The sequence below is a fragment of the Hydrogenobaculum acidophilum genome (assembly GCF_054656715.1).
Genome location: NZ_BAAHXP010000008.1, coordinates 1 through 57,671, shown reverse-complemented (window position 1 = coordinate 57,671; position 57,671 = coordinate 1). Strand labels below are relative to the sequence as shown.

The following is a 57,671-nucleotide window of genomic DNA, read 5'->3' as shown; positions in this document are numbered from 1 at the left end:
ACCAAGCCTTTCTATTTCTTTTTTGAAAAATTTATGAGGTATTTGTATTAGAATACCAGCACCGTCCCCCGTTTTGCCATCGGCACCTATAGCACCTCTATGAGTTAGATTCTTGACAGCTTCAATGCCATATTTTACAATCTTATTGGATTTCTGACCGCTTATATCACATATAAAACCAACACCGCAAGAGTCCTTTTCTTGCATTAGCTTACCTCCAAACATTGTAGACAAATATTATAACTCTATTGGAAAAAAATGTACTAAACAAAATCACAAAACTAAAACTATTTTTTATCATTGAAAAAAAAATATCAGGCTTTAACATGTTTTCATGGCTTTTAATATAAAAAATATCGGAGAAAAAGGGCTGATAGACTTTGCAACAGATATACTTCTTCAAAATAAACCCATTTGCGCACCCACAGATACCATATACGGGGTTTTGGCTTTAGACAATGAAGAAGCCCTAAACTACCTTTACAAAATAAGAAGACCTTCAAAAAAACCTTTCCTTAGGCTTTTACCAGATATATCTTTTTTAGAGGATTACTCTCTTGTACCTACCGATAAGGTGTACGAGCTTTCTAAATTAGAGGGTGTTAGCATTATACTAAAAGCCCAAGACAAAAATTTAGGTTTTAGAATACCAAAAAAGGGTTTCATAAGGGAATTGTTGGATAGTTTAAAAAGGCCTATACTAGCTCCATCTTGCAACAAAGAAGGTGAGCCACCGGCAAAGTCTATAGAAGAAGCCGTAAATTATTTTAAAGAAGAGATACCGCTCTACATAGATGGAGGTTTTATAGACAGTGCGGCCTCTAGCATAGTAGAGATAGAAAACGACAAAATAAGCATTGTTAGAGAGGGTATGTCCATAGAAAAAGTAAAAGAGATTTTGTCTAAACTTTAGTCAAGATATTTTTCTATGATGGACGCTATTTCGTTTAGGCTTTCATATATAGATAGCTTCAGTTGATTTAAATAAACCCCTTCTTTTTCTTGAAGTTTTTCTATATCTTTTAAAACACTTTCTACAATTTTCATTATAACAATCTCAGCGTTGGAAAGATAGCCGTTAAAGGTGTTGTTTTTTACTTTTTTCTCAAGGTCTTCAAGTTTCTCCGTGTATCTTGCCACCCTTTCTATGTGGTCTATAGCTCTTGCGATATCTTCATCTACGTTTGTTTGCTTTAACTCATAAGCCTTTGCCCTTATCATATCTCTCATGCTGCTAATGAGCACTTTATCAAGCTCTACAACCGTATTGTCTGCCTCTTGCATCATGTATTTAATATAATTAAATATCTAAATGTATAATATGAGATATATCATTGAGCTATCTGGGAAAAGTTTTATCCTATACCTATAGGAGGTATAGGTATGAGAAGCTGTGATGTTTATTTGTCTCAAGAGATGAGTCAAGAGCTGATAAAAAGGCTCTCAAAAATTGAAGGTCAAGTTAGGGGTATACAAAAAATGGTGGAGGAGAAAAGGGATTGCAATGAAATACTTATTCAAATATCTGCTGTAAAATCGGCGTTGAATAGCGTAATGCTTTTGTTGTTAGAAGAACACTTTAACTCTTGCGTCAAACCAAGTATAGAGTCTGGGGACATGAAAGGTGTTGAAGAGTTTATTAAAGCTATTAAACACTTGGTAAAAGGAGGATGCTAAATGAAAGAGCTTGTTTCGAGCGTTTTAAGCGCTCTAGCGGCAATTACAGCATCGCTTTGCTGTTTTATCCCTCTCTTGTTATCTATAGGGATTAGTACTTCTTCTTCTCTTATAAGCTCTATACATATTTTTGATCCTTATAGAATATACTTGCTTATAATTGGTTATATTGGAGCATCATACTCTATTTACAGGCTTTATATTAGAAAAAAGAATATAAATTGCGCCTGTGAAGAGTCATGGGTTGATAGGTTTAGTACCTATGCAACGTGGATATCTGTAATGTTTCTTTTGTTTGTCACATTCTATCCGTTGTTTAAAAATGTTCATTTTTAAGGAGGTGCTTTATGGTTAGGTTAAAGATAACTGGTATGACATGTGAGCACTGTGCTCAAACTGTAAAAAAAGCGCTGGAGAGCGTAGATAACGTAAGAAAAGCCGAAGTTTATTTTCCTCAAGGCTATGCAAATGTAGAAGGCGACGTATCTATCGCAAATCTTATAGAAGCTGTTAAGATTGCAGGATATGGAGCTGAAGAGATTCCATCTGTTGATGTTTATATTCCTAAGAAAGATGTATACGATCTTTTTATATTGGGTGGTGGCTCTGCGGCATTTGCTGCTGGTATCAAAGCTTCTGATATCGGAGCTAGGGTTTTAATCGTAGAAGACAATGTTATAGGAGGTACATGCCTAAATAGAGGCTGTATACCATCTAAATACCTAATAGAGGTTGCAAATACTTTTTATACTCCAAATAAAAACCCATTTTCAGGTGTTGATCTACCAACGGGCAATTTAAGCATAAGGGATATTATAGAAAAGAAGGAAGAGCTTTTAAAAGAGCTAAGAAAAGGAAAATATTGGAATGTTTTAGAAGCCTACCCGCAAATAGAATATAGAAACCTTAGGGGAAAGCTTGTTAGTGAAGGAATGGCTTTGGTGGAGGAAGATAAGGTGGGCTTTGGCAAAGCTATAGTGGCTACAGGCTCAAGACCAGGTATTCCTCCAATAAAAGGGATTGATAAGGTTAAGTATTATACTAGCGACAATATATTTGATATAGATAACCTTCCTAGTCATCTAATAATCATTGGTGGAGGGGCTATAGGGTTAGAGCTTGGGCAAGTGTTCCTTAGGTTTGGTAGCGAAGTGACAATTGTAGAATCTTTTCAAGAGATAGCCATTTCGCAAGAGCCAGAAATAAGAGCTAAGCTTAAGGAAATTTTAGAAAAAGAAGGTATGAATATTTTAACAAATGCCAAAGTTAATAACGTATGGGAAGAAAATGGCAAGTTAACTTTAGAGATGGAGCATGAAGGAAAGAAAATAACAGTTTACGGTACAGATTTACTTATAGCTACAGGCAGAGCACCAAATACAAAAGATATAGGATTAGGGACTGTGGGTGTGATGACAAATGGAAGAGGATTTATACAGGCTAATGAATTTATGCAGACTACTAATAAAGATATTTATGCAGCAGGAGACTGTGTTGGAAAAATGATGCTTGTAACTGTGGCTGCTATGGAAGGAGGTATAGCTGCAGAAAATGCATTGTTAGGTAATAGGAAAAAAGCAGATTATCTATCAATACCAAATGCGATATTTACAGACCCAGAGGTAGCTAGGGTTGGCATAGATGAGGCAGAGGCTAGGAAGCAAGGGTTGGAGATTGAAGTAAGAGTGCTCGATTTTTCTAAAGTTCCTAGAGCAGCTCTTAGTTTGCAAATGGATGGATTAATAAAAATGATAGCAGATAAAAGCAGTGGAAAAATCTTAGGTGTTCATATACTTGCTCCACATGGAGCCGAGCTAATACATAAAGCTGCCATGCTTGTAAAATATGGATTTACTATAGACGATGTTGTGCAAATGGTAGATGTATACCCTACTCTTTCAGAATCTATAAAGTTGTGTGCTCAATCTTTTAAAAAAGATATAGCTAAGCTTTCATGTTGCGCTGAGTAAATTATATATGATTTATATCAAATATGGTGTGTGATTTTGTCACTGAAAAGAAAAACTAAAGATTGTATATTAGCATTATCAACCTAAGGAGGTAGCAACATGAAAAAGCTCATCTTAGCATCGATTATTTTTGCAAGCGTTGGCTTGGCATCTGCAAACGCAGAGACACTTTATCAAGAACTTGGTGGATACGACGCCATATCCGCTGTAACCAAAACTTTAGCCACAAAGCTAGTACAAGACCCAAAACTAGGTGTTTACTTTAAAGGCCTAAACACCCATCATAAAGAGGTGCTCATAAACAACCTAACTGACTTTCTTTGCAACGCCACAGGAGGTCCTTGTATATACACTGGTGAAAATATGGAGGAAGCTCACGCAGGCCTTGGTATAACAGATTCTGATTGGAATAGATTTGTAAAGATAACAGAAGGCGTGCTGAACGAGTACAGAGTCCCACCGAAGCTTCAAAAGGAGCTCTTAGAAAGACTTGTCCCTCTAAAACCTTACATAGTTCAAAAACAAAGTTATTAACCTGCAACCTGTATGTTTTTTGCTACGCCAATTGGCGTAGCTTTTGAAGATAATTGTCATTGAAATATATTTAAATATAATGCAACTTTAAAAGCATGGAAACTTTTAGTATAAAAAATTTGTTTCCATTTGCAAATAAAGATTTTCAGGAAGAGCTAGTTAAGTTTTCTACCTTGGTAAACTTAAAAAAAGGTACAATGGTAGGTTATCCTGGCGCTAGGTGCGATTTTACACCGGTGGTAGTGGAAGGATATTTAAAAGTATATGCAGCGTTAAACAACGGCAAAGAGATTTTCCTTTATAAAATAGGTCCGGGCGAGACGTGTATGCTCACAAACCTAGCCATATATAAAAATAGACCTTATCCGGCCTTTGCAGTTTGTGAAACAGATGTTATAGGTTTTACTATACCATCCCATATAGCTAACGCTTGGTTTGACAAATATTCTTATTGGAGGACCTTTGTGCTTGATACTATCGTAAAAAATGCCTATGACGTGTTTTATATATTAAATGAAATCATGTCAAAACCTTTAGACCAAAAGTTGAGAGAGTACCTCATGAACAACTCTCGCGAAGGTGTAGTAAGTTTAACCCACGAAGATATCGCAAGGGATTTAGGGACAGCTAGAGAGGTGGTTTCAAGGCTTTTAAAAGATATGGAAAGACAAGAGCTATTAGAGTTAAAAAGAGGGAAAATATATATAAAATGTAGCTTATTGTAATTAGAAAACTGCTTAAACTTTTTATATAATGAAAGAATGAAAAAATATATAGCTTTGTTGTTGCTTTTAATAATAAACAAAGCGTTTGGAGAGGCTACAATAGAATCAAACTATCCACTCCAAAAAAACAACTTTTCTAAGGTTATAAATAAGGACAATTTGCAAAGAATGATAGGCATAATAAGAAATATCGATTATATAAAGGATGTAAAAGTTTTGGGTTTTAAAGAAAATAAACCGATTTTGTATATAGAAAGATACCCTATTATAAGACATGTAAAAATAAGAGGCAACAACTTTTATCACGCCATAGACTTGATACCTATAGCAAACATAAGGCCTGGTACACCTGTAAAGACATCTATTGAACAAAAAGAAAAGCTTATAAAAGATTTCCTGGAGGAGTTTTACAAAAACAACGGGTTTTTAAAAGCAAAAGTAAAAGACACTATAACTAAAACCAAAGATGGATATCTAAATGTATATGTGAATATAAAAGAAGGAGACCTTTACTTTATAAGAGGCGTTTTTGTAAACGGTAAAAAATTTGACGATGCTTCTCTTCCAATAGGTGATATAGCAAATATAAACAATCTAAACAAAATATACAACATAGTAAGAAAGCACTTTGGTAAAGATGCGAGGGTTTTTGTTTATCAAGAGGGATTAAAGACCATAATTACAAAAAGACCCTTTAAAGCCATATTTGGCACACAAAAAATAAAGCACAACATATTTCATATAGTAGGTGTTTTTATAAACGATATTTCAAAATTTTTAAATTACCCCATACCCTTTACCAAGGCGGCTTTAGGACAAGGCGGTATAGTGGATGTTTATTACAAAGTATATCAAAGACCCTTGAACAAAGTATATTTTGAAGGTAACAAGGCTTTTAATAGCAAAATCCTAAAAACAGTAGCAAACATAAGCGAGATAGATATTTTCACGTTAGAAAAGGCAAAAGAAAATCTTTTAAAGTTTTATAAGGATATGGGATACCTTGATGCAAAGGTTCATTATAAGGTAAACAAAGAGTATACAAAAGCCACCTTTTACATACATGAAGGAGGAAGGTATAGTTTAAAAAATATATTTTCTAACTCTAAAGCTTTAGAAGGTTTTATTAGAAAACACTATAAAGATAAGTATTTAAACATTTTGGCTTTTAAAAAACTAATAAACATATACCACAAAAAGCTAGAGAAAGAAGGTTATATATACGGTTTTTCATACAAGTACAGCATTGATAAACTGCCAAACTATGAGGCAAATGTGCATATAGATGTAAACAAAGGATACAAAATTATACTGGCAAAAATCCTTATAAAAGGCACAAAAAATAAACATATTTTAGATATTTTTAAAAGCTATAAAACCCCGAGAGAATATAAAGCAAAAGATATAGAAGATTTGTATAAAGACACCATCTTAACCGCCAAAAAATACGGTTATTTTGATGTAAAAGCAAAACCGATAGCAAAGGTTAAAATCCTCGGCAAACATTACTATGAATATATTTATACGTTTTATATAGACCTCGGCAAGAGATATGAAAACGGTAATACAGTGATATACGGATACAACCATACGTTAGAGCATAGCATACAATACATGGCAGCTTTACCAAAGTATTACTCTTTAGAAGAAGAGAGAAGAGCTATAAAAAATTTGGAAGAAAGCTCTATATTTGAGGCCGTTAATATAGAAACATTCTTAAATAAGAAGGACAAAAAAGTAGATAGGCTCATAGAACTTCAAGAGGGTAAAAGAGGGTTTTTTAGGATAAAAGCCGGATACAACACAGAACAAAGACTTGTATTGGATAGCGCTTTAACGTGGGCAGACCTTTTTGGTACTCCTGCAATGGCTACTTTTAACTACGACATATCTAGCTTAAACACCACTTACAAACTTGGTATAGCTGATAAGTTTTTGTTCTCCAAAGATTATTTGGGAGATATCTTCTATCAAAGGGATTTTGAAATCCACAACAGCTACTATTTTGTATCAAAAGGCATAAACTTTGACATTGGGAGAAGGTTTGGAAGATATTATACATTTACCGTAGGGTACTCTAAGACAAGAGATTACGTATACAACGCTCCAATCCAAGACAATGGCTATTCTAATCAAGAGACTATAAGCTTCAATCTTACGAGAGACTACAAAAACAAACCTACAAATCCCACCAAACTTGGATATGACAACGTTACCTTTACTAAAAGCCTACAAACCGGTTACAACAGCTTTAATATAAATACGTATTACCTTATACATATAATAGACAAAATATTTTATAGTTTTAAATTTGGTTTTGGGGCAGAAAACGACGGTCTTATATATCAAAGGTTTTTCTTGGGTGGTCTTAAAGATATGATGGGCTATAACTTTGAAGATATCGGTTCGCCAGAAGGCGGAAAGTATTATGGCTTTTTAAGAAATGAGATAGACTTTCCCGTTAAAAGCCCCTTCAATTTAGCTCTTTTTACAGACACTGGCAACGTAGCAAACAACATATCTGGCATTACGAAAAATTTAAAGCAAGATGTAGGAGTAGGTGTATTTGTATATACTCCAATAGGACCAGTGAGGTTTGATGTGGCAAAACCTATTACAAAGATACCAAATATAAATTCCTCTATCAAGTATTACATATCTATAGGATATTTTTATTAACGTCTATAAGAAGTATATTGTTCTCTTTTTTGCTAATGTCTGGCTATTTGTAAACCAGCTTTTGGAAATATTGTATGGTGTTTTATCTGGCAACTTTTAATAGAGGTAAATGTTTATGGTGTTTGTAAAGTTTGGCAGGGCCAAGAGGCCCCCAAAAAAATTTATGACCTTAAATCTTTGCTTATTTCTTCTGGCAATGGACAAGCTTCTGGTGGTAAACCTTTTACCTTAGAACCGTAGTACATAACCGGTATAAGCACCAGGCTTAGAGCTGTGGACGCTACAGTACCAAATATCAAGGATATAGCAAGACCGTTGAATATAGGGTCGAATATGATAACAAAAGCTCCTACTATAAGAGCTGCCGCTGTTAAAAGCACCGGCCTTGTCCTTATAACACCAGCTTCCACAACAGCTACATGAAGGGGTACCCCTTCTCTTATCCTTTGCTCTGCAAATTCCACAAGAAGTATAGAGTTTCTAAGTATTATACCAGCTAGCGCTATAAATCCTATCATAGAAGTGGCGGTAAAGAAAGCGTGCATTATAAAGTGTCCTGGGACTATACCAACTAGCGTAAGTGGTATTGGAGACATAATGATACCTGGGGTTTTGAAATCTTTAAACCATCCTACTATAAGGACGTATATGATGAAAAGCGCACCGGCAAAAGCAATACCCAAATCTCTAAACACCTGAAGGGTAATATACATCTCGCCGCCCCATCTTACATATATATGGTTGGTAATTTTAGGGAAAGACATCCAGAGCTCTGATACATGGCCATATGGGTTAGGTATGCTTAAGACTTTTTTCCTTATATCCCATATGCTGTAAAACGGTGCACCAGCTCCTTTAGCCACATCTCCTATTACATATACTACTCTTCTTAGATTTTCATGGTATATGGTTTTATGTATGGGTTTTTTAACTATTTTTATAAGGTTTGAGAGTGGTATAAGCTGACCTTTTTTGTTTGGTATTTCTAGGTTTTCAAGATTTTGAAGCGTTCTATAAGGTCTTGCTATCCTCACCTCTATTGGTACAGCTTCTGTGTCGGTAGATTGGATAATGCCGGCTTCATAACCAGCGGTGGCTACTCTTAAAGTCCTTACAATATCTTTTTTAGAAACTCCAAATTGGGCCGCTCTTGCTTGGTCTATTACAAAATCTATTTGAGGGGCGTTTGACTCCAAATATATACCGCTATCTGTTATTTCTTTATCGTGTCTGAAAAGCTTTAAAACTTGCATGGCAAAAGCTCTCTCAGAAGATAGTGTGGGTCCATATATTTCAGCCACTATAGGGTCTAAAACTGGTGGACCAGGTGGGACCTCTGTTACACCCACATAGGAAGCTCCCATAGAAAATGCTATTTTTTGTACCATAGGTCTTATATATTGGGCGAAAGCGTGGGATTCCATCTTTCTCTGGTCTTTTCCAACAAGCTCTATAGCTATTTGAGCATAGTAAGGTTTTGTTCTAAGATAATAGTGCCTTACAAGGCCGTTGAAGTCATAAGGTTCTGGTAGACCTGCGTATATTTGATAATACTTCACCTCTTTTTGTTTTGCTATGTAATCAGCTATTTTTTTAGCCACCAAGTAAGTTTGTTCAACGGTGGTATCCTCTGGCATATTCAATACTACAGAAAGCTCTGATTTGTTATCAAAAGGAAGCATTTTTACTATAACAGCTCTACTTAATATGAGTGCCACAGATATACCTAGTAAAGACCAAACCGCTATATAGAATATGACTCTTTTGGGTTTTGATATAAGAAGGGGTTCTACCATTTTACAATATAGTTTCCAAAATACGGTATCTTTTATGTTTATAACAGGTTTTTCGCTTTTGTCGTGATGGTTTTCATGCTTCAAAAATTTATAAGCGGCCCATGGGGTAATGGTAAAAGCCACCCACAGAGAAAATAGTATTGCGGCACTAGCATTTACAGGTATTGGTCTCATATAAGGACCCATGAGACCACCTACAAAAGCCATTGGCATCAAAGCGGCTATGATGGTAAACGTTGCAAGTATAGTAGGGTTTCCAACCTCATCGGTAGCCCTTACGATAGCGTCGTGTTTTGGAAGCTCTGGGAAAAATTCAAACCATCTGTGTATATTTTCTACTACCACAATAGCGGCATCCACCAGTATACCGATAGAGAATATAAGAGCAAAGAGTGTTACCCTGTTGATGGTAAATCCATACAGTTTACTGAAAAATAGTGCAAAAGCAAGCGTTACTGGTACGGCTATTGCCACTATAGCAGACTCTCTGAGACCTAGAGCCACAGCTATAAGAAGTATAACGGAAGCCGTGGCTATAAAAAGGTGCTCTATAAGTTCGTTTGACTTATTTTGGGCGGATTTACCATAGTTTCTTGTAACGGTTATATGAAGGCTAGACGGTATCACCGTACCTTTTAAGGAGTCTACCTTTTTTAATACATCGTTTGCCACGTTTACTGCGTTTGTACCGGCCCTTTTTGCTATAGATATAGTTACAGCTGGATACATCGGAGAGCCGTAGCGCTTAGAGGCAGCGCCAAAACCCATAGTTACATAGTCGTGAACCCCACCAGGACCATCTGTTATGGTAGCTATATCTCTTAGATAAACAGGTTTTCCGCCATACCATCCTACCACTAAGTCTTCCAAATCTTCTTTTGACCTTATGAAATTTCCGGTTTTTACATAGTAAAGAGTGTTGTTTTGGTTTACATAACCGCTTGGTAATTCTTGGTTTGCCTCTTGGATTATATGTACTACGTATGCAGGAGATAGCCCGTAAGCAGCTTCTTTTGCTGGGTCTAAAAGCACTCTTAATTTTCTTGGCTGACCACCGTATATTTTTACTTGGGCTACGTTTGGCACTGTTTTTAGCTCGTTGTCTAGAGTATCTGCAATCCTTCTTAAGGAATAGTAATCATACCCTTTACCCCACAAAGTAAGTGTCATAATAGGTACATCGTCAATGGACCTTTCCTTTATAAGAGGTGGAAGCTGGACACCAGGGGGAACCAAGTTTAAAGATGCCATCATTTTGGCGTTTAGCTCTACCAAAGCTTTTACTGGGTCTGTGCCTACGTGAAACCTTGCGGTCACAAGACCATAACCATCTCCAGAAGCACTATATATATAGGAGATATCTTTTAATTCCCAAAGCTTTTTCTCTAATGGGGTAACCACCCTTTTCTCTACTTCTCTTGGAGCGGCACCAGGATAAGGTATCATTATGTCTATCATCGGAACCACAATATCTGGGTCTTCTTCTTTTGGAGTGGTTACAACCGCATATACACCAAGTGCCAAAAGAACCAGTATCATTATGGGGGTAAGTTTAGAATCTATGAAGTATTTTGCTATCCTTCCGGCTATTCCGTACATATTTACTCTCCTATTTTACATTTATCACAGACGTTGTATACGTTTCCTTCTACTATTCTATCGCCAGGTTTTAAACCGGATAAGACTACATAGCTATCTCCTACTCTTTGACCAAGTTTTACAAACTGCATATGGGTTATGTTGTTTTTGTCTACGAGCCACACCGCATCTATGTCGTCCCATTTAAACAACGCATCTTTTGGTATGGTAACCACTGTTTCTTGGCTTTTAGGAATATAAACTTTTGCATAAAGCCCGCTTGTTATGCCGTCTTCGTTTAGTATATCTATTTTTACATCAAAAGTGTGGGACATTGGATTTAAAGCTTTGGACACCTCTTTTACCGTACCTTCCACCGTTTTATCTATACCGCCTATGTATACTTTGAGAGTTTGTCCTGGTGTTATTTTGTTTATATACTTTTCTGGTAATGCCACATCTACTCTGTAAGGGGGTTTGTCTATCATCATAAGTGGCATACCCGGGGCTGCTATATCTCCTACGTTTACATTTTTCATATAAATACAGCCTGAAAATGGAGCTGTTATATTTGCATAAGCTAAGTTTGCTCCAGCAGCCGATGCTCCAGCTTTAGCAGCCAATATAGCGTTTTTAGCTTGTTCTACCATTGCTTTTGCAGCTTCATACTTTGCTTTTACCTCGTCATACTCTTGTCTAGTTACTGCTCCTGTTTTTATAAGCCTTTGAAACCTTTGATAGGTTTTTGATATGGCTTGTAAGTTGGCTTCTGCTGCTTTCATTTGGTCTTGGGCTTGTTTGGCACCGTAGTTAGCTTGAGCTACCATACTAGATATATCTTGAGTGTCTAATTTTACAAGAAGCTGACCTCTTTTTACACAATCACCGTCTTTTACGTAAACTCCTATAACCTTGCTCATAAGCCTTGTAGATATTGCAGCATGGTTTTTTGCGCTTACTACACCATCAAATTCTTCTTCTAAAGGTGTGGAAGAGCTTACCGTTATAACTTTTACATTTGAGATGACTTTTGGTTTTATGGGCTTTTCACCGGGAGAAATCTTATGCTCAAAAAATCCGCCTAACCATAGTATTATAACCACCATGGGTATTATGAAATAAAGGACATACTTTTTGAGGGTGTTCATATTACTTTACCTCCTTGTTTAATAGTCCAGCTTGATATAGGCTTTTTATGTAAGCTAAATTGCAATCATACATGGCTTTTGCAAAATCAAACCTCGCCTTATCGTATTGGGTCTCGGCATCTATAACATCCGTTATTTTTGCTAACCCGACTTTGTATCTTTGGTCCATCACCTTTAGGGTGGCTTTTGACTCCTCTTTTTCTTTTTTGGCATACTTCATCATAGCCAGTGCGTTTTCATAATCTGCTAAAGCTTTGTTTATTTTGAATATAGACCCTTTCGCCATATAATCTATATAAGAGCTAAGCATTAATTTTTGCTCATTTATGCTTCTTATCTTGTTAAAAGCCGTCAAACCATCGAATAGATTCCAATTTACACCAACGCCTACCATATAACCGTTGGCGGTAGCTCCAAAGGGTGTTGAGTTGTCAAAGAGCGAATATGAAGCAAAAGCTCCCACTTGAGGTAGATAATCGCCTATATACGCTCTTCTCATAGATTTTAAGGCTTTCAACTTTTCTTCCATGGATTTTATCTGGGGTTTTTGATATACAGCGCTTATAAGAGCTTCTCTATCTATGTGATTTGGGCAGTATAGATTTCCCTTTAAATCCACATCTTTATAAGGTTTATTCATTAGCAAAAACAAAGCTCTTTTAGCAGTCTTGTAGTTGTTTTTGGCTTCTACTAGTTTTTGTTCTGCTTGATGAAGATATACTTTTGCCCTTAACGTGTCTGAGAAAAGTGCCATACCAGTTTTATAGTAGGACTCAGCCATATCTACGTGTTTTTGTGCATCTTTTACGGCTTGGGTGGCAAGTTTTATACCTTCTTTTGCCAAAAGCCCTCCTAAGTAAGCTTTGTATACGTTGTAAACGATATCTTGCTCTGTTTGATTTAGCTCTTTTTTAGTGCTTTTAAGAGCATGATAAGAAGCATTTTCATAAGCTTGGACTTTACCACCCATCCATATAGGTATTTGTAAATTTAGCTGGGTTTGATAAAGTTGCGAAGCACCGGGGTTGTTAAAAAAGTCTTGCATAGATTGGAATGCACTACCTACCATATAAGGGGTTGTATATGGTGCTTGGAAAAATTGAGGCGGTGGGCTTGGAAACTGAAGGCTTCTTGTGTCCATTCTGTTCATTATGCTCCAAGGGGCTATGTTGGTGCGGTTAAAAGATGTTTGTAGGCTAAGTCTTGGGAAAAGCATACCCTTTACGCTTTCTAATTGATATTCTTTTGATTTTACATCGTATTGTTTTGCCTTTATGGCAAGGTTGTTTTTAAGAGCTTCTTTTATAGCGTAGTCTAAGGTTATATCTTGGGCTAGCGATAAATTTATAAACGCCAAAAAAGACAGCCCAAACGCAGTATATTTTAACATCATATCATCGCCTCCTAAATAAATAATTTAGCATAATTAATAACTTCTAACCACATAGAATATAATATGATATCATAAGTTAAGAATATAAGAATATTCTAATATTCTGAAAATGATAAAAACAAGTTTTTAAGCATATCCAAGCTTGTCTCTTATAACGTCAAAAAAGCTTATGTTATCTAAGCTTATCGTTTTACAAACGACATCAGAACGTTTTACAAGCACCACGTCTTCTTTTGATATATTAAAAAACTCTTGACCATCGAGGGTAAGATAAGCTTCTTTTGTTTTATCTCCTAGTTTTAGGCTTATAAGAGCATCGGAGGACAAAACTATTGGTCTTACCGAGATAGTGTGAGGACATATGGGTACCAGCAACATATTTTGAAGCTCAGGGGTGAGTATTGGTCCTCCGGCAGAGAGAGCGTAGGCGGTAGAGCCAGTGGGTGTTGATACTATAATCCCATCTGCTCTTAAATTTGCTATCACATGATTTTGCTGATAAATCTCTATGTCTATAAGCCTTGAAAGATAAGACCTAGCTAATACAGCATCGTTTAAATAGGCCCCCAAGTATTTATTGTTTAGATGAACATCTATCATCATTCTATCTATAATTTTATATTTACCTTGAACGATAAGCCCTAGCATATTTTTGGCGTCTTTTTTTGGTATCTCCGTTAAAAACCCTAACCTTCCAAGGTTTATACCCACTATCGGCAACGGCTTGCCAACGCTTTTTTGAAGGTTTGCAACATGCCTTGCCGCATTTAAAAACGTCCCATCCCCACCAATTACCACGATAATATCGGCATCTTCTTTTTTATCCACCACCTCTTGCCCCATCACCTTAAGCTCTTGCTCTATATACTTTGCAAACTCCCTTGCCATACTGTCTTCTTTTATATAAAAGCTAAACTTCATCTTCTTAAAAGCCATAAAACTATTTTAAAGCCAAATTGTTTTAAGGATTGTGTTATATTTAAATAAATTAAGATAAAGGTTAAATTATTAGCTTTCATTTGCAAAATAAACCAAATTTAGAACTGGCATATAATTTGGAATATAAAACTTCCTAATAGTTTAGCTTTTAATAAAAAGCAATGTATAATAAAATTTATGCTAAAAGAACGTATTGAAGAGGTGTATGAAAAGATAGAGAAAGCCGCTTTAAAAGCATCAAGAAAAAAAGAAGAGATAAAGCTTTTGGGGGTTACAAAGACGGTAGCTCCAGAAATTATTAGAGAGGCCTATCAATTAGGTATTAGGCTTTTTGGAGAAAACAAAGTCCAAGAGTTTTTAGGAAAGTACGAAGCATTGAAAGACCTTGATATAAAATGGCATTTTATAGGAGTGCTCCAAACAAACAAAGTAAAGTATCTAAAAGACAAGGTAAAGCTGATACATTCGGTAGATAGAAAGGCCCTTGTGGATGAGATTTCAAAAAGGATGGAGCATATGGATGTGCTTGTTGAGGTAAACGTAGGGGATGAGGCTTCTAAGTCTGGTGTAAAAGAAGAGGATTTAAAAACCTTGACAGAGTATATACTCTCAAAACCAAACATCAACTTAAAAGGGCTTATGTGTGTACCGCCATTTTTTGAAGATAAAGAGAGAGTTCGTCCTTTTTTTAAAAAGCTAAGAAACTTAAAAGAGGAATTGGAAAAAACCTTTAATATAAAACTAGAAGAGCTTTCTATGGGGATGTCTCATGATTTTGAGATAGCCATAGAAGAGGGGGCTACCATTGTTAGGATAGGCACATACCTTTTTGGCCAAAGGGATTACTCAAAGAAAGCCTAAATGAACCTTGCAAGAAAGATATTTGAAGCCAACAACTTATTTAAACTAATTGAAAAAGGTGATAAAATCCTTGTAGGTTTTTCGGGTGGGGTTGATTCTGTGGTGTTGTCTTATTTGCTTTTTAGATTAAAAGATGTTTTTGGTATAGATATAGCCCTTGCTCATTTTAACCATAAGCTAAGAGAAGATGCCGATGAGGACGAGGCTTTTTGTGTGGAGTTTGCTAAAAGCTTAGATATGCCAATATATGTGGGAAGCTACGATATAAAATCTTTAAAAGGAAACAAAGAAGAAAACGCCCGTAAAAAAAGATACGAGTTTTTAAATAGAATCGCTAAAGAAAAGGGTTTTAACAAGATAGCCACGGCTCATCACTTGGATGATTTGGCAGAGACCATGATACTTTGGTTTGTAAGGGGTGGAGGGTTAAAAGGCTTGGCTGGGTTTAAGGCTTTTCAAAATAACATCATAAGACCTCTTATAACAACCACCAAAGAAGAGATAAAAGCTTTTGCGATATCTCAAAACCTTAGGTGGAAAGAAGATTACACAAACTACGATGAGAGTATATCAAGGAACCTTATAAGGCATAGGGTAATACCCATTTTAAAAACCATAAACAAAAATTTCCTTCACATCGCTTTTCAAGAGTCTTTGATACTTCAAGACGAAGAGGCATTCTTGGATTCTTACACTTCTAATGTTATAAAAAGTATAGATGTTTTTGATATAAAAAGCCTAAAACAACAGCCAAAAGCTATACAAAGGCGTATAGTAAGAAAAATATTTAAAACAAAAACCTTTCAAAAAACAGAGCTTGTTTTAAAGCTTTTAGAAAACAAGAAAAAAATAAAATTATCTAAAGATAATATGCTATTTGTCAAGAATGGCAAAATAGTATTGATGTATGATAAAAGCAACGACAAATAGCTTATAAGTCTATAACACTATACCTCCTTCAAATATATTTAAATATAAAGGTTTGCAATTTACAAAAGGTTTTTGAGATTCCTCAATAGAAACAGCTCTTATATTCTCTGTTATCAGTGGTAGACTTGTTATAAGAGAACTTTGGTTTGTTTGTCTTGTGTTTATTGCCTATCATCTTTAGCAAATTGCTTACAATCACAAACAGGGTTGCGATAGAATCTTCATAACCTAAGTTTTATTAGGCTCATATAGAGATTTTTAAAAATTATCTTATAGTAGGCTTTTTGATACTTTATATCATGTTTAAATTGGAAAGTTGGATTAAGTTTAAAATAATCATTGCAGTATAAACGTGGAGGTTTGCAATGCCTAATTTAAACAAAGATGTTTTAAATAGACTTGACATATTGGCCAAATATTTAGCTAGCTCTATAGAAGATAAAATTAAAAAATTAGAGAGTAACAAAAAAACGATGTCACAGTTAATGTTATCTTAGAAAAATTTATTGAAGCTGTTCGTCAACATGAAATATACATAGACAATTTAAGAAAGCTTATGAGCGGTGAATTGGATTGGACACCACCTCGATACACTGAATGCAATTTTGGTAAAATATATTATAGCTTTGATGATAATTACATATTAAATAATTACGGAGAGATGGCACACAGAATCTTTAAAAGATTAGGAGATATTCATAGAGATTTTCATCACATTGCTGAAAGTTGTCTTCATTGTAACAACGATCAAGAGTTAAAAATTCTTATTACAGAGTTATTCTCTAAAAGTAGAACGCTTCTAGATACTTTGTCAAGTCTGATAGCTCATATTGAGCAAAATGAAACATAATATAAATCATAAAAAAGTACAATACCTAAATTAACTATGGCAAACTTATCTTGCTTATTTCGCTTATTTGTATGCTTATGCTATAAACCTTGGTATACTTGTAAGTTTTAGCTTTTTGAAAACTAGTGAGGGGAAAGTATGGAGTTAATTTTTTACCCGAAGTATTATTCTTCTCTTTTCTCTTGTTGTCTTTTCTCTTGTAGATACACATGTAACCATCTATATTTTTGTTTTTGCCTTTCTCCTAGTTTTTTTCCTTTTTAAATTTTCATCTACAATATCTTCTACATGCCTTATTATTTGCTCTAAGCTACTTTTATTGCTACTCCACGTAATGCTAAAATATTCACCTTTCTCCTCTATTTTTTCATCAAACCTTCTAAGAACTTTCTTATCTAATAAATCTAAGAAGTAAACATCTTGATTTTGTACTATGGCATCTAATAACCGATATCCTTTTTCTGTAAATGGGTATCCTTCTATATCATTTTTCTTTATATATTTATAAAGCTTATCGCTAATAACTATTCTAGGATAAATTGCTATTTCTTCCTCTAGTTTATGAGCTTCTATTATTCCTTCTCCAAACAATATTTTTTCCTCTTCATTTGGCCAATACATTTTGCCTATAGTGACCGCGCCACGTAAACAAAAATCTATTTCCCAAAATTTATCCTGTAAATATCTTAATATTAAGAGTAAGTGAGGTAAATTGTGTTCTTCTTCTTTCATTATAAAGGCAAAACTATCGGAAAAATAGAAACTTCTAATAGATAATTTGCCGTGTTTACTTGGTTCTTTCTCGTTAGTAAATTTTGGATTAATCTTAAAAACCTCAATCAAGCGTTTAAATCTTTCTTGATTTGTTGTTATGCTTCTTACAAACTCTGTAGTACCAAGTACATCTAAGTATGCCACGAAACAATCTTCCATAAAAAAATTTTCTTCCATAAAAATAACATATTTTTTGTTTTTGGTAGTATTTATTTTTTTTCAAAAGTATAAAAATGTAAATATAAAGTTTCACAATATAGATTAATTTCTTTTTGTTCTATATTGATTTTAATTTTTTTCTATATTATTTCCTTGAATTTCAATTTCTCGTTCTATTGGATAATCTGCTATCTCATTACTTTTCATTTCATTTATTATTTTAATACAAATATCTTTACTAGATTTTTGCTTATCTAATATATCTTTAAATTTTTTATACGTAGTTTTATTTTTTTTATTTTTTTTATTTTCTTTATTTTCTTTATTTTTCAAAATTTCATCAATAGGCTCATTATATGTTGAAAAGAATAAAAATTTTTTACAATTGTGATTAATGAATTCCTCAATTGCTTTACACAAGCCATTTTTATCTTTGATATAATTAGCATTGCCGCCACCATGGAATCTTTCTTTAGCTTCTATAAAAAGACATTCATCTTTATGTTGAATGAACATATCTCCTTCGCGCTTGCCAGGCTCTGGTACCACCCTATCGAAGATATCACTAAATCTGAAATAAAGTTCTGTTGTCATCCACTTTTCACATTTGTATTGATTTTTTCCTTTTTCTTCTTTATCCTTTGGTGCAGGTGCATTCTTTATTTTTAAAAACTTTATTCTATTTTCCTTAATGAAATTTTCTATTTCTTCTTTTACACAATCTATAAGACTTTTAGACATTATATAATTATAACATTAAGAGTTAAGATGCTTGTGAATAAATTATAAGTGCATTAATTTATCTAAGTATTTTCTTAGTAGAGTATCAATGTAATCTATAGAATAGCCTAACTTCCAATTTTAATTTTAAATCCTAGACTCATAGAATGTATCATAATTTGACAAGCATGCCATAGATAAGAGCCAATAAAAAGAAATTTATTTTAACTGTGAAACCTTGAAGCTCTTATTTTTCTATTACCCATGAATGATGCACTTGCCCCATCCAATATATTCTACTAAAAGCCGTTGTTGTTTGAGTTTGGCGAAATTAGAAGCTTTATAACCTAATAACCCAATCAACCACGCTACCACAATACCTTACGCACATATATCAACTACAAATCATTGATAATCAGTGTGTGCCATAACTGTGCCATAACGAGTTTAAATAAGATAAAATGAATTGATAATAAAGTGTATAAACTTTATTATAGCGAGCCAAAAAGTCAGATAATTGTTTAAGAAGGAGTTTAGATTGATTGTCAAGGATTTCTATGATTATGTTTAAGGCGACGAGCGGATTTGAACCGCTGTAAAAGGGATTTGCAGTCCCGCGCCTCGCCTCTCGGCCACGTCGCCTACTTTGGATAAATATTATATTATAGTGTATTTGCATAACTTATGCAATTGTTTTTAAAAGCTCGCTTATGCTGCTTGCCGGGTTTAAGCAAGTGTAGTCTTTGCAGGCTATAAATTTGCTATCTTGAGATTCTTCGTGGTATGGGACAATATTTGGTATGTAGTATTTATAAAGATTGAGGATTTCTTTTTGGGCTTTTGGTAATGGCATAGAAAGTAGAAGTTGATAACCGTTTTTGTACAACAAAAAGCTTGTCATGAAAAAACTGCATGCGGTAGGATTTTGAGACAACATGCTTCCATAAAGGGATGATAGCACGTTGTAAAGATGTTCATAATCATCTTCTTTGGTTATAAAAAATAGTTCTACCAGATTTTGTGCCATAACAGAGTTGCCAGATGGTATAGCCCCATCGTATAAGGGTTTTTGCGGTATAATCACATCGGCACTAATATTTAGATAAAATCCACCTGAGGTTTTATCCCAAAGTTTTTGAATGGCTTCGTTCATAAAGTATTTGGCTTTTTCTAAATACTCTTTTAAAAATGTGGCCTTATATAGTGATAGGTAGGCTTTTATTAAAAAAGCGTAGTCATCTAGCATAGGCTCTATATGTTGATTATGGTTTATGACGTGGGCAAGGGGAGTCTTCGAAATGAGATTTAAGTTTTTAATGGCTATGTTTAGAAATTCATTTTCTTCAAATACAAGGTAAGCCTCTGTCAAAGCAAAATCCATCATGGCGTTTTGATCAAGGAGTATTTTGTCGTCTATAAGAGGTTTTGGTCTTTTATCTCTAAAAGCTTTTAAAGGCTTTAGCTCATCTTCAAACTTTGTGCTTGGTTCTTTGGCGTATATTATATTTTTGCCTGTGGGTATTTTTTTAGCTTCATCTAAAAAGTTTCCTTCTTTTTTAATGTTAAAAAAGCTTATAAAATCTTCCGCTTTTTCTTTTAATATATCTTTAATCTCATCGTAGGTCCAAAGATAGTACCCACCTTCTTCACCCTCTGTGTCTGCATCCATGGCAGTGTAGAACAATCCGTCTTTGTAAAGGTTTTCTTTTACAAAACCTACTATCTTATAAACGGTATCTTTAAAAATTTCATTTTTTGTAAGCCTGTAAGCCTCTGAGTAAGCTAGTATACTCATAGCTTGGTCGTAGAGCATCTTTTCAAAATGTGGCAAAAGCCAATATCTGTCTGTAGAATATCTATGAAAACCACCGCCCACGTGGTCCCAAATGCCACCTTTTCTCATGTGTAATAGCGTTGATAGTGCCATATCTTGAAATGGTTGTCTTTTGCTTTTAAGAAGAAGTAAAACGTTTTGAAGGCTTGGAAATTTTGGAGCTTCAGAAAATCCACCAAATTCTTCATCGTATCTGTGGGCAAGGCCAAAAAGTGCTCTATCTATGAAATCTTCATTTATCTCTCTTTTCTCAAGAGAGCTCATAAAATATTTAAGTTGTTCTACGACTCTTTTTGATTTTTCAATAATGTTTTGATAGTCTTTATCCCAGAGTTCTTTTATTTGTATTAAAAGCTTTAAAAAATGTGTTTTTGGAAAATATGTACCTGCAAAAAAAGGTTCTTTGGTGGGCGTTAAAAATACAGATAAGGGCCAACCGCCGGAGTTGTTTAAAAGTATGCAGTATTCCATATAAAGACTATCTATATCTGGCCTTTCTTCTTTGTCTACTTTTATGCTTACAAAATGATTATTTAGGAAAGAAGCTATTTCTTCATCTTCAAAGCTTTCTTTTTCCATCACATGACACCAGTGGCACGAAGAATAGCCTATAGACAAAAATACCGGTTTATTCTCTTTTATGGCTTTTTCAAAGGCTTCTTCTGACCACGGGTACCAGTCTACTGGGTTGTAGGCATGCATTTTAAGGTAAGGGCTTTTTTCATTTATAAGTCTGTTTGGTTTTGATAAGTTTGTTTTGTTTTCCATGCTTTAAATATAAAAATTAGATATGTATTTAAAATGTTTATAATCAGCTAAGAAAGTTTTTAAAAAAAGTTTCTTTATCTATTATAGCGCCAGCAGCGTTGTCATGGCCTCCGCCCCCAAGGGATTCTGCTACTTTTCTCGCTGAGCCGTCTATGCTTCTAAAAGATAATTTTACAAAATCAGAAGTTATGTAAAATATACAAGCTATGTTGTGCTCTTCAGCTATGAGACTACCTATCTCGCTTTGATATACAGGCGTGTTTATGGCTGGTATCTTTTGATCGTTTATTGTGATATAAAGTGGGGAGTTTGTCCAAGATTCTTTTAACCTAGATACCATAAAGTTTTTGTACTCTGAAAGTATTTTGCTTTTGGAGGCAATTTCATTTACATCTTCTTTTAGAAATTCCTTCATAGCTTCTGGGTTATCGGTATACATGTATAGAAAATCGTTTATCTCGTCGGTATTAGGATACCTCCAAAGCCATATATCTCTATCTTTTACTATGTCTACTATGAGCGGTATATCTTTGTTTACAATAGTTTTATAGGTGAGGGATGCTCCACTTTCCTTTGGGTCGTATATAAATGTAACAAAATCATACTCTATGTGTGTGGGTTTATCTTCTTCGATGGGTTGGCCTATAAATTTTGATATTACGTTAGCGGCGGTTTTGTGGTGGTCTATTATAATCACTTCGGTATAACCTTGTTTTTCTTGCCTTAGACTCTGAAGGTACATTAGGTCATCCCACTTTGGTGCTATGTCCAAAAACCATATTTTTGAAACCTCTTTAAAATTTTGTCCTTCTTGAGGTAAATACTTGCTTAAAGCCTCTTTTACGCTGGTGCCGTGGTTTAAAGGGATAAAAATTATGTTGTCTTTGTCTTTTAGATACTCCTTTAATATGGCGGCGGACATCGTGCCATCTATACAGCTTTTATGAAAAAAGCATATCTTAGTCATTTTAGCTTGTTTTTGAGTATGTCACCTAGTTTGAAGCCGGATGAGGAGTCGTTTACTTTTATGAAGTCGTTTTGATCTTTTTGTTCTTTTTGCTGCTTTTTAGACTCTTGCTGTATCATGCTAAAGGTGATTTTTTCCTCTTTTGGGTTTACTTCCAGCACCTTAACGTTTATCTTTTGGCCAGGCTCTAAGTTGGTGTTTTTGGGTATCTCAGATATAGGCAATAGCCCATCGATTCCTTCTGGCAGCTCCAAAAACGTCCCAAAGGGTCTTACCTCTTTTACCATAAGCTCTACTTGCTGTCCTGGTTTATACTTCTGTGGAATTATGCTCCATGGGTTTTGAGTGAGTTGTTTTAAACCAAGCTTTACCTTTTTACCATCCAAACCTAAAACCATAAACTCTCTTTCTTCGTTTGGGGTAAGTATCTCTTCAGAGCGAGCGTTTTTAAACCAAGACATATCTTGTTTTTTCACTATACCTTCAACGTTTGGAGCAAGTTCTATAAAAGCTATATTTGGATGTACAGTTTTAACTTTTCCTTTTACTACGGTGTTTGGAGGGTTTGCTTTTACAAATTCTGCTGCTGGGTTTTCATCAGAAGTCAATATGTTTACGTCTACTCGTTTTTTATCTCTATCCAATTTAGTAATTACAAGCTTTAGTTTGGTGCCACGTTTTAAGGATTTGGTGTTGATATTTTGCATATTTTCTTCTGGGACAAGCGCAGTGATGCCTTCGTTGAGCTCTACGAAAAGACCTTTTCCTTTTCTATAAAAGGATACTTTTCCTTCTGTTTTGTCGCCTTCCTTTAAATCAAAGGTTTCCCATGGACTCTTTTTGGGCTTTTTAAGGCTTAGTATGAGAAAATCACCTTTTTTGGCTTTTTTCACAACTCTTAACTCTAAAGTGTCGCCTTCTTTTAGCTGGGTACCTTTTGGTATTTCATAAGAAGGGACAAAACCTCTTACATTTTCTTTTAAAAGCACGGTAACACCTTTGGATGGGTCTACTTTTACAACTTTACCTTCTATCGTAGAGCCCACTTCTAAAGAATTTATAAATTCTTGCTGTTTGGCCTTCTTTTCAATATACTCATACTCTTTGTATGAAACGTTTACCATTGGTTTACCGTTTTCGTATATAGCTTTTGTTATTAGTACATTTAGTTTATCGCCAACTTTTACATTTTTTGGGGCTTCAGAGAACGGCATAAATACTTTTATATCTTCAAACTGCGCCAAAAATCCATTCCTTACCTTTGAATCTATGGTTATCTCTATAGGTGTCTTATCTTCCATAGCCTTTTTAGCTGCCACAAATCCTTTTGAAGACTTGAGAGGTTTTGTAGAAAGTATTGGATTTTCTAAACCTCTTAGCTTTATAATAACAGCTTCCACTTCTTGACCTATTTCTACATCGCCTATCTCATGCTTTCTTATGATACCTTCTATCTTGTAGCCTATATCTATGTAAACGTTTGAGTCCGTAATTTTTACCACAGACCCTTTGACTATGCTTCCGGGTGAAAGTTGTTCTTCTTGAGCTTTAAGTAATTCTTCAAACTCTGTTACCATGCTAGTTTTGCCTCCAATCTAAATTTATAATTAATAAAAGCTAAAAAATTATTCATAATCAAACTTCTTTGCCTCTTTCCAATGCATATCCATCTCTTCTAAAGTTGCTTCTTTTAAAGACTTCCCATTTTGTTTTAGGCTTTTCTCAACAAAGTTAAACCTCTTTACCATCCTATCGTTTGCTTTTTGAAGAGCTCTTTCTGCATCTATGCCCAAAAATCTCCCGTATTCTACTATAGCTATTAGTATATCACCAAATTCGTGTTCTATTTCTTGGAAAATACCATTTTCTATAGCCTCGTTTAGCTCTTCAAGCTCTTCGTTTAATTTTTCTTTTACTTGGTTTATATTTTCAAAATCAAAACCTACTTTTGCCATTCTGTCTTGAATTTTTTGGCACCTCATGAGAGCGCACATGGATTTTGGTATACCATCCAGAAAATATTCTCTTTTTTCTGCCTTTTTGTGTTCCCAGTTTTCTAAAACAGAGCTTGCCTCTTCGTTGCCAAACACATGAGGGTGCCTTTCTATCAATTTTTTTATTAAAAGCCCAAAAACTTCGTTTATATCAAATTCACCGTTTTCTTTTGCTATTTGAGAATGAAATACCACTTGAAGTAGCAAATCTGCCAACTCTTCTTTTATAGCGCTTGTGTCTTTTGACTCTATCGCATCTACCAGCTCGTAAGCTTCTTCTATAACGTACTTTATGAGGCTCTCATGGGTTTGTGCTTTGTCCCACGGGCAATTTTGCCTTACTTTTTCAAAGGTTTTGATTAGATCTTCCAATATACAACTCATTTTAAAAAAATTATTATAAGGCTTAAATTTATAAAAAGCAATGTTTATTTTCTACGTTTTTTAAAGTACTTAGAAATACATTAAAATATATGATATACATTATAAAAATGTCTTCTTATTTTAATATATTTATATAAATTGATAGGGGGCGAACGGTTTCGACGTTGGAGCGCCGGGCAGATGATAGCAGGTCAGGTGGCAACTGTGATAGCCAAAACAAACAGCTCCCGAAGCTGAACTCGCTCTCGCTGCTTAATTAACAAGCAGCGCGTCCTTGCTGGTCTTGGTACCTTGGCTAGCTATGGGCGTCAGAGAAAGGTACCCTGGTTGGTGATTTGCTACCTTGCGCCAAACCAGTACAAAGGTAGCCTCCATGCGTGGTTTTTCATAGGTTTTACCACAACCTGGAGCAACATAAAACCTATGTAAGCCTGTAGAAGTCATTTGTCCCGGTTCTGACGGACGCGGGTTCGATTCCCGCCGCCTCCACCATAAAAAACAAAAGCTGGTTTTTTAAGAAAGTTTTACTCTATATATTGTCAACCTTTTATAAGTTAATGTTAACAAAAAATTAAAAAACATTATGCTAAAATATTGATTGGTGATTATTTGATTTTTGGAGGTTTGCAATGGCTAATTTAAGCAAAGATGTTTTATATAGGCTTGACATATTGGTCAGCTATATAGAAGGTGTGCTTAGCAATTTGGAAGACAACAAACAAAGCGCTGTCGCTGTTAGTAATATTTTAGAAAAATTTACTGAAGCTGTTCGTCAACATGAAATATATGTATATAACTTTAGAAAGCTTATGAGCGGAGAATCGGATTGGATACCGCCTCAATATACTGAGTGCAACTTCGGTAAAATATACTATGGTTTGGATGATAAATACATATTAAATACTTACGGAGAGACGGCACACAGAATCTTTAAAAGACTAGGAGATATTCATAAAGATTTTCATCAAATTGCAGAAAATTGTCTTCATTGTAAAAACGATTACGAATTAAAGCTTCTTATTACAGAGCTAGCGTCTAAAAGTAGCATGCTTGTGGATACTTTGACAAGTCTGTTATCTAGTATTGAGCAAAATTGAATGAAATAGAAATCATATTTGAAATAAAAATAACAAATTCTTATAGCACAAATCTATTGCATAGGTTAAAATAAAGATATTAGCTTATTTGGAGGTAAATATTAAATGGCAAAAATCTATTACGATGAAGATGCTTCTTTGGGTATTTTGGCTATGAAAACAGTAGCCATAGTGGGTTATGGTTCTCAAGGGCATGCCCATGCTCTGAATCTTAGAGATAGCGGTATAAGGGTGATAGTTGCTTTAGATGATAAAAGCCCGCATAGAAAAACTGCCATGGATGATGGATTTAGCGTCTATACTACGTCTAGGGCTACTCAAGAAGCAGATGTAATAATGATATTAACACCGGATACGGTGCAACCAGCTGTTTACAAAGAATGTATAGAACCAAATTTAACGCCTGGTAAAGCTATAGCTTTTGCTCATGGTTTTAACATACACTTTGGTCAAATAGTACCACCAAAAGATATAGATGTGTTTATGGTTGCTCCCAAAGGGCCTGGACATTTGGTAAGATGGATGTACGAAGAAGGTAAAGGCGTGCCTGCGCTTGTATCTATCCATCAAGACGCCACCGGTTCTTGTAGAGATATAGCCCTTGCTTATGCTAAGGGAATAGGTGCCACAAGGGCTGGTGTTATAGAAACTACTTTTAGAGAAGAAACTGAAACAGACCTTTTTGGTGAACAGGCAGTGCTTTGTGGAGGTGCCACAGCCCTCATAAAGGCTGGTTTTGAAACGCTTGTGGAAGCTGGCTATCAACCAGAAATGGCTTACTTCGAATGTCTTCACGAATTAAAACTCATAGTAGACCTTATATATCAACACGGTATAGCTGGAATGAGATACTCTATATCGGATACTGCGAAATACGGTGATGTAACAAGAGGTGCTAGAATATACGAAGCGGTGAAACCTCTTATGAAGCAAATGTTAAAAGAGATTCAAGATGGTGAATTTGCGAGAGAATGGATATTGGAAAATCAAGCCAACAGGCCAGTTTACAATGCGCTTTTAAACAAAGACAAAGAGCATCTAGTAGAAAAAGTTGGTAAAGAGCTAAGACAGATGATGCCGTGGTTGTCTGGTAAAGAGTTAAAATGAATCTTACAAAAAGGCGTTATAAACTTAAGAAGCTTTATACACCAATGGGGCATGTGTTTGTAAAGATGCACATGTCCCCAAATGTTATAACCTTGCTATCTTTGGCTTTTGGTCTTACAAGCGCTTATTTTTTCTATATACATAAACCTCTTACCGGTGCATCTTTTCTTATAATATCTGGATTTTTAGATTTAATGGACGGTGTGGTGGCAAGGCTTGAGGACAGGGCCTCTAAATTTGGTGCTGCTTTTGATTGGATAGCTGATAAAACTGTGGATGGTTTTATCTTGGGTAGTATAGGTTTTTCATATGGCTCTCCTTTTATAGCTATAAGCGCTATCACATTTTCTATGCTTCATACATTTATAAAGCCTGTGGTGTATGCTGAGATTGGTTTTTCTGAAAGACAAAAGGGAAAAATAGACGATCCTTTGGAAGGGATAGGATTTTTTGGTAGACCAGAAACTCACATAAGCATAGTATTTTTTAGTATATTAGAGCGGATAAATCCCTTGTTTGGTCTTCATCTTGGTATAAAACTGATAGTCCTTTTTACCTTTGGCTCTCTTTTGATAAGAATATTGTATCTTTTGAAAAAATACGGTAAGGATTATGAATAATCAAGATAAACCTTATGTGATAATAGTATCGGAACTTACCCTTGATGGTAAACTGACTTTATACAGAGGAGCTTCTTCTAAAGAGCTTATGACTCTTATGGACGAGGAGGCTTACAGATACCTTCACGAGGTAAGGGCTAAAGTAGATGCCATAATGGTGGGTTGTGAAACCATAAGGACAGACAACCCAAGTCTAACAGTAAGATATGTAAAAGGAAAAAATCCCATAAGGGTAATACCTTGTTCTACGGCTAACATACCTTTTGACGCCAACGTATTGTCGAAAGATGCTCAAACCATTATAGCTACTACAAAAAGGGCTCCTGAAGAAAAGGTAAAAAAGCTCACGGATATGGGTATAGAAGTTTTGGTGGTAGGGGATTATCTTGTTGATTTTGAGCTTTTATTAAAAAAATTAAGAGAAAAGGATATAAAAAGCCTAATGGTGGAAGGTGGGTCTTCAATAAACTGGGAGCTTTGTAAACTAAAAGCCGTAAACGAGATTCGCATCATACATCTTCCGGTGATAGTGGGCGGTGAAAACGTACCTACGTTGGTAGGTGGAGAGGGCTTTAAAACGTTAAACAACATACTTCAACTTAGACTAAGGGCACACTTCAAAAGAGGATATCACCTCATAACAGAGTGGGAAGTGGTATAATAAGGTTATGAATTTTTGGAGGTATTTATATGATGGAAGAAAATCAAGAAGGTTATTACGCAGTGCCCTTCAGCATAGTAGGGTTGTTTCTTACAAATAAGGATGTAGAACAAAGTATTAGGGAGGAGATAAGCCCTGAAGAGCTTGAAAAACTTCAAGAGATAATAGCTAAAATGCTTTTTACCTCTGGAGTTAACGTGGCTTTGTATCCAGGTGTTGTACCACCAGACCAAGCTATGGAAGCGGTCAACGAGCTAGAAGACCTCATCATGGGTGAGGGAGAAGAGTGACAGCCAATAAGCCTATTTTTGTTGCCTTATGCGGCTTTTTGGGTCGCATGGGGAGCAGCATTATAGAGGTTTCTAAAAGCTACCAAGACCTTTTAATAAAAGCGGGTGTAGACAAAGAAGAGCATATAAAAGATAAAAGTTTTTCTTTGGAATATGTATCCTCTAATCTAAGGGATGTAATTAACTACGTTGATGTGGTGATAGAGTTTACCGGTAACGTAGATGTAGCCATACAAAATGCATTTGTATGCAAAGAGCATAGAAAACCCATAGTCATAGGTACTACAGGCTTTGGAGAGGAGCATCTTAACGTTTTGAAAGATTATGCTAAGGATATACCCATAGTTTTTTCTCCAAATATGAGTCTTGGTGTAAATGTATTGTTTAAGCTTTTAGAAATAGCTATAAAAGCCTTGAAAGGAAAAGGCTATGACATAGAAATATCTGAAATCCATCATCGTTTTAAAAAAGATGCACCATCTGGCACCGCTTTAAGGCTTTTAGAAATAGTTAAAGAGGAAATCCCAGGCTCTAAAGAAGCGTTTGGAAGAGAAGGGATGTCTCCAAGGGATGACAGCGAGGTTGGTGTTTTTGCTATAAGAGGAGGAGATGTTGTGGGAGAACATACTGTTTACATGCTTGGTATGGGGGAAAGGCTAGAACTCACCCATAGGGCTACCGATAGGAAGATATTTGCAAAAGGGTCTTTAGAGGCTGCTAAGTGGGTTTATGGAAAACCAAACGGATTTTATACCATGTTTGATGTGCTTGGATTATGAAAATCTATAGCCTTTTGCTGGATAAAACTTATAAGCCCTTGACGCTTATTGATTATAAAAAATCTTTCTTGTTAGAATATACGGAAAGGGCAACGGTGATTGAATACCATCCTTATGCTGTGATAAGGTCTACCTACAAAACCTACAAAGTGCCTATAGTACTAAAAACCAACGCCTTGTCAAAGACTTTTTATAAAAATATACCTACTCGTTATAATGTTTATGTAAGAGACAACTTTACCTGTGGATACTGCGGTAAGGTGTGTAGCGATAGCGAGATTACGGTAGACCATATAGTACCTGTATCGAAAGGTGGTAAGTGGACCTGGGATAATCTGGTGACTGCCTGTGAAGCTTGCAATGCCAAGAAATCCGATAACATTGTGATGCCGGTGTATATAAAGCCCCATAAGCCTCAGTATTTTACGCTTCTTTTGAAAGAGCATATAAAGAAGATGGATGAGGTTACTCTAAATATTATTAAGCCCTATTGCCAACATTACCTAAAAGAAATATCTTAAAATTTATGCTATAATATTAGCTTAAATTATTTTTAAAAGGAGTAATATTATGGCAGCATGTTTTGTATGTAATAAAAAGCCTGTTTATGGTAAAAGCGTGACGTTTTCTGCCGAGAGGAACTCTAGGGTTTTTAAACCAAACCTTCAAAGGGTCAAGATAAGGATGCCAGATGGTACCACAAAACGAGTTATGGTATGTACAAAATGTTTAAAGGCTGGTAAAGTAGTAAAAGCTGTGTAAACTATATATGACATAAAGCCTTTATAAAAGATAAAAATATATTATATTTTCTAACATGAAGGTATTTGTGGCAGGGGGCACTGGTTTTGTAGGGAAGTATGTGGTTGAAGCGCTATCTAAAACAAATCATTCATATTTGCTTTTAACTCGTAAAAAGGTTGATAAGCCACATGTAGTAGTGGATTTTTTTGATAAAAATAGTCTTGCAAAAGCTTTTGAAGAAGAAAAACCAGACGTTTTGATAAATCTTATAGGTATCTTAGTAGAAGAGCCTTCAAAAGGTATAACCTTTGAAAATATACACTATCTTTTACCAAAGACGTTGTATACAGTAGCAAAAGAACACGGTGTAAAACACATCGTTCATATGAGTGCTTTGGGAGTTTCAGAAGAAGCTCCTTCAATATACCATCACACTAAGCTTTTAGCTGAAAAATTTCTCATGTCTTTAGGTCTAGATTACACTATCGTAAGGCCTTCTTTGATAATAGGGCCAGAGCAAAGGCTTTTTAAAGATTTGGACTTCTTTGGAAAGTATTTTCATATAATGGCCCATCCTGGTATTTTGCCTTATTATTTTGCGCCGGTGGACGTTAGGGATGTGGCTTTTGTATTTGTGAAAGCTGTAGATGACCCAAATCTAAGAAATAAAATTATAGAGCTTTGCGGTAAAAAAGCTGTATCTTTTGACAAGCTTTTGAAAGATAGTTTTAAGCTTTTAGGAAGACATGCTTTGATATTGAGATTGCCAAAACCTCTTATGTATGTGAGCGGTGCTCTGGTGGAGAAAATAATAGAACCGCCACCTTTTAGCAAAGACCAAATCCTTATGATGTATAAAGATAACGTTTGTAAAGGCGAAAACCCATGGCCACTTATTGGAAAAGAGCCCATACCCTATGAGGATTCTTTGAAGTGGGCTATAGAAAACTATAAGTCAAAGACCTCTAAAACATAGTCTGAAGAGCTAACGTATAATCCCAATAATTTTTTAAGGTAGTTTGTCCGTTGGCGGTATCGTATATCAAGTTGGAATCTGGGTTTATAAAATCTGCCCCTAAAGATATCTTTGCAGATTCTTTGTCTATATAATATATTGCAAATATGCTAAGTCTGTTGATTTTTGCTTTATTTTGGTAGTTGTTGGTGTTTTCATCTGTTTCATATCTAACGGCGATAGATGGTTTTCCTGATATGATATTGCTAAAACCTACGTATTTATCGTATAGCAAAGCTGTCTGTACGTAGTATCCGGTAGCTTTTATGGGTGCTTTTACGGTATATTTGCTAAGGGACATTCCGTATGGTAAGCCCGTCATATTTGAATATCCTATCTGAAGGTTTGGTACGAAACTTTTAAGCTTTTTCTCAATAAGAAGGTCCGTGTCAAAGGATTTTGAATTTGTAGAGCCACTTTGGTTTGTAAATTTATCTTGCTCATAAGCAATACCCAAAGCTAATATATTCTTGTGGCCAAAGTATGTATCTTCATCCATATATCCTTCGTTATTTGAAAAGCCTAAAAACGTTGGGGATAGCTCAATTCTAAAACCGTATTTTAAACTTGGGGATGTAATGTTTCCATTTGATAACTCATAATCGTATCTTCCGTTTGCCACATCTACATAGTATTTTAAAGCGCTTTTAAACTTTGAACCCCATAAAACTACGCCCATATCTCTATAACCGTTTTGTATATTAGAGCCTATATCAAGGGGTGTAAACGGGTTTACAAACATGGGTCCTTTTAAAGAGCCATTCATTATGGCACTGTTTATGGTGCCTATTCCTTCCATGGTGGGTATTATGGTGTAATAGCTGTCTGTTAAAGATATGCGAGAATACGGGTCCATAAAAAGTCCAGTCATTATATTAAAAGCTTTTGAAAATCTTAAGTTTATATATGCGTCTTTTACAACACTTTGATGCATGCCTGTATGGGCTCTAGCTGTACCGTCTGGTTGTGTCAAATTGTTGTCTGAGAAATCAAAGTTTGCTCCAAACTGTACTATTTTGTTTAGCTTGCCCATAAAGTATATACGGGCGTTCTGCACTGAAAAGTTTGTAGAAGAGTGGTCTGTGGTGGTGATGGCTCCGTCTTTTTGAGCGAATATTTGAAGTTTGAGGCCAGCCATAACATCTTGCTGGCCTTGTTTTATCTCAAATCCAAATGATAAGCTAGTTAGTAAAGTGGCTAAAAATAAAGTTTTTAAGCTTCTAAAAGCCAAAACTAAATCCCATGTCGGCGTTTACGTCTTTTACCTCTTTTATATCCGGAAACTTTTGCTTTAGGGCCCTTTCTACGCCAGCTTTTAAAGTGAGAGTAGACATACCACAGCCTGAACAAGCCCCCATAAGTCTTACAAGGATAGTCCCATCCTCTTCTACACTTACAAGCTCTATATCTCCGCCGTCAAATCTTAGAGCAGGTCTTATTTCGTCCAAAGCTTCCTCTACTTCTTCTACTGTTGGTAAAGCCATAGGCGATACCTCCTATCAGCAAAAACCTTTTAAAGCTTCGTATGCTTTCATGGCCTTTTCAAATCTTTCGTTTATGACATCCCAGTTTAGAGAGTTTAAAAATGCATCTATATAAGGTGGGCGTTTGTTCTTTTGGTCTACATAGTAAGCGTGTTCGTAGGTATCAAGCACTATAAGTGGAATAAGGCCTGTAAGGTTGTATACGTTGTGAGCATCAAGGCCATTTACCATGAGCTTTCCTGAGAATATATCAAGACCCAACATAGCCCATCCTCTAAAGGCTATACCTGCTGCTTTTAGTTCTGCTACGCAGTTATCCCAAGAGCCAAAGTCTTCTTCCACTTTTTTCTTCAAAGCCTCAGAAGGAGCACCTTTTGGAGTAAGATGACCAAAATAAAGCTCGTGCAAAACTGTACCCATGTAGTTGAAGGTTTCTTCTACTTTTAACTCTCTGTATTCCGAGTAGTTTTGATTGGCTTTTGACCTATCTGAGAAGTTTAAGTCCGCCAGCTTATCTTGAGTTTCGTTAAACTTAGCCACATAACCTTTGTAGTGAGCTTCGAAGTGAGGCTCTATTTGTTCGTTGGATATACCGTTTAGATTTGATGGTTTAAGGTGATTTTTTGGTTCTAGCTTCATGTTTCTACCTCCGTAAAAATTTTAATAAAAAGGTACGTTTTTATGAGCACTAGTCAATGACTAATATTATATAAACTTTAAAATATCTTCTTTTGTGTTTATATTTGTAAAAGATATTAGATTTTTATCTATAAACTTTAAGTCTTCTTCCTTTAAAATATTTAATTCTAATGTATTAAATAGATTTTGGAAAGATAGTAGATTGTTTTCTATAGAATGTTTCACTCTATCTTTTATAGATGGATCATATATAGCAAGAAGAGGTTCTAAGAACCCATTTATTTCTGGTATTGTTGCCTCTTTTTTGTGGCTTTTAATAAGAAAATCGATAAGCTCTTTTTTTATGAAAGGCATGTCGGCACCTACCAGAAGAAAGGGTTTTTTTGCATAGCAGCACGCAGTATATAGTCCGCTTAAAGGGCTTTGAACGTTTGACAAATCTTTTACAGATTTTACTCCTTTTAGGAAGCTATACTTTTCTGGGTTTTTTGATAGTATATATATTTTTTCTGAAAAGCCAATCAAAGCATCCACTACATACTCTATCATGGTTTTCTTGTGAAGCACGAAAAGTGTTTTATCTTCTTTAAATCGTTTGCTTTGACCACCAGCCAGTATGAAGATATCTATTTTATTCACCGGCTATTAGCTTTCTAATGGAATCGCTAGTAGAAGTCTCTCTTATATATGGTTTTTCAAAAGACGGTATGTAAACATAACCCCCAGGCGGGACTGTGTCTTGCCTTATCTGAGGGTTTAATCTCTTTAAAAGGTAATAATTCACACCATAGGCTATGGCTATATTTCTTAAATCCTGAGAAGAATATGGCTTATAAACATGTAAGGTATAGTTAAAATATCTCTTTTTTATGTTAAAGCCAAACTTTCTAGCGTTTTTAATAACGGTGAGCAACGCTAAGAACCTTGGTACATATTGCCTAGTCTCTAGTGGAAACGAATCTTTAAAAGCCCAAAAGCTTCCCCTAGGGTCTGATTTAAAAACAGAAGACACGCAGTAAGGCCCACAGTTGTAAGCTGCCAAGACTTTGTTCCAATCTCCAAACTGATTGTATAAATCGCTAAGATAATGGGCCGCTGCTTCTGTTGATTTTATAATGTCAAACCTCTCATCAATTTGGTTGTTTACCACAAGTCCATAGTCTCTAGCTGTTTGAGGCATCAGTTGCCATATGCCAGCCGCTCCTGTGCTCGATACCGCATACTCGTTGTAACCACTTTCTATAATGGGAAGATATATAAAGTCTGATGGAAGGTTGTATTTTTTAAGTATAGGAAGTATGATAGGAGAGTAATATATAGCTTTTTCTATACCTCTTTCTATGAAGCCTCTATCTTGATATACAAAATAATTTATATACTTTTTAACATCGTTTGTATATATGAGGTTAAGTGCCTGAGGGTTGTTTTCGTATATAGGATGATAGGTTATCTGGGGTCTTGTGCCGCCTGTTTTTTTATAAGCGTAGTTGTTTCCATACAAAGAAGCGTTTGTAATCTCAGCGCTGCAAGAGCTAAGTAGTATTCCTAAAAGCCCTATACCAAAACCTTTTATTAAGTAGTTTTTCAAGCTTTTAGTACCCATAACACATATATCGTCATTTTAAGATAACATTAAAACTCTAAAGATTATATGATATATTTCAATATTTTGCTTTTTTTACACTTTCGTATATCCTGTGAGCTATTACTTCGTTTGCCTTTGTTATTTTAGCAAGCTCTGCTGGGCTTTTGATAATGTAAGGGGTTATAAATATAAAAAGTGTAGTTTTTTTGTTTTCGTTGTTTTGATATTTAAATAGATTTCCAAGCATCGGTATATCTTGAAGGATTGGTATCCCGCTGATATTTTTTATTGTGTTGTTGCTTACAAGCCCTCCTAGTATCACCGTTTGACCGCTTTTGACCACCACTTCAGAGTTTAAAACCCTGTCTGTAGTAATAGGTATAGGCACCGTTTGACCAGCTACGCTTGTGTTTGTAAAACCTGTAATGTCTTGAAGGTTTAGGTTTATTCCAAGCCTTATGTTGTCTTTTGATACTGTTGGTATTACATCAAGCTCCAACCCTATATCTTTGTAATCGTAGGTTAATATTGGAAACCCGTTTATATTGTATTGGGTACCGGTGACGTATGGATATACCTCTGCTTCTTTTATAATAGCCTCTTCGTTGTCAAGGGTTAACACCTTAGGGTTTGATATGATTTTAAAGCCGTTTCCTTGTTCTAACAAGCTTAAAAACACCGCTAAATCTGGAAATATAATTACGTTGCCGTTTACACTTGCGCTTACACTTGAGCTAGATGTTACGCCCATTACGAAGTTTCCTGATAAAAGCCCTTGGTATATGGTTTGTAAAGAGGCTGGGTTAAATCCTATGCCACCGTTTTTGCCTAAAGCTTGCCAATTGACGCCGGTGGTTAGTTGTTTTGTTATGTTGGCCTCTACCACAGAAGCTGCTATGAGCACCTGGATACGCTTTTCATCTAATTTTTTTATAAGGTTTTTTAGATTTTTGTATTGGGATTTTGTAGCGTACAAGATTACGCTGTTGGTAGCCCTGTCAAAACCTATCTTTGTGCCATCAGAAAGAGATATTGAACCTATGGGAGCGTTGGAGGATAGGATTTTTGTATTGCCATAGTTAGCTAGTGTGTTTTGAGTTTTGGATCCATTTGGAGCTTGCGTACCGGTTAGAGTTGGAACTGGTCTTTTTATAGTAGAAGATATGGCATTGGCGCTCCCAAAAAGACTAGCCAGGGTCTTTGCCATCTCTCCTACAGAGGCATTTTGAAGAGGGATAACATAATAATGTCTTTTAAAATTAGATGCACTTTTGTTTATCTTTTCTATAATCTTTTTTATGGAGCCTTGCATAAGCTTTGGAGCGTAAACTAGTACAAAGCCACCTTTTGAATGTCTTTTTTTAACAGAAGATACCACCATAGGTATGCCAAACTTTTGGCTTACTGGGTTTGCCAAAGGGCTTAACGCTTTTACTACAGCGTTTGTATCTTTTGCCTCATACATTTTTAAGCTAAAAGCCAGGTTTGGTATATCTATATTTTTTAAAAGTTTTTGGATTTTATCAACAGAAACACCTATATCGGATATTATAAGGGCGTTGGAGGGCATATAAACGGTAGCGTTTCCATACTGGCTTAAAAAGGGTCTTATGGCGTTTAAAAGTATCTGGGCATTTGTATGGGCAAAGTATATGTAAGTTTCTATTGATGGACTTGGAAAGGCTTTTTTTGTGACGCTGCTACTAAAAGAGGTGGCTTCTTTAATGGGCACTATTTTATAAAAGTTTTTATACTTTACCACCGTATAACCATCCAAGGCAAGGCTTGTCAAAAAAAGATGCCATGCATCCTCTACGCTTACAGGTTTTTTAGAGCTAACCGTTATTTTTGGAAGATTTCCATTTACCCCCAATACGATGGTTTTACCGGTAAGTTTTGACATAAATGTGGCTATATCCTCTATGCTTTGGTCTTGAAAGTTTAGCGTCACATAAGATAAGCTTTCTGACCTACCGTTCGTTTTTGCGTATGTATTTGTAATATTAAAAGCTAAAAGACCCACCAAGAAAACAATTGTTTTAAACTTTTTCACATATCTAATTATAGCATCTTTAAAAAACCCTTGACAAAAATGAAATTATGTTATAATAACTAACTATCTTTTTTCTGGAGGTATTTTTATGAGCGAGCAGGATAGTAAATTCCGAAAGCGCGTGGGTGGTGCTGGTATTTTTGAGCAAGTTGGTTGCTCCATGATTGGTTCTTACTTTGCAGTATTTGTATCTAGGGAGGTAAAGAAATGGCAAAAACCCTCGGACTCCATATTATAGCTGACCTTTATGGAGTAAACCCTGATCTCATAGACAGGGAAGAAGATATCAGGCACCTTCTTGAAAATTCAGTGAAAGCTGGAGAGCTTACAAAAATCTCATCTCATTTTTACCAGTTTAACCCTCATGGAGCTACAGGTGTTATCCTGCTAGCTGAATCTCATATATCTATACATACATGGCCAGAGCATAAAGCCGCCACTGTAGATGTGTTTACCTGCGGAGACCCATCAAAAGCCTATAGAGCTATGGATTATATAATAAACACCCTATCTCCTACACACGTTGATAAAAAGGTCTTTGATAGGGGTATCATAGAAGATTCTAAAGAAAAAGATGTGCTTTGGATAATGTCGAAAGCTGGTTGTTGCTAAAATCCGTAAAAGGAGTAGGCAACAAGCTACTTTACAAAGCGTTTAAGCATTTTGGTAGTGCTGATGCTATAATAAACGCCGATAAATCTTCCTTGGAGTCTATACTGGGCTCCAAGGCTATAAATATTTTTAACAAAGATTTTGATAAGGAATACGTAAAAAGCACTCTTTTTAAATTAAAACAATTAAATATTGAAGCTACTACCTATGAAAGTGAAATGTATCCCAAAAATCTATTAGACTTGCCAGACCCACCACCTATTTTGTTTTTAAAAGGCAATAAAACGCTTTTAAATAAAAAATCCATAAGCATAGTAGGCTCAAGAAAAGCAACGTTGAGCGCTTTAAATATGACAAAAGCTGTTGTATCTGGTATCAAAGATATAGTAGTATCTGGAGGAGCCGATGGAATAGATAAAAAAGCCCATGAAAGTGCTATGGAGTATAGTATTCCAACTATTGCAGTGCTTGGTTTTGGGTTTTTGTATGCAAAATCAAATTTATTTAGTAAAATTTTAGATAAAAACGGGCTTCTTTTAACGGAGTTTACACCCTTTGAAAAACCATCAAAATTTACTTTTCCAATGAGAAATAGGATTGTGGCATCGCTAGGGGAATCTCTTCTGGTGATGCAAGCTTCTTCAAAAAGCGGTGCTCTTATAAGCGCTTACTGGGCTCATAAGCTAAAGAAAGGGATTTTTGCTTACATAGGAAATCCAGTAGAAGAGTTTGAAGGGTGTGCAACCATTGTAAGAGAAGGTGTAGCAAGGCTTTTTATAAGTAAAAATCAACTTTTTGAAGATTTGTCTATATCCTATGAAAAGCCACAAAACCAACATCCAATACTGTCTTATCTTGATAAACCATCCACTTTTGATGAGCTTTTAATAAAAACAAACTACGATGAAGAAAAGCTCACCTTGGAACTTACTATGCTTGAATTAGAGGGAAAAATTTCAAAAGACGGTGCATACTTTGTAAAAAATGCATAGGTTTTTTGCTTTTAAGAAAAATGGTATTGTAGAGCTTTTTGAAGAAGAAAAAAAGCATTTTAAAATATTGCGTATCGAAGAAAACGAACCCATAGAGCTTGTTATAGAAGACAGGATATACGAAGCAAGGTTTAAAGATAGACATTTTTTGCTTTTAGAAGATAAGACAAAAATACCCGATGTAAAAATATATGTAAACGTATGTATACCTATGAAGCTACAAACGTTGGAAACCATCATAGATTATGCAGTCCAAGGAGGAGCCTTTGAAATAACGCCGGTTATTTGTAAAAGAGGCTTTCAAGATAAAAATAAGCTTTTAGAAAAATATCAAAGATTTCAGAAAATTTTAAAAGAAGCCATAAAACAAAGCAGGCCTTCTTTTTTACCAAGGTTAAACCATCCTACTCCTTTGGAAAATATAGCATTGAAAGGTCACGGTGTTGTGTTTGATAGTTTTGAAAAGCCTAAAAATGTTTTGCCAAAAGACAGTGAGTACACTCTTGTGTTTGGTCCAGAAGGAGGCTTGTCAAAAGAAGAGCTGGAGCTTTTAAAAAGCGTTGGTTTTAAATCCTATTCTTTGGGAGACAATATATTAAGAGAGGAGTTGGCGGTTTTTGCAGGTATATTTATGGTAAGATGTAGGCTGTAAGTGTTGTGATAAAATGATAATAAGGAGGTAAAAATATGGATTTAACAATGATAGTTGGAGGAAAGGCTGGGGCTGGTATAAAAGAAGCCGGCAGGCTTATATGTTCTGCTTTAACCGAGCTTGGGTATTACGTTTTTATGTATGTGGATTACCCATCTCTGATAAGGGGAGGACATAACTTTGTAAGCATAAGAATAGCTGATTTTCCGATAAACAGCGTCCACAAAAGGGCCGATATTATAATAGCTACAGATAAGCGTTCTGTTAAAGAGCACCTTGAAGATGCAAAAGAAGACACCCTTTGGATAATAAACGAAGTTACCGATAAAGATATGATAACAAAGGCAAAAGAAGTTATCGTAATGCCTTTTAAAGAGGTGGCGCCAAGCTTTTTTAAAAGCACATCGGTATTTGGTGGTGTTTTAAAGCTTTTAAACATAGATTACAACGTAGGACTTCCTTTTGTAAGGAAGTTGAAAGAACCAGACAAAAACGAGTCCATATACAAAGAAGCTTACGAAGCAGGTGTAGTAAAGTTTGACATAAAGCCAATTGGAGAGAAGAAAGGAGAGCTTGTATCTGGAAACGATGCAGTAGCCAACGGTGCAGTGGATGGGGGGCTTGATATATATTTTGCGTATCCAATGACTCCTTCTTCTTCGGTTTTGCACACGTTGGCTGCTAAAAAAGACGAGCTTGGTATAAAAGTTATACATCCAGAAAACGAAATAGCCGTTATAAACATGGCAATAGGTGCCGCTTATGCAGGGAAAAGGTCTATGGTAGGGACTTCTGGTGGTGGTTTTGCCCTTATGGTGGAAGCTTTAAGTCTTGCTGGGATGAGTGAAACCCCGGTGGTGATATACGAAGCTCAAAGACCAGGACCAAGCACGGGGCTTCCCACTTACAGCGCCCAATCTGATTTGCTATTTGCCATTTTTGCGGGGCATGGAGACTTTGGTAAAATTGTAGTAGGACCGTCCGATGCAGAGGATTCTTATCTTCTTACAAAAGAGGCTTTAAACTTGGCTTGGGAATATCAAGTGCCTGTTATAGTGTTGAGCGATAAAAACGCTGCTGAAAATTACTACATCTCTTCTTGTAACGATATATGCAGTAGAATAAAGGAAATAAGGCCTCCCAAAATGTATGAAGGTGATCCAAAGCTTTACAAGCGTTATCAAAATGTAGAAGACGGTATATCGCCTTTGCTTTTCCCAGGTACAAAAGATGCCGTGGTAAAAGCTAGTTCTTACGAGCACGACGAAAGAGGTATCACCATAGAAGATGCTCATACTGCAAAACTTATGCAGGATAAAAGGCTAAGAAAATACCAAAAGATGAAAAAAGATATTCTAAGCACCAAAAAAACTTACGAGGTCTTTGGCAACAAGGATGCTAACGTATGTCTTATCTCTTGGGGCTCCAACAAACATGTTTTAAAAGAAGTTGCAAACGCCTTAAATATAAAATTTGTACATGTTATATATCTTGAACCTTTCCCAGAAGAGGATATAAAAAAAGAGATAGAAGGAAAAAAACTTATAGCGGTAGAATGCTCTGCCACAAAACAGTTTGAAAGACTTCTTCACATGTACAGCATAAGACCCCATACCAATATAAACAAGTACGACGGAAGGCCCTTTTTTGAAGATGAAACTTTAGAGCTTGTTAAAAGCTATATAAACTAAATTTAAGTGAGCAACACAAGGTTATTTGCCCTTTACGAATTTGGAGAGTCTTTTCTTGCAAATGGCTTGGGGCTTGTGCTTTTCCCCATACTTTTTTACGAATTTGGTGTAAATATATATATCTACTCTTTTATAATAGGAGTCTCTAATCTCATTGGTGTATTGTTAAATATCTTGATGCTAAGGAGACCCTTACCAATCATAAAAACGTTGTTCTTTTTTTCTATAACGACATTTTTCGTAAGTTTTGGGCTTTTGGCAAAAGAAAAGTTTGTATTTGCTTTATTTTTTGGGATATTTATAGTAGTTCACATGCAAGCTCTTTTGTTTTATCAAATATCAATACTTGAAACCAAAGACCCGAAAATTTCATCTTCTTTTAGCAGTATACTTGGTTATCTTGGGTATTTTGTGGCGGTTTTTTCAATGTTTTTTCTGAAGGAAAAAAGATTTTTGATACTGATTGGTATTGTTATATATATAAGCTGTGCCTTTTTGTTTTACAAATTTTCAGACAAAAGCGTTTTTTTAAAATCCCAAAAGTTAGATTTTTTAAGGGATAGTTTGTTTTTAAAATATATGTTATCTCTACTTTTTTTAAGCATAGCTCCTCAGTTTTTTAACAACTCTATGACTATGTATCTAAAAACTTATCTTTTTTTACCAAACAAAGAAGTTTATACGCTTATGTTTATAGGGCTTTTGTGCGCCATAGGGTCCTCTTTTTTACTTGGTGTTGTCTGGAAAAAAGAAAATACCGGTTTTTATATAACTGTGTTTTTCTGGCTTTTAGTATATATATTTGCCTTGCTGGTGTTTTTTATACATATAAAATATCTGTTTATGTACGGTGTTTTGCTGGCTATATTGGGTGGTACAGCCACTGGGTTTTTCTGGACTTTTTTTAAAGCTATAACAGTCCTAAAGTTCAACGACGAGAATGTAGGCATAAGGATAAGCTCCATATATGGTTTCTCTTCTTCTCTTGGTCCTATTTTGTTTTTTGTGATGTCTAACATAAGTCCTGTGGTAGCTTTTTTAAGTATAGTTTTTCTTCTTATAATCTCGTTTTTTATTTATATTTTGTTTTTTGGCTTATAAAATCTTGAAAACTTTATAAATATATAATTATAACTTATTGACTTTTAAGAAAAAACTATAATATAATATTTGCTATGAGGGTTAAACTATAAGATAACTTTCTAAAAAGGAGGAAACGTTATGGACCAAAGCAGGAGAAGTGTATTAAAAGGAGCCATATTAGGTTTAGGAGCAGGCATGGTGGCTTCAGCTTTAAATCCGACAGCTGCCAGAGCCGAGGAAGTAGGGGCTTTAATACCAAAAGGTGCTAGGACATTAAAAGAGCTAGCAGAAAGGCTTGCAAGAGCTCCAAGAAGAAGAAACTTCAAGTCTTTACCAATGATTCTAACAGACAAAAACCAATGGGACTGGGAAGCTCTGGATGAAGTGTTTAACTACAGGGGTGGTCCAAAACAAGTATGGGATAACTACGATATACATAGCGCTTGGCTAAACGTAATGAGAAACGCTATGAATGCCCAAATATGGTCTTACAAAAATCCAGATTTTCTTTGCGTAAGTGCAACCCATGGTAATGCTCATTTTGCTATATACGATGATTACGTATGGGAAACTTATATAACACCTCTCACAAAAGGAAAACTAAAAAAGAACATGTGGCTTAAAATGAAACCAGGTATGCTTGAAAAAAACAGCCCAACTAACGAATCAGGCGCTTTCTCACCGGCTGACAACAGTGTAGAAGCTCTTATAGAAAGAGGTGCTGTATTTTTAGCTTGTCACAACCAAACCTGGGAAATGGCAGGGGCTCTTTTAAAAGCTGGTATAAATCCTCATCATCTTACCCATGACGAGCTTTCTGCAGATTTAACCAACCATATAATACCACAAGCTATAGTCACCCCCGGTGTAGTGGCTACAATACCAGAGCTTCAGTTAAGAGGCTTCCACTATATAAGCACAGCAGATTTTCCAAAATAAATGTTAGGAGGTTAGCAGCATGAAAAAAGCTCTACTAGCTTTAAGTGTAATGGCGTTAGGCGCCGTAGCTTTTGCAACTACAGATTTAAATCCTTACGAGATGCCACCACATACCCCACCGTGGAGCAGGAAACCTATCATTAGCCCAGATGTTCACAGCACCAACAATCCAGCTATTTACAAGGGTTTTGACTTTACTATACCACCAGTGGACAACGTAGTGGACTTCCACGGCGATTTAAATGCCGCCAACAAAGATGGTTTGGTGGTATATGTGGGTGGTAACTACTATTTCGCTGTTACGAGACTTATAAAAGCTTTTGAAAGAGAATACCCTCAATACAAAGGCAAAGTGTTTATAATAACTATTCCACCAGGTAAGCTATTGCAAGCTATAGAACACTACCATGACACGTTTACCATAGGCGATATGACATTTACAGCCAAACCAGATATATATGCCGGTGGCGCTTTCGGTGTTAAAAAATGTATAAAAGATGGTTTTTGTGAAGCTTCTACCTTTACCCCATATGTGACAAATACACTCGCTATAGAGGTTTACAAAGGCAATCCAAAACACATACACAGTCTCCAAGACTTGGCAAGACCAGATGTTAAAGTTGTTATGCCAAATCCAGCTTTTGAAGGTATAGCAAGAAGAATAGAAGATGCTCTTGAAAAATGTGGTGGCAAGAAGCTAAAAGATGCTATATTTGGTCCACATGGAAAGGCTATACTAACAGAAATACACCACAGACAAACCCCTCTTGTTATAATGGAGCATATAGCTGATGCTGGCGTGGTATGGCACTCTGAAGTAGAAGCTCAAATGAAGCAATACCATAACCCATTACAAGCTGTGCCAATACCAGCAAAATGTAATTATGAAGCAATATATGCAGCTGCCGAGGTAAAAGGAGCACCACACCCACAAGCAGCTAAAGACTGGTTGCACTTTTTAAGAACTCCAGCAGCCCTAAAAGTATTTGAATTCTACGGCTTCAAGCCTTACGAAGGAAAAAGATAACCCGTCAAAATAAGCCCGCTAAAAGCGGGCTTTACTATCATAAATTTTATTTTTCATCTATTTTTCATAAATTTTGTGATATTCTTATATGTTTCTTTTCATATTGACATATTGGTAAGGTTGACTTATAATAATTATGTAAAGTTTTAAGATGAAGTTAAAAAGCGAAGGTGAGTTTAGATACTCCCTCCCTCCCCCTCCCAAGATTTTTTGCACCGCGCTCTCGCGGTGCCTTTCTAAAATATGTCTTTGATTAAAATAGAACATCTATACAAGTCCTTTGATAAAAAACACTATGTGCTGGAAGATATAAATTTAGAAATTTTTTCAAATGAATCTTTTTGTCTTGTGGGACCTTCCGGATGTGGTAAGTCTACCATAGCAAGGAGTATACTTAGATTTATAAGACCAGATTCTGGAAGAATTTATTTTAAAGGAAAAGATATATATACTATAAAAGATTATCAAAAATATGTATCCTTTGTGCCCCAAGACCCGATGTCTTCTATAAATCCAAGGTTTAAAGTGTTGGACGCCATATTAGAGCCTATTCGTATAATGTCTTTGACTTTTAATACGGATGATATTTTAAATAATATTTTAAGATTAGGTTTAAAAGATGAGCTTCTTCATAAGAAGGTAAGAGATTTGTCTGGTGGGGAACGTCAAAGAGTGGCGATAATAAGGGCTTTTATTACAAACCCAGAGCTTGTAATAGCAGATGAGCCTACTTCTTCCTTGGATGCTATTCACAAAAACACTATAGCATCGATGTTTTTAGAAATTAAGGGCAGCAAGGCGCTTTTTCTAATTACACACGATATAAAATTTGCACAAAAGATTTGTGATAAAATTGGGATTATGCATGATGGTAAACTGATTGAGATGGGGGATAAAGACGACATTTTCAAAAATCCTAGACACCCTTTTACAAAAAAGCTTTTAGATAGCTACTCTTTAAACTGTAAAGAATACTCTTATGGATAATATACTGTTTGATATTCTTCTCGTGTTTCTTCTGCTAGCTATATCTGGATTTTTTGCCTCTTCAGAGATAATATTTTTTGGCGCTTCTAATATAATAGAAGAAAAAGATAAAAGGTTTTACAAAAGGATTATAGAGAGCATATTTAAGGACCCGCAAGCTCTTTTGGTGTCTATGCTAATAGGCAACGAGTTTGTGAACGTCTTGATATCTTCTATTAGCTCTGCCTTTGTTATAAAAGCTATAGGCAAGAGGTGGGTATTTTTATCTGGTATCTTTGTTAGTGTTTTGATATTCTTGTTGGGAGAAACAATACCGAAAAATATAGCACTATTTGTTAAAGATAAGCTTTTAAAAATCTACGCCGTACTCTTTTATCCTTATCTTGTTGTTGTAAAGCCTTTTGCCTATATATTTGTGGTGCCTGTTAAAAAGATTTTAAAACTTTTTGGTGTTGATAACATAAGCTTAGAAAAGAAATTTTCTTTAGAGCATATAGTTTACATAATGCAAAACCCCGCTAACGCGGAAGAGTTTTCAGAAGAGGAAACTCAAATGATACAAAAAGTTTCTCAGATGAGAGAGACAATAGTAAGGGAGATAATGACGCCAAGGCTTGATATATTTATGTTAGAAGCCACTAAAACTGTAAAAGAGGTAATAAGGGATATACTAGAAAGTGAACATAGCAGGATACCCATTTATAAGGATACGAAAGACAACGTAGTTGGTTATATACATATAAAAGACCTCATGCCAGTTTATCAGCACAAAGACGATACGTTGGAATCTTTTTTAAGACCCATTGAGTTTATACCGGAGGTCATGAGTATAAAAAATCTCCTTCAAGAGATGAAGAAGTCCTCTAATCAGATTATGATGGTGGTGGATGAACACGGGGCTATATCTGGGCTTATCACAAAACACGATTTACTTGAATGGCTTGCCGGTGACCTTCCTCAGGAGTGGGAGGAAGAAGATGAATTTACGAAGATGTCATCCGATGTTTACATAGTGGAGGGCTCTGCTTCCATAGAGGAAGTGGCTGGTATTGTTGGTTTTGAGCTTTCAGAAAATTATGATTACGATACTCTTAGCGGATTCATTATGGCGAACATGGGCAAAATCCCAAAAGAGGGAGACGAGTTTGAATATCAGGGCTTTAAATTTATAGTAGACAAAATGGATGGTAAGAAGATAGAACATGTACTTATCAAGATTCCAGCTAATAAAGATACAGATAGCTAAACTATTAGACAAGCTTTACATACCGGATAACGTTTGTCTTTCTTGCAAGAATTATTTTAAACCTAGCTTTCAAGGGTATGTTTGTGATGATTGCATATCTTTTATAAGCCCAAAAATCTTTGAAAAAGAATCCCTTGATTATATAGACGATTATAGAATTTTTAGCTCTTACGAAGGGGCTTTAAAAGAGATGATAATAGCTCTAAAGTTTAAAAGGGCCTCTTTGTTTGGGCAGATGATAGGAGATATTATAAAAGATGATTTTCTATCTTTTGTAAAAGCCGTAAACCCTGACATTATCACCTACGTACCGGTTTCTTTTTTTAGATTTTGGCAAAGGGGTTACAATCAAAACGAGCTTATATTAAAAGCTCTAGAGGTTCATTATAAATCTATATTAAAAAGGGTAAAGCATGCAAAGGCCCTATCTCTTAGTATGGAAAAAGCCCAAAGAACGAAAATTGTTTTTGAAGCTTTTAATGTAAAACGAGAGCTTAAACTTAACCTAGAAAATAAGAAAATTTTAGTGTTTGACGATATTCTTACCACAGGGGCAACAGCTAGTGAAATAGCTAGGATTCTCAAGTTGCATGCCGTAAAAGAAGTTTATTTTTACTTTATAGCTTCTCATAAAAGAGCCGTTGGTGTGGTATAATAATTTTATCAATGCTGGAGGTGTTATAATATGAGCGACGAAGTGCTTTTAAAAGTGGGGGAAAAAATAAACCCACCCCCATACATATTGGATGAAGCTTATATAAAAGATTACGACGCTCTTTACGAAAAATCTGTAAAAGACCCCGATGGTTTTTGGTCAGAGGTGGCTAAAGATATCACATGGTTTAAATCATTTTCAAAGGTTTTAGAATGGAATTTCCCATACGCCAAGTGGTTTTTGGATGGTAAGCTAAACGCTTCATACAACTGTCTTGACAGACATATAGAAGAAGGGCTAAGAAACAAACTAGCTTACATAGGTGTAAACGAAGATTTAGAAGAACACAAAATCACATATGGAGAGCTTTTAGAGTTAGTAAATAGGCTTGCAAACGCTTTAAAAAGTCTAGGTCTTAAAAAAGGAGACAGGGTCTCTATATACATGCCAAATACTGTTGAGGCTGTGGCAAGTATGCTAGCTTGTGCTCGTATTGGGCTTATACATCAAGTGGTGTTTGCAGGTTTTAGCGAGGGGGCTTTAAGGACAAGGGTAGAGGATGCGGGGGCAAGCGCTATAATAACTGCTACATATACAAAAAGACGTGGTAAGAAAGTAGAGCTTTTACCAACGGCCTTAGCAGCTATAAAAGGTCTTGATTCTGTAAAACACGTGATATGCTGGGATAGGGATAGCGCTGGTTTGCCAGAAGGGGTTTTAAACTTTTATGAGCTTGTTAAAAGCCAGAAACCAGAATGTGAGCCAGAGCATATGGATTCCGAAGACCCTCTTTTTATACTTTATACGTCGGGGACTACGGGTAAACCAAAAGGGGTTATACATACCACCGGTGGATATATGGTAAACGTGCATTTTACCACCAAAAACGTATTTGCACTAAAACCAAACGACATATACTGGTGTACTGCTGATATAGGCTGGATTACAGGACATTCTTACATAGTTTATGGTCCACTGTCAGTGGGTGTTACAAGTGTAATCTTTGAAGGAGCACCTGATTACAAAGATCCATCCACATGGTGGAAAATAGTAGAGAAGTACAGGGTAAATAAATTTTATACAGCACCTACGGCTGTTAGGCTTTTTATGAAATACGGTGAAAAGTGGCCAGCGGCTCACGATTTGTCCTCTCTTAAAATACTTGGTTCTGTGGGTGAACCTATAAACCCTGAAGCTTGGCATTGGTATTATGAGCATATAGGTCATAAGAATTGCGCCATAGTAGATACTTGGTGGCAAACAGAAACTGGAGCACACATGATAACTACGCTACCAGGGAATCCTATGAAACCAGGAAAAGCCGGCAAACCACTCCCTGGTATAGAGGTGGCTATAGTGGATAAAAATGGTAATCCAGTGCCGCCGAATACGGTAGGTTATGTGGTTATAAAAAAACCTTGGCCCTCTATGATGAGAGATTGCTGGGGTCAGCCAGAGCGCTATAAAAAATATTGGACAGAGATACCCGGAAACGTTTACAACGCTGATGACTTAGGCTCTATAGATGAAGATGGGTATATAATGATAGTGGGTAGAGCCGATGATGTGCTCTCAGTAGCTGGTCATCGTATAGGTACTATGGAAGTAGAAAGCGCTATAGTAGACCACGAAGCTGTGGCTGAAGCGGCGGTGATAGGTAAACCAGACCCAATAAAAGGTGAACGTATAAAGGCTTTTGTGATACTAAAACAAGGTTATAACCCATCAGAGGAGCTTAAAAAAAGCATTCAAGACCACGTAAAGCATGTATTAGGAGCTATAGCATACCCAGAAGAGATAGAGTTCGTAGATAAACTACCAAAAACAAGAAGTGGAAAGATTATGAGAAGAGTGCTAAAAGCCAAAGAGCTTGGTCTTGATATAGGTGATGTCTCTACGTTAGAGGACTAAATGAAAGCGCTTATATCTGTATACGATAAGACCGGTGTTTTGGAGCTTGCTAAGGAGCTTGTAAACCAAGGTTATGAGATTTTGTCTAGCGGTGGTACATATACATATTTAAAAAACGCTGGTATAGAAGCTATAGAGATATCTGAGGTTACAGGTTTTAAAGAAATATTGGGTGGGCGTGTAAAAACGCTTCACCCTGCTATACACGGTGGAATTTTGTTTAGAGAGGATGTAGAAAAGGATTTAGAAGAAATAAAAGAAAACTCCATAGAGCCAATAGATATTGTAGTAGTAAATTTATATCCTTTTGAAAAGAAGATGAAAGAATTAAAAGACATAGACGCTCTTATAGAGTTTATAGATATAGGCGGTCCTACTCTCATAAGGGCTGCAGCTAAAAATCACAAAAGGGTGAGCGTTTTAACGGATATAGAAGATTACGGATGGTTTGTAGAAAAGCTAAAAATGAACGCAATATCTCAAAAAGATAAAAAATATTTGGCTTTAAAGGCGTTTTGGCTTACATCTTACTATGATTCTATAATAGCAAACTATTTTTCTAAAGTATTTGGCTTTTCGGAAAAAGATTTCAAACATCATACTGTGCCTATGCTTTTAAAGGATGAACTAAGATACGGAGAAAACCCACACCAAAAAGCTTATATATACGAAAACCCTTTTGAAGAAGATGGAGTGGCAAGAGTAAACGTGTTGCAAGGCAAAAAAATGTCTTACAACAACTACCTTGATACTGACTCTGTGATGAAGCTGATATCAGAGTTTTCATATCCTTGCTGTGCTATTGTAAAACACAACAATCCAAGCGGAGTGGCTATAGACCAAAATCTTTTAGAAGCTTACAAAAAGGCTTTCCAGACTGACCCTGAAGCCGCTTTCGGTGGTATAGTGGCTTTTAATAGAAAAGTAGATGAGGAGCTTGCAAATCTTTTGACAGAGCATTTTTATGAGATAGTGATAGCTCCAGAATTTAGCGAGGGAGCGTTAAAAGTTTTTTCCAAAAAGAAAAATTTAAGGATAGTAAAATCGAAAAACTACAATCAGGAAATAGACATAAGAAGCATATCGGGCGGTTATCTAAGTCAAGATGTGGATAGCAAGCTCTATGAATCTATAGAGGTAGTATCCTTAAGAAGACCAACAGAACAAGAGTTTGAAGATGCCATATTTGCTTGGAAAGTATCAAAGTGGACAAAATCAAACGCTATAGTAATAGTTAAAAACAATCAAACCATAGGCATAGGAGCAGGTCAAGTATCAAGGGTAGATTCTCTAAGAGGTGCTATAAGAAAAGCCAAAAACTTTGGGCACGATTTAAAGGGTTCTGTGGTGGCTTCGGATGCCTTTTTTCCATTTAGAGACAGCATAGATATAGCTTCAGAAGAGGGAATATCTGGTGCTATACAACCGGGTGGTTCCATAAGAGACAAGGAAGTTGTAGAAGCTGCCAATGAGCATAACATGTTTATGATATTTACTCATATGAGGCATTTCAGACATTGAAGCTTTGCAAATTTAAAATTTATTTTTATATTTTAATTATTATCATCAACGTGAGAGGTTTTTATGAAATTACCACCGCTTAGAATAAGGCATATAGAGGTGGAGATACCTATTATACAAGGGGGTATGGGTGTAGGTATTTCTTGGGAAAAGTTGGCAGGTGCTGTGGCATCTTGCAACGCTATAGGAGTTGTCTCTTCAGTAGGTACAGGATATAGATTTTTAGAGCTTGTCAGAAAAGATAAATTTGGAAGACCCATAGGCACAGAAAACGCTCACAATACGGAAGCTTTGAGACTCATAATACAAAAGGCAAAAGAGATAGCCAGTGGAAAAGGTGCCATCGGCGTAAATATATTATCAGCCATAAATGATTACGGGAGAGTTGCCAACGAATCTGCTAGGTTTGGAGCAGACCTAATCATATCTGGAGCAGGTCTTCCTTTGAAGTTACCAGAATATACAGAGGGTTATGATACGGCTTTGGTCCCTATCGTATCTTCGGCTAGAGCCTTGAATCTCATAGCTAAAACCTGGAAAAAGCGATACAACAGATTACCAGACGCTGTGGTATTAGAAGGTCCAATGTCTGGAGGTCATCAAGGTTTTAAATACGAGGATTGTTTTAAACCAGAGTTTCAGCTGGATAATCTTTTTGACGAGGTTTATAAAGAAGCGCAAGAATGGGGCGGAATACCCCTTATAGTAGCAGGTGGGGTTTGGGATTACAACGATATCAAAACGTATATAAAAAGAGGGGCCGCTGGTGTGCAAATGGCTACTAGATTTGCTGTAACAAAAGAAAGTGATGCTCCTCTTGTATACAAGGAACTTCTTTTAAATGCCGAAGAAAAGGATATAATACTGTTGAAATCTCCAGTTGGGTATCCTTTGAGAGTTATAAGGACTCCTTTTGTGGAAAAGCTTTTAAGCGGTCACAACGGTTGGAAAGGCTGTGTATCCGATTGCGTAGCACCCTGTAAGCATGGGGAAGAGGCTAAAAAAGTCGGATTTTGTATAGCGGATAGACTTGGTGCCGCTTGTCTTGGCAACGTAGAAGAGGGTATTTTTATAAGTGGTGCCAATGGATATAAGTTGAAAAAGCAAGGTATTATATCTGTGTGCGAACTTATAGATATGCTAACCGGTAAAATACCAGACCCTACTGTGGAGAAAAAAGAAACTTTTACAGAGGTAAGCTAAGTTGAGGTTTTATGGGCTTTTAAGAGATGAAGATTTCTTAAACATTATACAAAAAATATCTGGTGATGTTTGGATTATAGAGGATACAAAATCAAAAACAAAGGAAGAGCTTTCAAAAGATCAAATAAAACATCGTCTTTTAGAGATAGCAAACGAAATAAGCTCCTGGAAACAAACCCTTACTCTTATGCCGAGCAACACTATTTTTGTATTTGTAGCTGATAAAGAAGAACCAAAGGCTTTTAAAATATACGATACCAGCTCCTTGGGATGCTCTACCACGCTTCCTCCTCCAAGATGGAAGATTTATCAAAAGGGAATATCCATTGAATGATATATATTGTGATGGTAGGTCAGCAAAAACTTAGAGAGCTTATATACCTTTGGACGCTGTTGAGTGTTAATAAAATGAAGTGTTTTATATCTTATATTCAAACAGAACCAAACTACGAAAAAAGCGCTTCTTTTGAAGGGCTAAAGGTATTTATAAAAGATTCATCTTTTGATAGAATAAACGTTATAGATATAAAAAGTAACATTTTTCTTTTAGAAAAGCCTATAAACTTGGATAACGTAAAAAATATATACGAGGATATTTTGTCTTTGGTATGAGTAGTGTTGCGCTTTTTATGATATCTACATGGTTTGGCGTTAGCTTGTTCTTTAGCTTTGATGTGGCTCCTGTTTTATTTGATACGCTTTCTACGTTTTTGGCGGGTGAGGTAGTGGCTAAGATATTTCCGATATACTTTGGTATTGGGCTTTTCATATTTTTGCTTTCTTTTTTGCTGTTGTTTGTAAGTGAAAAGCCCATATTTAAAAAGGCGTTTTTTTTATTTGTTATCAATATAGCAATTTTCATCTCCTTCCTCGTTTTCATATTGCCTGAAGCATCTATTTTAAAACATGTAAATTATCATGAATTCTTACGTTTGCACGCTTTTAGCATGGTATTAAATCTTTTGCAGATTATAAATAGCTTTTTTATAATATTGATGCTGTTATGATAAAGCTTGGCATACTTGGTTCTACTGGAACTATAGGCAAAAATGCCGTTGAAATAGTAAAATCCAACAAAGACAAGGTAGAGTTGATTGGTATAGGAGCCTATAGAGCATCTAAAGAGCTTCTTGAACAAGCAAAAGAATTAAGACCAAGGTTTGTTTTTAGTGTAGAAACTCCTACAAAAGAATGGCTACAAGATATTTCAAAATACTCTAAATATCTAAACGAAGAAGATGGGCTAAAAGCTATAATAGAGCACTCTGATAGAATTTTAAACGCAATATCCGGCACCTCTGGTATAAAAGCTACTTACGAGACATTAAAAGCAAAAAAAATACTTCTTGCTTCCAACAAAGAATCTATACTTTGTATGCCCAATCTAATAAAACAAAATATAGACTTGGTAATACCGGTGGACAGTGAGCACAACGCATCTTTTGAGCTTCTTAAAAGCCATAAACACGTTAGAAACTTGTATATAACTGCCTCTGGTGGTCCTTTTAGGCAGTATACAGAAGACCAGCTTAAAAATGTCACGAAAGAAGAAGCTTTAAAACATCCAAACTGGAAGATGGGACCAAAAATCACCATTGATTCGGCTACTTTGATGAACAAGGGTATTGAGCTTGTGGAGGCGAGCGTTTTGTTTGATATACCGCTTGAGCATATAAAAATATTAATACACCCTCAAAGTATAGTGCATGCTATTCTGGAATTGGAAAACGGCTCTTTTATAGCAAATATGTCACTGCCGGATATGAAACTTCCCATTCAAAACGCTATTTTTTATCCTGATGTGGTAAGCTATACCTTTGAAAGACTTGACCTTAGCTCTATATCTTGCCTTAGTTTTGAAAAGCCTAGAAGGGAAACCTTTAGAGCGTTGGAAGTGTGCGAATGGGTAGCTTCTATGGGCAATCCTTACATATCTGTTTTGCTGGGAGCCGATGATGAAGCTGTAAAACTATTTTTAGAGGATAAGATAGGCTTTTTAGATATACCGATTTTGATAGAAAAAGCCCTTTCTTCTGTAAATTTTCATATAGAAGAGACCCTTGAAGATATACTAAAAGCTGTGGAGTTTGGAAAAAGGAAAATATTAGATTTATCAAATCATAGGATGTGATAAAATATTCCTTATGATAGGGACCCCTCTTTCTTACAACGCTACAAAAATTCTTCTTCTTGGTGCTGGTGAACTTGGTAAAGAGTTTGTTATAGAGGCTATAAGACTTGGTATAGAAATAGTAGCTGTAGACTCTTATCAATATGCCCCGGCCCAACAGGTGGCTCAAAAATATTATGTAATAGATATGAAAAACAAAGAGCTTATCAAAAGCATAGCCTACAAAGAAGCTCCTGATTTTATAGTCCCAGAGATAGAAGCCATAAACACTGATGCTCTTATAGAATTAGAACAAGAGGGGTTTAACGTAGTCCCATGCGCCAAAGCCGTAAAATATACTATGAACCGCATAGCCATAAGACGTTTTGCCGCTGAAGAGCTAAGGCTACCGACTTCTAAATACAAATTTGTAAACACCTTTGACGAATTAAAAAGCGCTGCTAAAGAACTAGGTTATCCTGTAGTGGTAAAACCTGTTATGAGTTCTTCTGGAAAAGGTCAGTCTGTAGTTTACAAAGAAGAGGAGTTAGAAAAAGCTTTTTACGTAGCAAAAGAAAAAGCAAGAGGGGATGCAAAAGAGCTCATAGTAGAAGAGTTTATAGATTTTGATTATGAAATTACAATGCTTACTGTAAGGACCAAAAATCAAGGTATTTTGTTTTGTCCTCCGATAGGTCATATACAAGTAGAAGGGGATTATTACGAAAGTTGGCAACCACATCCTATGGATGATAATCTTTTGCAAAAAGCCCAAGATATTGCAAAAACTGTTGTAGAAGGTCTTGGGGGATACGGGATATTTGGATGTGAGTTGTTTGTTAGAAAAGATGAGGTTATATTTAACGAAATATCTCCAAGACCTCACGATACTGGTATGGTAACGATGATTTCTCAAAATATGTCTGAGTTTGAAATACATCTTAGGGCTATATTGGGTCTTCCTATACATATTGAGCTTTTAGGAGCGGGAGCATCCTATTGTTTCCATGCAAAAACCGACGGCATCATCCCAGCTTACGATAACCTTGAGGAAGCCCTTTCTATACCAAACACAAAATTAAGGATATTTGGAAAGCCTATCACAAGGACAAAAAGACGTATGGGGGTAGCTCTTGCATTGGCAAAAGATGTAGATACAGCACGTCAAAACGCTAAAAAAGTGGCAAGCTCTGTAAAGATTATAGAAGAGAATATCTAAATGGAAAATATAAGAAACTTTTCAATAATAGCCCACGTAGACCATGGTAAATCAACGCTGGCTGATAGGCTTATAGAGTTTTGCGGTGCTATCACGGACAGAGAAAAAAAGGACCAAATGCTTGACACCCTTGATATAGAAAGAGAAAGAGGTATTACTATAAAACTTCAAGCGGTAAAAATAAACTATCACAGCAAAATTCAAAACAAAGATTTTACACTACACCTTATAGACACGCCGGGACACGTAGATTTTTCTTACGAGGTATCTAGGTCGTTAGCCGCTTGTGAAGGGGCTTTGCTTTTGATAGATGCTTCCCAAGGTATAGAGGCCCAGACAGTGGCAAACTTTTGGAAAGCTGTAGAGCAAAACCTCGTTATAATACCTGTCATCAACAAAATAGATTTACCAGCGGCAGACCCAGAACGTATAAAGTTGCAAATAAGAGATATACTTGGTTTAGACCCAGATGAAGCTATACTTGCTTCTGCAAAAGAAGGTATAGGCATAGAAGAGATTTTAGAAGCCATCACCAAAAGAATCCCACCACCAAAGGGAAATGAAAATGCTCCTTTAAAAGCCCTAATATTTGATTCTTACTACGACCCGTATAGAGGTGCTGTGGCTTTTGTGAGGATATTTGATGGGTCTGTGAAAGTAGGGGATAGGATAAAACTTTTTTCTACTGGCAAAGAGTTTGAGGTTACGGAAATAGGTGCCCAAACACCAAAGATGACAAAGCTTCCCATATTAAAAGCCGGAGACGTTGGATATATAGCGGCTTCCATAAAAGATGTAAGGGATATAAGAGTTGGTGATACTATCACATTAAAATCAAACCCTACCAAAGAGGCAATACCTGGTTTTAAAACGGCAAAACCAATGGTGTTTGCAGGGCTTTACCCTACAGAGGATTCTAACTTTGAAGAGCTGAGGGATGCTTTGGAAAAATACTCTATCAACGATGCAGCTATCACCTACGAACCAGAAACATCACCAGCTATAGGTATGGGTTTTAGATGCGGGTTTTTGGGGCTTTTACATATGGAAATAGTCCAAGAAAGACTTTCAAGAGAATACAACATAGACGTAATCACCACTGCCCCAAGCGTTGTATATAGGTTGAAGTTAAAAAATAAACCAGATGTCCTAGAGGTTAAAAGCTCCAACGACGTACCAGATAACTTTGGGCTTATAGAATATATAGAAGAGCCGTATGTACTTGCCACTATCATCACACCAAAAGATTACGTAGGAAACATAATAAATATATGCCAAGACAAAAGAGGCATCCAGGTAAAGTTTTCTTACCTTGACCAAAACACAGCCCTTCTTGAATACGAAATGCCCCTTCAAGAGATAATAGTGGATTTTCACGATAAGATAAAGTCTGCTTCTAAAGGCTATGCATCCTTTGATTATGAATTTTTGGGTTATAAAGAATCAGACCTTGTAAAACTCACCATAATGTTAAACAAAGAACCTGTAGATGCATTGTCTTTTTTGGTGCATAGAGATAAGGCTTATAGAAAGGCAAGGGCTTTGGTGGAACAGCTTAAAGAGACTATCCCAAGACAGCTTTTTGAGATAAACGTCCAAGCGGCTATTGGAAGTAAGATTATAGCTTCTGAGAGAATACCCCCTATGAGGGCAAACGTCACTGCAAAGTGTTATGGTGGTGATATATCAAGAAAAAGAAAGCTTTTAGAAAAACAAAAAGAAGGTAAAAAACGCATGAAGCAGTTTGGCAAAGTATCTTTACCCCAAGAAGCGTTTTTGAGCGTTTTAAAAGCCCAATGATAAAAACAACCGATATATCAAAATGGAACGACTGGCGGTGGCAACTTCAAAACCGTATAACCACTTTAGAAGAATTGTCAAAGTATATAGAACTAACAGAGGAAGAGATTGAATTTTTTGATAAAGTATCCGATGAATATCCTTTTGCCGTCACACCTTACTATCTTTCTCTTGTAAAAGACCCGAAAGATAGACAAGACCCAATAAGACTTCAAATAGTACCAAGCCCTCTTGAAATAGATGAAAAAGCCCAGCAAAACTCACATCCAAACGCTTTAAACGAAGAAACTCTTATAAAAGGTCTTACCCACAGGTACGAAGACAGGGTGCTAGTAAGTGTTACCTCTTACTGCGGGGTTTACTGTAGGCATTGCATGAGAAAGCGCATTTTCAAAGAAGGAACACACGCTACTCCAAAAGAGCTTTTAGACATTTATTTTGATTATATTAAAAGCCATAAAACTATAAAAGATGTATTGATATCTGGAGGAGACCCTCTTACTTTAGACAACGAAAGACTAAAATACATATTGGACAACTTATCTTCTATAGAGCATCTTGAGGTGATAAGAATAGGCTCAAGAGTACCGGTAACACTTCCTCAACGCCTTTACGATGATGAGCTTCTTGATATACTATCAAAATACGATAAGCTTTGGATAAACACCCATTTTAACCATCCAAACGAAATTACAGAAGATGCTAAAAAAGCTGTAAGAAACCTATTAAGAGCAGGAGTCCCAGTTAACAACCAAACGGTGCTTTTAAAAGATGTAAACGACGATAAGGAAATTATGCTAGAGCTAATGAGAAAACTCCTTAGCATAAAGGTAAAACCACAATACCTTTTTCATTGTGACCCCATCACTGGCGCAGTCCACTTTAGGACGTCCATAGAAAAAGGCTTAGAAATCATGGACTATATGAGAGGAAGGCTTAGCGGGTTTGGCATTCCTACATATGCAATAGACCTTCCCGGTGGTAAAGGCAAAGTTCCTCTTCTTCCCTCTTACTATAAAAAGTTAGAAGATAACACTTACGAGTTTATAGCTTTTGATAAAACGAAAGTCATAGTTGTTGAATGATGTTTTGAACCTTTGTAAATTCAGCATATTCGCGGAAACTTACCTCCTTCAACTTTCCTTCCCCATTTACAGATTTATAGAAAATGTTAACAAAGGTAAGTGTCCATAGTGTATGTGAACTTGTACAAAAACTTGCATTTTTAAAAATTTATGTTATAATAATTTTCAGTTTTTAGCTGGCTTC

Annotated in this window: 57 protein-coding genes, 1 tRNA gene and 1 other RNA gene (1 of these 59 running past the window's edge); 40 read left to right on the top strand and 19 right to left on the bottom strand. The window is 35.9% G+C overall.

All coding sequences use genetic code 11. From position 1 onward, the window contains the following. Nucleotides 1–207, bottom strand: the 5' end (the start) of a protein-coding gene (gene gltB, locus ACYQZV_RS05685; RefSeq protein ID WP_459893976.1) for a glutamate synthase large subunit. It extends 4,203 nt beyond the left edge of the window; 207 of the gene's 4,410 nt are visible here — the first part of the coding sequence; the start codon lies at nucleotides 205–207; its stop codon lies beyond the left edge, outside the window. Nucleotides 208–334: 127 nt separating this feature from the next. Here gltB and ACYQZV_RS05680 point away from each other — a divergent pair, with 127 nt between their 5' ends. Continuing rightward, nucleotides 335–913: an L-threonylcarbamoyladenylate synthase gene (locus ACYQZV_RS05680; protein ID WP_459893975.1), complete on the top strand. Its 579-nt coding sequence runs from the start codon at nucleotides 335–337 to the stop codon at nucleotides 911–913. Here the strand turns inward: ACYQZV_RS05680 and ACYQZV_RS05675 are convergent. Further along, nucleotides 910–1,287, bottom strand: a complete 378-nt coding sequence (locus tag ACYQZV_RS05675) for a hypothetical protein (RefSeq protein WP_459893974.1) — start codon at nucleotides 1,285–1,287, stop codon at nucleotides 910–912. The genes ACYQZV_RS05680 and ACYQZV_RS05675 overlap by 4 nt on opposite strands. A gap of 96 nt (nucleotides 1,288–1,383) precedes the next feature. Between ACYQZV_RS05675 and ACYQZV_RS05670 the strand changes: the two genes are divergently transcribed. The 6 genes from ACYQZV_RS05670 (at nucleotide 1,384) to ACYQZV_RS05645 (ending at nucleotide 7,585) form a co-directional block, all read left to right on the top strand. Continuing rightward, complete coding sequence (locus tag ACYQZV_RS05670) at nucleotides 1,384–1,677, top strand: metal-sensitive transcriptional regulator (RefSeq protein ID WP_459893973.1); 294 nt, start codon at nucleotides 1,384–1,386, stop codon at nucleotides 1,675–1,677. Next, nucleotides 1,678–2,013 carry a hypothetical protein gene (locus tag ACYQZV_RS05665; protein ID WP_459893972.1) on the top strand — a complete coding sequence of 112 codons (336 nt, stop codon included), beginning with the start codon at nucleotides 1,678–1,680 and terminating at the stop codon, nucleotides 2,011–2,013. Between the two features lie 11 nt (nucleotides 2,014–2,024). Beyond that, a complete protein-coding gene (merA, locus tag ACYQZV_RS05660) occupies nucleotides 2,025–3,647 on the top strand; it encodes a mercury(II) reductase (RefSeq protein WP_459893971.1) in 1,623 nt (540 codons plus the stop codon). Nucleotides 3,648–3,746: 99 nt separating this feature from the next. Next, nucleotides 3,747–4,181: a group I truncated hemoglobin gene (locus tag ACYQZV_RS05655; RefSeq protein ID WP_459893970.1), complete on the top strand. Its 435-nt coding sequence runs from the start codon at nucleotides 3,747–3,749 to the stop codon at nucleotides 4,179–4,181. Between the two features lie 95 nt (nucleotides 4,182–4,276). Then, nucleotides 4,277–4,906, top strand: coding sequence for a Crp/Fnr family transcriptional regulator (locus ACYQZV_RS05650; RefSeq protein WP_459893969.1), 630 nt, complete (start codon nucleotides 4,277–4,279; stop codon nucleotides 4,904–4,906). A 36-nt stretch (nucleotides 4,907–4,942) separates the two neighbouring features. Next, a complete protein-coding gene (locus tag ACYQZV_RS05645) occupies nucleotides 4,943–7,585 on the top strand; it encodes a BamA/OMP85 family outer membrane protein (protein ID WP_459893968.1) in 2,643 nt (880 codons plus the stop codon). Nucleotides 7,586–7,746: 161 nt separating this feature from the next. Here ACYQZV_RS05645 and ACYQZV_RS05640 read toward each other — a convergent pair whose 3' ends face one another. From ACYQZV_RS05640 to ACYQZV_RS05625, 4 genes are all read right to left on the bottom strand, one after another. Further along, on the bottom strand, nucleotides 7,747–10,980 hold the full coding sequence (locus ACYQZV_RS05640; RefSeq protein WP_459893967.1) for an efflux RND transporter permease subunit: 3,234 nt from the start codon (nucleotides 10,978–10,980) through the stop codon (nucleotides 7,747–7,749). 2 nt (nucleotides 10,981–10,982) lie between these two features. Further along, the gene (locus ACYQZV_RS05635) at nucleotides 10,983–12,107 is read right to left on the bottom strand and encodes an efflux RND transporter periplasmic adaptor subunit (protein WP_459893966.1); all 1,125 of its coding nucleotides are present in this window, start codon (nucleotides 12,105–12,107) and stop codon (nucleotides 10,983–10,985) included. Nucleotide 12,108: 1 nt separating this feature from the next. Next, complete coding sequence (locus ACYQZV_RS05630) at nucleotides 12,109–13,500, bottom strand: TolC family protein (protein ID WP_459893965.1); 1,392 nt, start codon at nucleotides 13,498–13,500, stop codon at nucleotides 12,109–12,111. 126 nt (nucleotides 13,501–13,626) lie between these two features. After that, nucleotides 13,627–14,436 carry an NAD(+)/NADH kinase gene (locus ACYQZV_RS05625; protein ID WP_459893964.1) on the bottom strand — a complete coding sequence of 270 codons (810 nt, stop codon included), beginning with the start codon at nucleotides 14,434–14,436 and terminating at the stop codon, nucleotides 13,627–13,629. A 180-nt stretch (nucleotides 14,437–14,616) separates the two neighbouring features. Here ACYQZV_RS05625 and ACYQZV_RS05620 point away from each other — a divergent pair, with 180 nt between their 5' ends. The 3 genes from ACYQZV_RS05620 to ACYQZV_RS05610 all read left to right on the top strand — a co-directional run bounded on the left by ACYQZV_RS05620 (nucleotide 14,617) and on the right by ACYQZV_RS05610 (nucleotide 17,080). After that, nucleotides 14,617–15,300: a YggS family pyridoxal phosphate-dependent enzyme gene (locus ACYQZV_RS05620; protein WP_459893963.1), complete on the top strand. Its 684-nt coding sequence runs from the start codon at nucleotides 14,617–14,619 to the stop codon at nucleotides 15,298–15,300. Next, nucleotides 15,301–16,230 carry a tRNA lysidine(34) synthetase TilS gene (tilS, locus tag ACYQZV_RS05615; protein ID WP_459893962.1) on the top strand — a complete coding sequence of 310 codons (930 nt, stop codon included), beginning with the start codon at nucleotides 15,301–15,303 and terminating at the stop codon, nucleotides 16,228–16,230. It begins immediately after the preceding gene. Nucleotides 16,231–16,786: 556 nt separating this feature from the next. After that, nucleotides 16,787–17,080: a CZB domain-containing protein gene (locus ACYQZV_RS05610; protein WP_459893961.1), complete on the top strand. Its 294-nt coding sequence runs from the start codon at nucleotides 16,787–16,789 to the stop codon at nucleotides 17,078–17,080. A 219-nt stretch (nucleotides 17,081–17,299) separates the two neighbouring features. Here the strand turns inward: ACYQZV_RS05610 and ACYQZV_RS05605 are convergent, their stop codons facing one another. The 7 genes from ACYQZV_RS05605 to mazG all read right to left on the bottom strand — a co-directional run bounded on the left by ACYQZV_RS05605 (nucleotide 17,300) and on the right by mazG (nucleotide 24,680). Then, nucleotides 17,300–18,031 carry a hypothetical protein gene (locus ACYQZV_RS05605; RefSeq protein ID WP_459893960.1) on the bottom strand — a complete coding sequence of 244 codons (732 nt, stop codon included), beginning with the start codon at nucleotides 18,029–18,031 and terminating at the stop codon, nucleotides 17,300–17,302. A gap of 111 nt (nucleotides 18,032–18,142) precedes the next feature. Then, nucleotides 18,143–18,754 carry a hypothetical protein gene (locus ACYQZV_RS05600; protein ID WP_459893959.1) on the bottom strand — a complete coding sequence of 204 codons (612 nt, stop codon included), beginning with the start codon at nucleotides 18,752–18,754 and terminating at the stop codon, nucleotides 18,143–18,145. Nucleotides 18,755–19,303: 549 nt separating this feature from the next. After that, nucleotides 19,304–19,375 (bottom strand) — tRNA-Cys (locus tag ACYQZV_RS05595). Nucleotides 19,376–19,415: 40 nt separating this feature from the next. Further along, entirely contained in the window at nucleotides 19,416–21,335 is a 1,920-nt protein-coding gene (locus ACYQZV_RS05590; RefSeq protein WP_459893958.1) for a thioredoxin domain-containing protein, read from the bottom strand. A gap of 43 nt (nucleotides 21,336–21,378) precedes the next feature. Next, nucleotides 21,379–22,302 carry a DHH family phosphoesterase gene (locus ACYQZV_RS05585; protein WP_459893957.1) on the bottom strand — a complete coding sequence of 308 codons (924 nt, stop codon included), beginning with the start codon at nucleotides 22,300–22,302 and terminating at the stop codon, nucleotides 21,379–21,381. Beyond that, on the bottom strand, nucleotides 22,299–23,879 hold the full coding sequence (locus ACYQZV_RS05580) for a S1 RNA-binding domain-containing protein (protein WP_459893956.1): 1,581 nt from the start codon (nucleotides 23,877–23,879) through the stop codon (nucleotides 22,299–22,301). Before ACYQZV_RS05580 ends, ACYQZV_RS05585 begins: the two co-directional genes overlap by 4 nt. Before the next feature lie 48 nt (nucleotides 23,880–23,927). Further along, nucleotides 23,928–24,680 (bottom strand): nucleoside triphosphate pyrophosphohydrolase, encoded by a 753-nt coding sequence (gene mazG / locus ACYQZV_RS05575; RefSeq protein WP_459893955.1) that lies wholly within the window; start codon nucleotides 24,678–24,680, stop codon nucleotides 23,928–23,930. A 144-nt stretch (nucleotides 24,681–24,824) separates the two neighbouring features. Between mazG and ssrA the strand changes: the two genes are divergently transcribed. The 10 genes from ssrA (at nucleotide 24,825) to ACYQZV_RS05525 (ending at nucleotide 30,954) form a co-directional block, all read left to right on the top strand. Then, nucleotides 24,825–25,172, top strand: a transfer-messenger RNA (tmRNA) gene (gene ssrA / locus ACYQZV_RS05570). Nucleotides 25,173–25,309: 137 nt separating this feature from the next. Continuing rightward, entirely contained in the window at nucleotides 25,310–25,777 is a 468-nt protein-coding gene (locus tag ACYQZV_RS05565) for a CZB domain-containing protein (protein WP_459893954.1), read from the top strand. 105 nt (nucleotides 25,778–25,882) lie between these two features. Further along, on the top strand, nucleotides 25,883–26,884 hold the full coding sequence (gene ilvC / locus ACYQZV_RS05560) for a ketol-acid reductoisomerase (protein ID WP_459893953.1): 1,002 nt from the start codon (nucleotides 25,883–25,885) through the stop codon (nucleotides 26,882–26,884). Beyond that, nucleotides 26,881–27,504, top strand: coding sequence for a CDP-alcohol phosphatidyltransferase family protein (locus tag ACYQZV_RS05555; protein ID WP_459893952.1), 624 nt, complete (start codon nucleotides 26,881–26,883; stop codon nucleotides 27,502–27,504). The genes ilvC and ACYQZV_RS05555 overlap by 4 nt, the downstream gene beginning before the upstream one ends. Continuing rightward, entirely contained in the window at nucleotides 27,497–28,165 is a 669-nt protein-coding gene (locus tag ACYQZV_RS05550; RefSeq protein ID WP_459893951.1) for a 2,5-diamino-6-(ribosylamino)-4(3H)-pyrimidinone 5'-phosphate reductase, read from the top strand. The genes ACYQZV_RS05555 and ACYQZV_RS05550 overlap by 8 nt, the downstream gene beginning before the upstream one ends. 29 nt (nucleotides 28,166–28,194) lie before the next feature. Then, nucleotides 28,195–28,455: a hypothetical protein gene (locus ACYQZV_RS05545; RefSeq protein ID WP_459893950.1), complete on the top strand. Its 261-nt coding sequence runs from the start codon at nucleotides 28,195–28,197 to the stop codon at nucleotides 28,453–28,455. Next, entirely contained in the window at nucleotides 28,452–29,234 is a 783-nt protein-coding gene (gene dapB, locus ACYQZV_RS05540) for a 4-hydroxy-tetrahydrodipicolinate reductase (protein ID WP_459893949.1), read from the top strand. The genes ACYQZV_RS05545 and dapB overlap by 4 nt, the downstream gene beginning before the upstream one ends. Then, the gene (locus ACYQZV_RS05535) at nucleotides 29,231–29,755 is read left to right on the top strand and encodes an HNH endonuclease (protein ID WP_459893948.1); all 525 of its coding nucleotides are present in this window, start codon (nucleotides 29,231–29,233) and stop codon (nucleotides 29,753–29,755) included. Before dapB ends, ACYQZV_RS05535 begins: the two co-directional genes overlap by 4 nt. 49 nt (nucleotides 29,756–29,804) lie before the next feature. Beyond that, entirely contained in the window at nucleotides 29,805–29,996 is a 192-nt protein-coding gene (rpmB, locus tag ACYQZV_RS05530) for a 50S ribosomal protein L28 (RefSeq protein WP_459893947.1), read from the top strand. A 55-nt stretch (nucleotides 29,997–30,051) separates the two neighbouring features. Then, nucleotides 30,052–30,954 carry an NAD-dependent epimerase/dehydratase family protein gene (locus tag ACYQZV_RS05525; protein ID WP_459893946.1) on the top strand — a complete coding sequence of 301 codons (903 nt, stop codon included), beginning with the start codon at nucleotides 30,052–30,054 and terminating at the stop codon, nucleotides 30,952–30,954. On the opposite strand, the gene ACYQZV_RS05520 is transcribed toward ACYQZV_RS05525, so the two are convergent. From ACYQZV_RS05520 to gspD, 6 genes are all read right to left on the bottom strand, one after another. Then, nucleotides 30,944–32,224: a porin gene (locus ACYQZV_RS05520; RefSeq protein ID WP_459893945.1), complete on the bottom strand. Its 1,281-nt coding sequence runs from the start codon at nucleotides 32,222–32,224 to the stop codon at nucleotides 30,944–30,946. The two genes, ACYQZV_RS05525 and ACYQZV_RS05520, sit on opposite strands and share 11 nt — an antisense overlap. Further along, on the bottom strand, nucleotides 32,214–32,477 hold the full coding sequence (locus ACYQZV_RS05515; RefSeq protein WP_459893944.1) for a NifU family protein: 264 nt from the start codon (nucleotides 32,475–32,477) through the stop codon (nucleotides 32,214–32,216). The genes ACYQZV_RS05520 and ACYQZV_RS05515 overlap by 11 nt, the downstream gene beginning before the upstream one ends. Before the next feature lie 15 nt (nucleotides 32,478–32,492). After that, a complete protein-coding gene (locus tag ACYQZV_RS05510; protein WP_459893943.1) occupies nucleotides 32,493–33,116 on the bottom strand; it encodes a superoxide dismutase in 624 nt (207 codons plus the stop codon). A 66-nt stretch (nucleotides 33,117–33,182) separates the two neighbouring features. Further along, complete coding sequence (locus ACYQZV_RS05505; protein WP_459893942.1) at nucleotides 33,183–33,755, bottom strand: molybdenum cofactor guanylyltransferase; 573 nt, start codon at nucleotides 33,753–33,755, stop codon at nucleotides 33,183–33,185. Further along, nucleotides 33,748–34,719, bottom strand: coding sequence for a lytic transglycosylase domain-containing protein (locus ACYQZV_RS05500; RefSeq protein WP_459893941.1), 972 nt, complete (start codon nucleotides 34,717–34,719; stop codon nucleotides 33,748–33,750). The genes ACYQZV_RS05505 and ACYQZV_RS05500 overlap by 8 nt, the downstream gene beginning before the upstream one ends. A gap of 58 nt (nucleotides 34,720–34,777) precedes the next feature. Next, nucleotides 34,778–36,754, bottom strand: a complete 1,977-nt coding sequence (gene gspD / locus ACYQZV_RS05495) for a type II secretion system secretin GspD (RefSeq protein WP_459893940.1) — start codon at nucleotides 36,752–36,754, stop codon at nucleotides 34,778–34,780. Between the two features lie 207 nt (nucleotides 36,755–36,961). On the opposite strand from gspD, the gene speD reads away from it, so the two are divergent. The 20 genes from speD to ACYQZV_RS05395 all read left to right on the top strand — a co-directional run bounded on the left by speD (nucleotide 36,962) and on the right by ACYQZV_RS05395 (nucleotide 57,487). After that, complete coding sequence (gene speD, locus ACYQZV_RS05490) at nucleotides 36,962–37,366, top strand: adenosylmethionine decarboxylase (protein WP_459893939.1); 405 nt, start codon at nucleotides 36,962–36,964, stop codon at nucleotides 37,364–37,366. Further along, entirely contained in the window at nucleotides 37,336–38,358 is a 1,023-nt protein-coding gene (locus ACYQZV_RS05485) for a DNA-processing protein DprA (protein WP_459893938.1), read from the top strand. Before speD ends, ACYQZV_RS05485 begins: the two co-directional genes overlap by 31 nt. Next, nucleotides 38,351–39,010 (top strand): RsmE family RNA methyltransferase, encoded by a 660-nt coding sequence (locus ACYQZV_RS05480; protein ID WP_459893937.1) that lies wholly within the window; start codon nucleotides 38,351–38,353, stop codon nucleotides 39,008–39,010. The genes ACYQZV_RS05485 and ACYQZV_RS05480 overlap by 8 nt, the downstream gene beginning before the upstream one ends. Before the next feature lie 35 nt (nucleotides 39,011–39,045). Continuing rightward, complete coding sequence (locus ACYQZV_RS05475) at nucleotides 39,046–40,701, top strand: 2-oxoacid:acceptor oxidoreductase subunit alpha (RefSeq protein WP_459893936.1); 1,656 nt, start codon at nucleotides 39,046–39,048, stop codon at nucleotides 40,699–40,701. A gap of 6 nt (nucleotides 40,702–40,707) precedes the next feature. Continuing rightward, complete coding sequence (locus tag ACYQZV_RS05470; RefSeq protein ID WP_459893935.1) at nucleotides 40,708–41,802, top strand: hypothetical protein; 1,095 nt, start codon at nucleotides 40,708–40,710, stop codon at nucleotides 41,800–41,802. 120 nt (nucleotides 41,803–41,922) lie between these two features. Continuing rightward, nucleotides 41,923–42,723 carry a thiosulfate dehydrogenase gene (tetH, locus tag ACYQZV_RS05465; protein WP_459893934.1) on the top strand — a complete coding sequence of 267 codons (801 nt, stop codon included), beginning with the start codon at nucleotides 41,923–41,925 and terminating at the stop codon, nucleotides 42,721–42,723. Nucleotides 42,724–42,742: 19 nt separating this feature from the next. Continuing rightward, nucleotides 42,743–43,750 carry a molybdate ABC transporter substrate-binding protein gene (locus ACYQZV_RS05460; RefSeq protein WP_459893933.1) on the top strand — a complete coding sequence of 336 codons (1,008 nt, stop codon included), beginning with the start codon at nucleotides 42,743–42,745 and terminating at the stop codon, nucleotides 43,748–43,750. Between the two features lie 243 nt (nucleotides 43,751–43,993). Further along, nucleotides 43,994–44,737, top strand: coding sequence for an ABC transporter ATP-binding protein (locus ACYQZV_RS05455; protein ID WP_459893932.1), 744 nt, complete (start codon nucleotides 43,994–43,996; stop codon nucleotides 44,735–44,737). Continuing rightward, the gene (locus tag ACYQZV_RS05450) at nucleotides 44,730–45,983 is read left to right on the top strand and encodes a hemolysin family protein (protein ID WP_459893931.1); all 1,254 of its coding nucleotides are present in this window, start codon (nucleotides 44,730–44,732) and stop codon (nucleotides 45,981–45,983) included. Before ACYQZV_RS05455 ends, ACYQZV_RS05450 begins: the two co-directional genes overlap by 8 nt. Next, nucleotides 45,940–46,638 (top strand): ComF family protein, encoded by a 699-nt coding sequence (locus ACYQZV_RS05445; protein WP_459893930.1) that lies wholly within the window; start codon nucleotides 45,940–45,942, stop codon nucleotides 46,636–46,638. Before ACYQZV_RS05450 ends, ACYQZV_RS05445 begins: the two co-directional genes overlap by 44 nt. A 30-nt stretch (nucleotides 46,639–46,668) precedes the next feature. Next, complete coding sequence (acs, locus tag ACYQZV_RS05440) at nucleotides 46,669–48,549, top strand: acetate--CoA ligase (RefSeq protein ID WP_459893929.1); 1,881 nt, start codon at nucleotides 46,669–46,671, stop codon at nucleotides 48,547–48,549. Then, nucleotides 48,550–50,070, top strand: a complete 1,521-nt coding sequence (gene purH, locus ACYQZV_RS05435; RefSeq protein ID WP_459893928.1) for a bifunctional phosphoribosylaminoimidazolecarboxamide formyltransferase/IMP cyclohydrolase — start codon at nucleotides 48,550–48,552, stop codon at nucleotides 50,068–50,070. It begins immediately after the preceding gene. Between the two features lie 63 nt (nucleotides 50,071–50,133). Further along, entirely contained in the window at nucleotides 50,134–51,273 is a 1,140-nt protein-coding gene (locus tag ACYQZV_RS05430; protein ID WP_459893927.1) for an NAD(P)H-dependent flavin oxidoreductase, read from the top strand. Between the two features lies 1 nt (nucleotide 51,274). Then, a complete protein-coding gene (locus ACYQZV_RS05425) occupies nucleotides 51,275–51,607 on the top strand; it encodes a hypothetical protein (protein WP_459893926.1) in 333 nt (110 codons plus the stop codon). Then, nucleotides 51,604–51,885 (top strand): hypothetical protein, encoded by a 282-nt coding sequence (locus ACYQZV_RS05420; protein ID WP_459893925.1) that lies wholly within the window; start codon nucleotides 51,604–51,606, stop codon nucleotides 51,883–51,885. The genes ACYQZV_RS05425 and ACYQZV_RS05420 overlap by 4 nt, the downstream gene beginning before the upstream one ends. Beyond that, complete coding sequence (locus ACYQZV_RS05415; RefSeq protein WP_459893924.1) at nucleotides 51,882–52,280, top strand: DUF4149 domain-containing protein; 399 nt, start codon at nucleotides 51,882–51,884, stop codon at nucleotides 52,278–52,280. The genes ACYQZV_RS05420 and ACYQZV_RS05415 overlap by 4 nt, the downstream gene beginning before the upstream one ends. After that, complete coding sequence (gene dxr / locus ACYQZV_RS05410; protein ID WP_459893923.1) at nucleotides 52,277–53,404, top strand: 1-deoxy-D-xylulose-5-phosphate reductoisomerase; 1,128 nt, start codon at nucleotides 52,277–52,279, stop codon at nucleotides 53,402–53,404. Before ACYQZV_RS05415 ends, dxr begins: the two co-directional genes overlap by 4 nt. A 13-nt stretch (nucleotides 53,405–53,417) precedes the next feature. After that, nucleotides 53,418–54,602: a formate-dependent phosphoribosylglycinamide formyltransferase gene (purT, locus tag ACYQZV_RS05405; protein WP_459893922.1), complete on the top strand. Its 1,185-nt coding sequence runs from the start codon at nucleotides 53,418–53,420 to the stop codon at nucleotides 54,600–54,602. After that, entirely contained in the window at nucleotides 54,603–56,402 is a 1,800-nt protein-coding gene (gene lepA, locus ACYQZV_RS05400; protein WP_459893921.1) for a translation elongation factor 4, read from the top strand. Next, nucleotides 56,399–57,487: a KamA family radical SAM protein gene (locus ACYQZV_RS05395; RefSeq protein WP_459893920.1), complete on the top strand. Its 1,089-nt coding sequence runs from the start codon at nucleotides 56,399–56,401 to the stop codon at nucleotides 57,485–57,487. The genes lepA and ACYQZV_RS05395 overlap by 4 nt, the downstream gene beginning before the upstream one ends. Nucleotides 57,488–57,671: the final 184 nt, after the last annotated feature.

Excerpts from the sequence above, each read along its gene's own strand:
- ACYQZV_RS05680 (WP_459893975.1), top strand. The coding sequence starts at position 335 with ATGGCTTTTAATATAAAAAATATCGGAGAAAAAGGGCTGATAGACTTT.
- ACYQZV_RS05675 (WP_459893974.1), bottom strand. The coding sequence starts at position 1,287 with ATGATGCAAGAGGCAGACAATACGGTTGTAGAGCTTGATAAAGTGCTC.
- ACYQZV_RS05670 (WP_459893973.1), top strand. The coding sequence starts at position 1,384 with ATGAGAAGCTGTGATGTTTATTTGTCTCAAGAGATGAGTCAAGAGCTG.
- ACYQZV_RS05665 (WP_459893972.1), top strand. The coding sequence starts at position 1,678 with ATGAAAGAGCTTGTTTCGAGCGTTTTAAGCGCTCTAGCGGCAATTACA.
- merA (WP_459893971.1), top strand. The coding sequence starts at position 2,025 with ATGGTTAGGTTAAAGATAACTGGTATGACATGTGAGCACTGTGCTCAA.
- ACYQZV_RS05655 (WP_459893970.1), top strand. The coding sequence starts at position 3,747 with ATGAAAAAGCTCATCTTAGCATCGATTATTTTTGCAAGCGTTGGCTTG.
- ACYQZV_RS05650 (WP_459893969.1), top strand. The coding sequence starts at position 4,277 with ATGGAAACTTTTAGTATAAAAAATTTGTTTCCATTTGCAAATAAAGAT.
- ACYQZV_RS05645 (WP_459893968.1), top strand. The coding sequence starts at position 4,943 with ATGAAAAAATATATAGCTTTGTTGTTGCTTTTAATAATAAACAAAGCG.
- ACYQZV_RS05640 (WP_459893967.1), bottom strand. The coding sequence starts at position 10,980 with ATGTACGGAATAGCCGGAAGGATAGCAAAATACTTCATAGATTCTAAA.
- ACYQZV_RS05635 (WP_459893966.1), bottom strand. The coding sequence starts at position 12,107 with ATGAACACCCTCAAAAAGTATGTCCTTTATTTCATAATACCCATGGTG.
- ACYQZV_RS05630 (WP_459893965.1), bottom strand. The coding sequence starts at position 13,500 with ATGATGTTAAAATATACTGCGTTTGGGCTGTCTTTTTTGGCGTTTATA.
- ACYQZV_RS05625 (WP_459893964.1), bottom strand. The coding sequence starts at position 14,436 with ATGGCTTTTAAGAAGATGAAGTTTAGCTTTTATATAAAAGAAGACAGT.
- ACYQZV_RS05620 (WP_459893963.1), top strand. The coding sequence starts at position 14,617 with ATGCTAAAAGAACGTATTGAAGAGGTGTATGAAAAGATAGAGAAAGCC.
- tilS (WP_459893962.1), top strand. The coding sequence starts at position 15,301 with ATGAACCTTGCAAGAAAGATATTTGAAGCCAACAACTTATTTAAACTA.
- ACYQZV_RS05610 (WP_459893961.1), top strand. The coding sequence starts at position 16,787 with ATGAGCGGTGAATTGGATTGGACACCACCTCGATACACTGAATGCAAT.
- ACYQZV_RS05605 (WP_459893960.1), bottom strand. The coding sequence starts at position 18,031 with ATGGAAGAAAATTTTTTTATGGAAGATTGTTTCGTGGCATACTTAGAT.
- ACYQZV_RS05600 (WP_459893959.1), bottom strand. The coding sequence starts at position 18,754 with ATGTCTAAAAGTCTTATAGATTGTGTAAAAGAAGAAATAGAAAATTTC.
- ACYQZV_RS05590 (WP_459893958.1), bottom strand. The coding sequence starts at position 21,335 with ATGGAAAACAAAACAAACTTATCAAAACCAAACAGACTTATAAATGAA.
- ACYQZV_RS05585 (WP_459893957.1), bottom strand. The coding sequence starts at position 22,302 with ATGACTAAGATATGCTTTTTTCATAAAAGCTGTATAGATGGCACGATG.
- ACYQZV_RS05580 (WP_459893956.1), bottom strand. The coding sequence starts at position 23,879 with ATGGTAACAGAGTTTGAAGAATTACTTAAAGCTCAAGAAGAACAACTT.
- mazG (WP_459893955.1), bottom strand. The coding sequence starts at position 24,680 with ATGAGTTGTATATTGGAAGATCTAATCAAAACCTTTGAAAAAGTAAGG.
- ACYQZV_RS05565 (WP_459893954.1), top strand. The coding sequence starts at position 25,310 with ATGGCTAATTTAAGCAAAGATGTTTTATATAGGCTTGACATATTGGTC.
- ilvC (WP_459893953.1), top strand. The coding sequence starts at position 25,883 with ATGGCAAAAATCTATTACGATGAAGATGCTTCTTTGGGTATTTTGGCT.
- ACYQZV_RS05555 (WP_459893952.1), top strand. The coding sequence starts at position 26,881 with ATGAATCTTACAAAAAGGCGTTATAAACTTAAGAAGCTTTATACACCA.
- ACYQZV_RS05550 (WP_459893951.1), top strand. The coding sequence starts at position 27,497 with ATGAATAATCAAGATAAACCTTATGTGATAATAGTATCGGAACTTACC.
- ACYQZV_RS05545 (WP_459893950.1), top strand. The coding sequence starts at position 28,195 with ATGATGGAAGAAAATCAAGAAGGTTATTACGCAGTGCCCTTCAGCATA.
- ACYQZV_RS05535 (WP_459893948.1), top strand. The coding sequence starts at position 29,231 with ATGAAAATCTATAGCCTTTTGCTGGATAAAACTTATAAGCCCTTGACG.
- rpmB (WP_459893947.1), top strand. The coding sequence starts at position 29,805 with ATGGCAGCATGTTTTGTATGTAATAAAAAGCCTGTTTATGGTAAAAGC.
- ACYQZV_RS05525 (WP_459893946.1), top strand. The coding sequence starts at position 30,052 with ATGAAGGTATTTGTGGCAGGGGGCACTGGTTTTGTAGGGAAGTATGTG.
- ACYQZV_RS05515 (WP_459893944.1), bottom strand. The coding sequence starts at position 32,477 with ATGGCTTTACCAACAGTAGAAGAAGTAGAGGAAGCTTTGGACGAAATA.
- ACYQZV_RS05510 (WP_459893943.1), bottom strand. The coding sequence starts at position 33,116 with ATGAAGCTAGAACCAAAAAATCACCTTAAACCATCAAATCTAAACGGT.
- ACYQZV_RS05500 (WP_459893941.1), bottom strand. The coding sequence starts at position 34,719 with ATGGGTACTAAAAGCTTGAAAAACTACTTAATAAAAGGTTTTGGTATA.
- speD (WP_459893939.1), top strand. The coding sequence starts at position 36,962 with ATGGCAAAAACCCTCGGACTCCATATTATAGCTGACCTTTATGGAGTA.
- ACYQZV_RS05480 (WP_459893937.1), top strand. The coding sequence starts at position 38,351 with ATGCATAGGTTTTTTGCTTTTAAGAAAAATGGTATTGTAGAGCTTTTT.
- ACYQZV_RS05475 (WP_459893936.1), top strand. The coding sequence starts at position 39,046 with ATGGATTTAACAATGATAGTTGGAGGAAAGGCTGGGGCTGGTATAAAA.
- tetH (WP_459893934.1), top strand. The coding sequence starts at position 41,923 with ATGGACCAAAGCAGGAGAAGTGTATTAAAAGGAGCCATATTAGGTTTA.
- ACYQZV_RS05460 (WP_459893933.1), top strand. The coding sequence starts at position 42,743 with ATGAAAAAAGCTCTACTAGCTTTAAGTGTAATGGCGTTAGGCGCCGTA.
- ACYQZV_RS05455 (WP_459893932.1), top strand. The coding sequence starts at position 43,994 with ATGTCTTTGATTAAAATAGAACATCTATACAAGTCCTTTGATAAAAAA.
- ACYQZV_RS05450 (WP_459893931.1), top strand. The coding sequence starts at position 44,730 with ATGGATAATATACTGTTTGATATTCTTCTCGTGTTTCTTCTGCTAGCT.
- ACYQZV_RS05445 (WP_459893930.1), top strand. The coding sequence starts at position 45,940 with ATGTACTTATCAAGATTCCAGCTAATAAAGATACAGATAGCTAAACTA.
- acs (WP_459893929.1), top strand. The coding sequence starts at position 46,669 with ATGAGCGACGAAGTGCTTTTAAAAGTGGGGGAAAAAATAAACCCACCC.
- purH (WP_459893928.1), top strand. The coding sequence starts at position 48,550 with ATGAAAGCGCTTATATCTGTATACGATAAGACCGGTGTTTTGGAGCTT.
- ACYQZV_RS05430 (WP_459893927.1), top strand. The coding sequence starts at position 50,134 with ATGAAATTACCACCGCTTAGAATAAGGCATATAGAGGTGGAGATACCT.
- ACYQZV_RS05420 (WP_459893925.1), top strand. The coding sequence starts at position 51,604 with ATGATATATATTGTGATGGTAGGTCAGCAAAAACTTAGAGAGCTTATA.
- ACYQZV_RS05415 (WP_459893924.1), top strand. The coding sequence starts at position 51,882 with ATGAGTAGTGTTGCGCTTTTTATGATATCTACATGGTTTGGCGTTAGC.
- dxr (WP_459893923.1), top strand. The coding sequence starts at position 52,277 with ATGATAAAGCTTGGCATACTTGGTTCTACTGGAACTATAGGCAAAAAT.
- purT (WP_459893922.1), top strand. The coding sequence starts at position 53,418 with ATGATAGGGACCCCTCTTTCTTACAACGCTACAAAAATTCTTCTTCTT.
- lepA (WP_459893921.1), top strand. The coding sequence starts at position 54,603 with ATGGAAAATATAAGAAACTTTTCAATAATAGCCCACGTAGACCATGGT.
- ACYQZV_RS05395 (WP_459893920.1), top strand. The coding sequence starts at position 56,399 with ATGATAAAAACAACCGATATATCAAAATGGAACGACTGGCGGTGGCAA.